This is a genomic window from Paraclostridium benzoelyticum, assembly GCF_001006285.1.
Taxonomy (GTDB): Bacteria; Bacillota; Clostridia; order Peptostreptococcales; family Peptostreptococcaceae; genus Paraclostridium; species Paraclostridium benzoelyticum.
On the sequence record NZ_LBBT01000252.1, the window covers coordinates 1 to 57,671 of the forward strand.

The 57,671-nt window shown below is 28.0% G+C and carries 58 protein-coding genes (1 of these 58 running past the window's edge); 50 read left to right on the top strand and 8 right to left on the bottom strand.

Annotation, left to right across the window (positions count from 1 at the left end; all coding sequences use genetic code 11):
- Nucleotides 1-107: 107 nt before the first annotated feature.
- The 10 genes from VN21_RS12770 (at nucleotide 108) to fliN (ending at nucleotide 9,272) form a co-directional block, all read left to right on the top strand.
- Nucleotides 108-1,847 carry a methyl-accepting chemotaxis protein gene (locus VN21_RS12770; protein ID WP_046823583.1) on the top strand — a complete coding sequence of 580 codons (1,740 nt, stop codon included), beginning with the start codon at nucleotides 108-110 and terminating at the stop codon, nucleotides 1,845-1,847.
- Between the two features lie 35 nt (nucleotides 1,848-1,882).
- Complete coding sequence (locus VN21_RS12775; RefSeq protein ID WP_046823584.1) at nucleotides 1,883-4,039, top strand: chemotaxis protein CheA; 2,157 nt, start codon at nucleotides 1,883-1,885, stop codon at nucleotides 4,037-4,039.
- Nucleotides 4,040-4,100: 61 nt separating this feature from the next.
- Nucleotides 4,101-5,180 carry a protein-glutamate methylesterase/protein-glutamine glutaminase gene (locus tag VN21_RS12780; RefSeq protein ID WP_046823585.1) on the top strand — a complete coding sequence of 360 codons (1,080 nt, stop codon included), beginning with the start codon at nucleotides 4,101-4,103 and terminating at the stop codon, nucleotides 5,178-5,180.
- Nucleotides 5,181-5,197: 17 nt separating this feature from the next.
- Nucleotides 5,198-5,812, top strand: a complete 615-nt coding sequence (locus tag VN21_RS12785) for a chemotaxis protein CheC (RefSeq protein WP_046823586.1) — start codon at nucleotides 5,198-5,200, stop codon at nucleotides 5,810-5,812.
- An 11-nt stretch (nucleotides 5,813-5,823) separates the two neighbouring features.
- Nucleotides 5,824-6,309, top strand: coding sequence for a chemotaxis protein CheD (locus VN21_RS12790; RefSeq protein WP_046823587.1), 486 nt, complete (start codon nucleotides 5,824-5,826; stop codon nucleotides 6,307-6,309).
- An 18-nt stretch (nucleotides 6,310-6,327) separates the two neighbouring features.
- Nucleotides 6,328-6,807 (top strand): chemotaxis protein CheW, encoded by a 480-nt coding sequence (locus VN21_RS12795; protein WP_052952063.1) that lies wholly within the window; start codon nucleotides 6,328-6,330, stop codon nucleotides 6,805-6,807.
- On the top strand, nucleotides 6,794-7,600 hold the full coding sequence (locus tag VN21_RS12800) for a CheR family methyltransferase (protein ID WP_052952064.1): 807 nt from the start codon (nucleotides 6,794-6,796) through the stop codon (nucleotides 7,598-7,600). Before VN21_RS12795 ends, VN21_RS12800 begins: the two co-directional genes overlap by 14 nt.
- A gap of 43 nt (nucleotides 7,601-7,643) precedes the next feature.
- A complete protein-coding gene (locus VN21_RS12805; protein ID WP_021429429.1) occupies nucleotides 7,644-7,997 on the top strand; it encodes a response regulator in 354 nt (117 codons plus the stop codon).
- 119 nt (nucleotides 7,998-8,116) lie between these two features.
- On the top strand, nucleotides 8,117-9,004 hold the full coding sequence (locus VN21_RS12810) for a flagellar motor switch protein FliM (RefSeq protein WP_046823589.1): 888 nt from the start codon (nucleotides 8,117-8,119) through the stop codon (nucleotides 9,002-9,004).
- Between the two features lie 4 nt (nucleotides 9,005-9,008).
- A complete protein-coding gene (gene fliN / locus VN21_RS12815) occupies nucleotides 9,009-9,272 on the top strand; it encodes a flagellar motor switch protein FliN (RefSeq protein WP_052952065.1) in 264 nt (87 codons plus the stop codon).
- 38 nt (nucleotides 9,273-9,310) lie between these two features.
- Here fliN and VN21_RS12820 read toward each other — a convergent pair whose 3' ends face one another.
- Entirely contained in the window at nucleotides 9,311-10,549 is a 1,239-nt protein-coding gene (locus VN21_RS12820) for a DUF1002 domain-containing protein (protein WP_046823590.1), read from the bottom strand.
- 383 nt (nucleotides 10,550-10,932) lie between these two features.
- Here VN21_RS12820 and VN21_RS12825 point away from each other — a divergent pair, with 383 nt between their 5' ends.
- The 8 genes from VN21_RS12825 to VN21_RS12860 all read left to right on the top strand — a co-directional run bounded on the left by VN21_RS12825 (nucleotide 10,933) and on the right by VN21_RS12860 (nucleotide 21,760).
- Nucleotides 10,933-11,634 carry a response regulator transcription factor gene (locus VN21_RS12825; RefSeq protein ID WP_046823591.1) on the top strand — a complete coding sequence of 234 codons (702 nt, stop codon included), beginning with the start codon at nucleotides 10,933-10,935 and terminating at the stop codon, nucleotides 11,632-11,634.
- Complete coding sequence (locus tag VN21_RS12830) at nucleotides 11,612-12,853, top strand: sensor histidine kinase (protein ID WP_046823592.1); 1,242 nt, start codon at nucleotides 11,612-11,614, stop codon at nucleotides 12,851-12,853. Before VN21_RS12825 ends, VN21_RS12830 begins: the two co-directional genes overlap by 23 nt.
- 132 nt (nucleotides 12,854-12,985) lie before the next feature.
- Nucleotides 12,986-13,663, top strand: coding sequence for an ABC transporter ATP-binding protein (locus tag VN21_RS12835; RefSeq protein WP_046823593.1), 678 nt, complete (start codon nucleotides 12,986-12,988; stop codon nucleotides 13,661-13,663).
- Nucleotides 13,664-16,270 (top strand): ABC transporter permease, encoded by a 2,607-nt coding sequence (locus VN21_RS12840; RefSeq protein WP_046823594.1) that lies wholly within the window; start codon nucleotides 13,664-13,666, stop codon nucleotides 16,268-16,270.
- Nucleotides 16,271-16,453: 183 nt separating this feature from the next.
- Nucleotides 16,454-17,119, top strand: a complete 666-nt coding sequence (locus tag VN21_RS12845) for a response regulator transcription factor (protein WP_046823595.1) — start codon at nucleotides 16,454-16,456, stop codon at nucleotides 17,117-17,119.
- A gap of 7 nt (nucleotides 17,120-17,126) precedes the next feature.
- On the top strand, nucleotides 17,127-18,329 hold the full coding sequence (locus VN21_RS12850) for a sensor histidine kinase (RefSeq protein WP_052952067.1): 1,203 nt from the start codon (nucleotides 17,127-17,129) through the stop codon (nucleotides 18,327-18,329).
- A gap of 117 nt (nucleotides 18,330-18,446) precedes the next feature.
- Nucleotides 18,447-19,127, top strand: coding sequence for an ABC transporter ATP-binding protein (locus tag VN21_RS12855; RefSeq protein ID WP_046823596.1), 681 nt, complete (start codon nucleotides 18,447-18,449; stop codon nucleotides 19,125-19,127).
- Nucleotides 19,127-21,760, top strand: coding sequence for an ABC transporter permease (locus VN21_RS12860; protein ID WP_046823597.1), 2,634 nt, complete (start codon nucleotides 19,127-19,129; stop codon nucleotides 21,758-21,760). The genes VN21_RS12855 and VN21_RS12860 overlap by 1 nt, the downstream gene beginning before the upstream one ends.
- 91 nt (nucleotides 21,761-21,851) lie before the next feature.
- Here VN21_RS12860 and VN21_RS12865 read toward each other — a convergent pair whose 3' ends face one another.
- On the bottom strand, nucleotides 21,852-22,700 hold the full coding sequence (locus tag VN21_RS12865) for a CAP domain-containing protein (RefSeq protein ID WP_046823598.1): 849 nt from the start codon (nucleotides 22,698-22,700) through the stop codon (nucleotides 21,852-21,854).
- A gap of 350 nt (nucleotides 22,701-23,050) precedes the next feature.
- Here VN21_RS12865 and VN21_RS12870 point away from each other — a divergent pair, with 350 nt between their 5' ends.
- From VN21_RS12870 to citG, 18 genes are all read left to right on the top strand, one after another.
- The gene (locus VN21_RS12870; RefSeq protein ID WP_046823599.1) at nucleotides 23,051-23,596 is read left to right on the top strand and encodes a type I restriction enzyme HsdR N-terminal domain-containing protein; all 546 of its coding nucleotides are present in this window, start codon (nucleotides 23,051-23,053) and stop codon (nucleotides 23,594-23,596) included.
- Nucleotides 23,597-24,008: 412 nt separating this feature from the next.
- Nucleotides 24,009-24,893 (top strand): sigma-70 family RNA polymerase sigma factor, encoded by an 885-nt coding sequence (locus tag VN21_RS12875; RefSeq protein WP_046823600.1) that lies wholly within the window; start codon nucleotides 24,009-24,011, stop codon nucleotides 24,891-24,893.
- Nucleotides 24,894-25,084: 191 nt separating this feature from the next.
- Nucleotides 25,085-26,728 carry a dynamin family protein gene (locus VN21_RS12880; protein WP_161794399.1) on the top strand — a complete coding sequence of 548 codons (1,644 nt, stop codon included), beginning with the start codon at nucleotides 25,085-25,087 and terminating at the stop codon, nucleotides 26,726-26,728.
- Complete coding sequence (locus VN21_RS12885; RefSeq protein ID WP_046823602.1) at nucleotides 26,721-28,391, top strand: dynamin family protein; 1,671 nt, start codon at nucleotides 26,721-26,723, stop codon at nucleotides 28,389-28,391. The genes VN21_RS12880 and VN21_RS12885 overlap by 8 nt, the downstream gene beginning before the upstream one ends.
- A 508-nt stretch (nucleotides 28,392-28,899) precedes the next feature.
- Nucleotides 28,900-29,538: a DedA family protein gene (locus VN21_RS12890; protein WP_084822144.1), complete on the top strand. Its 639-nt coding sequence runs from the start codon at nucleotides 28,900-28,902 to the stop codon at nucleotides 29,536-29,538.
- A 127-nt stretch (nucleotides 29,539-29,665) separates the two neighbouring features.
- Entirely contained in the window at nucleotides 29,666-30,010 is a 345-nt protein-coding gene (locus VN21_RS12895) for an AbgT family transporter (RefSeq protein WP_084822146.1), read from the top strand.
- A gap of 161 nt (nucleotides 30,011-30,171) precedes the next feature.
- Nucleotides 30,172-31,650 (top strand): YjjI family glycine radical enzyme, encoded by a 1,479-nt coding sequence (locus VN21_RS12900; protein WP_046823605.1) that lies wholly within the window; start codon nucleotides 30,172-30,174, stop codon nucleotides 31,648-31,650.
- Nucleotides 31,650-32,489: a YjjW family glycine radical enzyme activase gene (locus tag VN21_RS12905; RefSeq protein WP_046823606.1), complete on the top strand. Its 840-nt coding sequence runs from the start codon at nucleotides 31,650-31,652 to the stop codon at nucleotides 32,487-32,489. The genes VN21_RS12900 and VN21_RS12905 overlap by 1 nt, the downstream gene beginning before the upstream one ends.
- Before the next feature lie 152 nt (nucleotides 32,490-32,641).
- Nucleotides 32,642-33,175 carry a signal peptidase I gene (gene lepB / locus VN21_RS12910; RefSeq protein ID WP_046823607.1) on the top strand — a complete coding sequence of 178 codons (534 nt, stop codon included), beginning with the start codon at nucleotides 32,642-32,644 and terminating at the stop codon, nucleotides 33,173-33,175.
- An 87-nt stretch (nucleotides 33,176-33,262) separates the two neighbouring features.
- Nucleotides 33,263-33,940, top strand: coding sequence for a GntR family transcriptional regulator (locus tag VN21_RS12915; protein ID WP_046823608.1), 678 nt, complete (start codon nucleotides 33,263-33,265; stop codon nucleotides 33,938-33,940).
- Nucleotides 33,941-34,183: 243 nt separating this feature from the next.
- The gene (gene citD, locus VN21_RS12920) at nucleotides 34,184-34,468 is read left to right on the top strand and encodes a citrate lyase acyl carrier protein (protein WP_046823609.1); all 285 of its coding nucleotides are present in this window, start codon (nucleotides 34,184-34,186) and stop codon (nucleotides 34,466-34,468) included.
- 11 nt (nucleotides 34,469-34,479) lie between these two features.
- Complete coding sequence (locus tag VN21_RS12925) at nucleotides 34,480-35,379, top strand: aldolase/citrate lyase family protein (RefSeq protein WP_046823610.1); 900 nt, start codon at nucleotides 34,480-34,482, stop codon at nucleotides 35,377-35,379.
- Nucleotides 35,379-36,932, top strand: a complete 1,554-nt coding sequence (gene citF, locus VN21_RS12930) for a citrate lyase subunit alpha (protein ID WP_046823611.1) — start codon at nucleotides 35,379-35,381, stop codon at nucleotides 36,930-36,932. The genes VN21_RS12925 and citF overlap by 1 nt, the downstream gene beginning before the upstream one ends.
- 70 nt (nucleotides 36,933-37,002) lie before the next feature.
- Complete coding sequence (gene citS, locus VN21_RS12935; RefSeq protein ID WP_046823612.1) at nucleotides 37,003-38,364, top strand: citrate/sodium symporter CitS; 1,362 nt, start codon at nucleotides 37,003-37,005, stop codon at nucleotides 38,362-38,364.
- Nucleotides 38,365-38,443: 79 nt separating this feature from the next.
- On the top strand, nucleotides 38,444-38,869 hold the full coding sequence (locus VN21_RS12940; protein ID WP_046823613.1) for a phosphate-starvation-inducible PsiE family protein: 426 nt from the start codon (nucleotides 38,444-38,446) through the stop codon (nucleotides 38,867-38,869).
- Nucleotides 38,862-39,062: a hypothetical protein gene (locus tag VN21_RS12945; RefSeq protein WP_046823614.1), complete on the top strand. Its 201-nt coding sequence runs from the start codon at nucleotides 38,862-38,864 to the stop codon at nucleotides 39,060-39,062. The genes VN21_RS12940 and VN21_RS12945 overlap by 8 nt, the downstream gene beginning before the upstream one ends.
- A 15-nt stretch (nucleotides 39,063-39,077) precedes the next feature.
- Nucleotides 39,078-40,106: a [citrate (pro-3S)-lyase] ligase gene (gene citC / locus VN21_RS12950; RefSeq protein ID WP_046823615.1), complete on the top strand. Its 1,029-nt coding sequence runs from the start codon at nucleotides 39,078-39,080 to the stop codon at nucleotides 40,104-40,106.
- The gene (gene citG / locus VN21_RS18285; RefSeq protein ID WP_052952068.1) at nucleotides 40,084-41,457 is read left to right on the top strand and encodes a triphosphoribosyl-dephospho-CoA synthase CitG; all 1,374 of its coding nucleotides are present in this window, start codon (nucleotides 40,084-40,086) and stop codon (nucleotides 41,455-41,457) included. Before citC ends, citG begins: the two co-directional genes overlap by 23 nt.
- 16 nt (nucleotides 41,458-41,473) lie before the next feature.
- On the opposite strand, the gene VN21_RS12960 is transcribed toward citG, so the two are convergent.
- Nucleotides 41,474-42,151, bottom strand: a complete 678-nt coding sequence (locus VN21_RS12960; RefSeq protein WP_046823616.1) for a GntR family transcriptional regulator — start codon at nucleotides 42,149-42,151, stop codon at nucleotides 41,474-41,476.
- A gap of 305 nt (nucleotides 42,152-42,456) precedes the next feature.
- Between VN21_RS12960 and VN21_RS12965 the strand changes: the two genes are divergently transcribed.
- From VN21_RS12965 to VN21_RS13020, 12 genes are all read left to right on the top strand, one after another.
- Nucleotides 42,457-43,857: an oxaloacetate decarboxylase subunit alpha gene (locus tag VN21_RS12965; RefSeq protein WP_046823617.1), complete on the top strand. Its 1,401-nt coding sequence runs from the start codon at nucleotides 42,457-42,459 to the stop codon at nucleotides 43,855-43,857.
- Nucleotides 43,858-43,874: 17 nt separating this feature from the next.
- Nucleotides 43,875-44,171: an OadG family protein gene (locus VN21_RS12970; RefSeq protein ID WP_046823618.1), complete on the top strand. Its 297-nt coding sequence runs from the start codon at nucleotides 43,875-43,877 to the stop codon at nucleotides 44,169-44,171.
- Between the two features lie 37 nt (nucleotides 44,172-44,208).
- Complete coding sequence (locus VN21_RS12975; RefSeq protein ID WP_046823619.1) at nucleotides 44,209-44,565, top strand: DUF2118 domain-containing protein; 357 nt, start codon at nucleotides 44,209-44,211, stop codon at nucleotides 44,563-44,565.
- A 35-nt stretch (nucleotides 44,566-44,600) separates the two neighbouring features.
- Nucleotides 44,601-45,725, top strand: coding sequence for a sodium ion-translocating decarboxylase subunit beta (locus tag VN21_RS12980; protein WP_046823642.1), 1,125 nt, complete (start codon nucleotides 44,601-44,603; stop codon nucleotides 45,723-45,725).
- A 179-nt stretch (nucleotides 45,726-45,904) separates the two neighbouring features.
- Nucleotides 45,905-46,447: a biotin transporter BioY gene (locus tag VN21_RS12985; protein ID WP_046823620.1), complete on the top strand. Its 543-nt coding sequence runs from the start codon at nucleotides 45,905-45,907 to the stop codon at nucleotides 46,445-46,447.
- Nucleotides 46,441-46,860 (top strand): DUF1284 domain-containing protein, encoded by a 420-nt coding sequence (locus VN21_RS12990; RefSeq protein ID WP_046823621.1) that lies wholly within the window; start codon nucleotides 46,441-46,443, stop codon nucleotides 46,858-46,860. Before VN21_RS12985 ends, VN21_RS12990 begins: the two co-directional genes overlap by 7 nt.
- A complete protein-coding gene (locus VN21_RS12995; RefSeq protein WP_046823622.1) occupies nucleotides 46,850-47,146 on the top strand; it encodes a hypothetical protein in 297 nt (98 codons plus the stop codon). The genes VN21_RS12990 and VN21_RS12995 overlap by 11 nt, the downstream gene beginning before the upstream one ends.
- A gap of 113 nt (nucleotides 47,147-47,259) precedes the next feature.
- Nucleotides 47,260-47,931, top strand: coding sequence for a response regulator transcription factor (locus VN21_RS13000; RefSeq protein WP_046823623.1), 672 nt, complete (start codon nucleotides 47,260-47,262; stop codon nucleotides 47,929-47,931).
- On the top strand, nucleotides 47,921-49,153 hold the full coding sequence (locus VN21_RS13005; RefSeq protein ID WP_046823624.1) for a sensor histidine kinase: 1,233 nt from the start codon (nucleotides 47,921-47,923) through the stop codon (nucleotides 49,151-49,153). The genes VN21_RS13000 and VN21_RS13005 overlap by 11 nt, the downstream gene beginning before the upstream one ends.
- A gap of 167 nt (nucleotides 49,154-49,320) precedes the next feature.
- Nucleotides 49,321-49,635, top strand: coding sequence for a thioredoxin (gene trxA, locus VN21_RS13010; RefSeq protein WP_021433534.1), 315 nt, complete (start codon nucleotides 49,321-49,323; stop codon nucleotides 49,633-49,635).
- A 99-nt stretch (nucleotides 49,636-49,734) separates the two neighbouring features.
- Nucleotides 49,735-50,604, top strand: a complete 870-nt coding sequence (locus VN21_RS13015) for an NAD(P)/FAD-dependent oxidoreductase (RefSeq protein WP_046823625.1) — start codon at nucleotides 49,735-49,737, stop codon at nucleotides 50,602-50,604.
- A gap of 181 nt (nucleotides 50,605-50,785) precedes the next feature.
- Nucleotides 50,786-51,631: a DegV family protein gene (locus tag VN21_RS13020; protein ID WP_046823626.1), complete on the top strand. Its 846-nt coding sequence runs from the start codon at nucleotides 50,786-50,788 to the stop codon at nucleotides 51,629-51,631.
- 47 nt (nucleotides 51,632-51,678) lie between these two features.
- Here the strand turns inward: VN21_RS13020 and feoB are convergent, their stop codons facing one another.
- Both feoB and VN21_RS13030 read right to left on the bottom strand, forming a co-directional pair.
- Nucleotides 51,679-53,805 (bottom strand): ferrous iron transport protein B, encoded by a 2,127-nt coding sequence (feoB, locus tag VN21_RS13025; protein ID WP_046823627.1) that lies wholly within the window; start codon nucleotides 53,803-53,805, stop codon nucleotides 51,679-51,681.
- 28 nt (nucleotides 53,806-53,833) lie between these two features.
- Complete coding sequence (locus VN21_RS13030; RefSeq protein WP_046823628.1) at nucleotides 53,834-54,061, bottom strand: FeoA family protein; 228 nt, start codon at nucleotides 54,059-54,061, stop codon at nucleotides 53,834-53,836.
- 163 nt (nucleotides 54,062-54,224) lie between these two features.
- Here VN21_RS13030 and VN21_RS13035 point away from each other — a divergent pair, with 163 nt between their 5' ends.
- Nucleotides 54,225-54,683 carry a metal-dependent transcriptional regulator gene (locus tag VN21_RS13035; protein WP_226896706.1) on the top strand — a complete coding sequence of 153 codons (459 nt, stop codon included), beginning with the start codon at nucleotides 54,225-54,227 and terminating at the stop codon, nucleotides 54,681-54,683.
- A 392-nt stretch (nucleotides 54,684-55,075) separates the two neighbouring features.
- On the opposite strand, the gene VN21_RS13040 is transcribed toward VN21_RS13035, so the two are convergent.
- The 3 genes from VN21_RS13040 to VN21_RS13050 form a co-directional block, all read right to left on the bottom strand.
- Nucleotides 55,076-55,930 (bottom strand): DegV family protein, encoded by an 855-nt coding sequence (locus VN21_RS13040; RefSeq protein ID WP_046823630.1) that lies wholly within the window; start codon nucleotides 55,928-55,930, stop codon nucleotides 55,076-55,078.
- Between the two features lie 120 nt (nucleotides 55,931-56,050).
- The gene (locus VN21_RS13045; RefSeq protein WP_046823631.1) at nucleotides 56,051-56,422 is read right to left on the bottom strand and encodes a Fur family transcriptional regulator; all 372 of its coding nucleotides are present in this window, start codon (nucleotides 56,420-56,422) and stop codon (nucleotides 56,051-56,053) included.
- 159 nt (nucleotides 56,423-56,581) lie between these two features.
- Nucleotides 56,582-57,127: an NADH peroxidase gene (locus VN21_RS13050; protein WP_046823632.1), complete on the bottom strand. Its 546-nt coding sequence runs from the start codon at nucleotides 57,125-57,127 to the stop codon at nucleotides 56,582-56,584.
- Between the two features lie 209 nt (nucleotides 57,128-57,336).
- Here VN21_RS13050 and VN21_RS13055 point away from each other — a divergent pair, with 209 nt between their 5' ends.
- Nucleotides 57,337-57,671 carry the beginning of a ribonuclease J gene (locus VN21_RS13055; RefSeq protein ID WP_084822157.1) on the top strand. It continues 1,345 nt past the right edge of the window, so only the first 335 of its 1,680 coding nucleotides appear in the window; the start codon lies at nucleotides 57,337-57,339; the stop codon falls past the right edge of the window.

Sequence of the window (57,671 nt, forward strand, 5' to 3'; positions counted from 1 at the left end):
TCTAAAGTATACATGTATTTATCCGTATAAAAAATAAGATAAACTGTTTTATTAAATGAACTAATTTTATTTAACTTTATTCAAAATGAAGTAGGGGAGGCATATACATGAAGGATTTAAAAATAGGTAAAAAGCTAGGTATCTGTTTTGTAATTTTATTATTGCTTACAACAGTTTCAAATTTATATACATTGTATAATTTGAAAGAAGCAGGGAGAGTAAGCCATGAGTTATTTGAAGGACCATATGAATTAAATACTGATGCCATGGGAATACGTAGAGATTTAGTTGGAATTTCAAGAAGAATCAATGGTGGATTTGCAGATAATGAGCATGTAGAAACAAGAAAGTTAGTTTTAGCAGAGTTTGATAGCCTTGAAAAGAGAATTCAAGATATAAGAAGTGGGTCCGAAAAAGCTATAGAAAATAAAAAAATTAGCCAATATCTTGATAGCATCGAGGAATATGAAAAGCAATTAAAGCAAGAGTATGAAAAGATATATAATGCAACTCAACAACCAAATTTTAAAGGTCCTATGACTGAAATAGATCTTACTGGATACGCACAAGTGTTTACTGCATGTACAGAAACGGCAGAAAATCTTTATAAAGAGGCAGAAAAAATAGGAGCTGATTTTGATAAAGATGTATCTGCGTCAGTAAAAACTTCACAAATTATATCAACGACATTAAATGTGATTAGTATAGCATCAGGAGTTATTATATGTATTTACATTACAAGAAGTTTGAAAAAACCAATTGAGGAATTAGAAGTAGCTGCTAACAAAATGGCTGTTGGAGATTTTGATATTGATTTAAATTATGAGTCAAAAGATGAATTAGGAGTTTTATCAAATAGCATGACTCAAATGAGTAATAAAATAAAAGATATTATAGAAGATACTGTTAGAGTTTTAGGGGATGTTTCATCGGGAAATTTCAATACAGATACTAATGCTGAATATATAGGAGTTTTTAAATACATTGAAAAATCTATAAATAGAATAACAAATGATTTAAGCGAAACGATGGAACAAATAAACATAGCATCTGAGGAGGTAGGAGCTGCATCTGATCAAGTTGCTAGTGGATCTCAAATGTTATCACAAGGGGCAACAGAACAAGCAAGTGCAATTGAAGAATTATCTTCTACTATAAATGAAATTTCTGAAAAAATAAAAGGAACTGCAGAAAATGCAAAAAAAGCTAATTCATTAACTTTAAATGCAGCTAATCAAGTTAAAGATGGTAATGAGCAAATGAAAGAAATGGTTAAAGCAATGGAAGATATATCATTTACATCTAATGAAATTGGAAGAATTATAAAAACAATAGATGATATAGCATTCCAAACTAATATATTAGCATTAAATGCAGCAGTAGAAGCTGCAAGAGCAGGAGAAGCTGGCAAAGGATTTGCAGTAGTTGCAGATGAAGTAAGAAATCTTGCAGCAAAATCAGCAGAAGCAGCAAAGAATACATCTACATTAATTGAAAATTCAATAGAAGCAGTAGAAAATGGAACAAAAATTGTAGATAATACAGCTCAGTCGCTTCAAAAGATAATAAATACAACTAGCAAAACTACTGCACTAGTTAATGATATAGCAAAAGCATCTGAAGATGAGGCTAATTCAATTGCTCAGGTTACATTAGGAGTAGATCAAATTTCTGAAGTTGTACAGACAAATTCAGCAACATCAGAAGAAAGTGCAGCAGCAAGTGAAGAATTAAGTGGGCAAGCTCAAATGCTAAAATCACTTATAGACAAGTTTGTTTTAAAAGATTCAAATAAAAATATAGATTTTGATAAAAACGAAGTAAATTATTTTGCTACGAATGATTAAAAATTTAAAAGTTTAACTAATAAAGGAGACAGAGTATGAGCGGAATGGATTCTTTAAATGAATTTTATGTTCATGAGAATATGCAATTATTAGAACAATTAGAAGAAATTCTACTTGTTGGGCAATCTGATACAGGAAAATTAGGAAAAGAAGCAATTGAAGAAATTTTCCGTGCAATGCATACTATTAAAGGGTCTTCGGCTATGATGGGATATGACAGTTTAACTAAGCTTACACATAGCATAGAAGACGTTTTTGATGAAATAAGAAATGGAAGAGAACTTTCTAATAATAAGTGGGAAGAACTAGTTGATGTAGTTTTGGTAAGTATAGATTTTTTAAAGGAAGAAATATTAAATGTTCAGGATGGGTTACTTCCAGAAGCTAGTATAGATGAACTACTTGAGAGAGTAGCTGGTTTATTAAAAGAAGAATCTGAAAATGAAGAAAAAGACCTAGAACAAGGTAGCGAGTTAGAGGAACAAATTGAGATAAAAATGCCTAAGGATGGAGAAAAACAGTTTTATGCTAAAGTTTCATTTGAAGATGGATGCGGTATGGAGGGCATTAGAGCTTTAGGCGTACTTGCTATGATTGAAAGTAAGTGCTCATTTATAAAAACAATACCAGAAAATTTAGAAGTTGAATGTGATAATGAAATAATAAGTGATGGCTTTAGAATATATTTAAGTACACAAGAAGAAAAAGAGTCAATAGAGCAATGTATCCAAGAAACTATGTTTTTAGAGAGTTTAGAAATACAAGAGGTTACAGATACAGCTGAATTAGAAAGTATATTTAATATAAGTTCTTTAGTTGAAGAAAAACTTGAGGAAGAGATAGCTATAACAGTAGAAGAAGAAAAAAATGTTATTTCTGAAGTAAAAGCTGATGAAATAAAAGAAGAAGTAGTTATTGAAGAAAATATTAAACATATTGAAGAAGAGAAAAATGAAAAAGTAAGTGAAGAAAATAAAGCTACAAAAAAGGATTTAAAACAAGAAGAAAACCAACATCACACACATAGTAAGAATAACTACCTAAGTGTAAATATAAGTAAAATTGATATGCTAATGAACTTAGTAGGAGAGATTGTAACAACTGAATCTATGGTAGAAAAACAATCTCAATTAGAAGATTTCAATCGTGATAATTTTGAAAAGCAAGCTAGAAGATTACATCAATTAACAACTGAATTACAAGATGTAGTTATGTCTATGAGAATGGTTCCTATATCTTCAACTTTTACAAAAATGCAAAGAGTTGTAAGAGATATGAGTAGAAAGACTGGTAAATCAGTAGAATTAAAATTAGTGGGAGATCAAACAGAAGTTGATAAAAATATTCTTGAGAATATATCTGATCCATTAATGCACATGATTAGAAATAGTATGGACCATGGAATAGAAACTCCAGAAGAACGCCAACAAACTTCAAAGCCAGAAAAAGCAACTATATTATTAGAGGCTAAAAACACTGGTGGAGATGTAGTTATAATAATAAAAGATGACGGTAGAGGCTTAAATAAAGAAGCAATCGTTAAAAAAGCTATAGAAAAAGGAATTACAAGTAAAAGCATAGATGAAATTAGTGATAAAGAAGCTTATAATTTTATATTAGCACCTGGATTCTCTACAAAGGAAGCTGTAAGTGAGTACTCTGGTAGAGGGGTTGGAATGGATGTTGTATATACTAATATAAGACAGTTAAGAGGTTCAATAGCTATTGATAGTGAAAAAGGACAAGGTACAAATATAGTAATTAGAATTCCTTTAACTTTAGCAATTGTTGATGGAATGAAAGTTAGGGTAGGTGATGAAATATATATAATACCATCACTTAACATAAAAGAAGTATTTAGACAAGGTGCCTATGAGATAGTTAAAAATCCAAATGGAGAAGAACATAGCATAATAAGAGGAAATTGTTATGAAATTAGAAGACTATCAAATATATTAGGAATAGATACTCAAAAAAATGACAATGGAATTATGATTTTAGTTGAATCTGAGATAGGTAATGTTTGTATAATTGTCGATGGAATAATTGGACAACAACAAGTGGTAATAAAACCTATACCAGAACTATTAACACAATTTGAAAAAATTCAATCATATATGTCTGGATGTTCTATATTAGAGGATGGATCTATTAGCTTGATAATTGATGCAAATGCAATTATCAGTGAGTAATCAAAATGTATCAAACTAAAGTATAGAAGACATCTTAAATACTCAGAAGGAGAGACGTTATATGGAAGTAAACAAAAAAATAAAAGTTCTAATAATTGATGACTCTAGTATATTTCGTCGTGTTATAGCTAAGTATCTTCAAGAATTTTCAGAGTTAGAGATCGTAGGAACAGCTAAAGATCCTTATGAAGCTAGAGATAAAATAATTGAACTAAGACCAGATGTATTGACATTAGACATTGAGATGCCAGGTATGAGCGGTATTGAGTTTTTAAAGATTTTGATGGAACAATGCCCAATACCAACTATTGTTATAAGTGGTGCAGATGATAGATGCTTTGAGGCAATAAATGCAGGAGCTGTTGGGTTTGTAGAAAAACCAGACTCAAGAGGAATGAACAATTTTGCAAACGAGTTAGCGAGTAAAATAAAAGAGGCATCTGTAGCTAAACTAGTTAAAGATAATTATTCAAGGAATAATTTAAATAAACCTAATACTGTTGCAAATAAAAAAAGTGTAATAAAAAATATAAGAACTAAATCTAATACAGATATAATTGCTATTGGAGCCTCTATGGGAGGAGTAGAAGCTGTTGGAAAACTTTTAAAACAGTTACCAGTTGGCTTACCAGGAATAGTAATAACACAACATATGCCACCTGTATTTACTCAAAGATATGCAGAGAGGTTAAACAAAGAGTGTATTATAAATGTATGTGAAGGTAAAGATGGGCAAGAAATTTTAAGCGGACATGCATATATAGCTCCAGGAGCATTACAAATGGGAGTTGAAAAAAGAAACAATAAATATGTATTAGAAATTAAAGAGGGGGAAAAAGTCAGTGGACACTGCCCTTCAGTAGATTACTTGTTTCAATCAGTAGCAAAAGCTTCTAAGAAAAATACTATAGGTGTTATTTTAACCGGAATGGGATCTGATGGAGCTAAGGGACTACTTGATATAAAGAATGCAGGCGGATATACATTAGGACAAAATAGGCATTCATGTGTTGTTTATGGAATGCCTATGGCAGCAAAGAATATTGGAGCTGTCTTGAAAGAAACTTCTTTAGATATGATACCAAATGCAATATTAAATCAATTAAAAAGATCAGAATCTACGATAAGAGATAAAGAGTAGATGGAAAGTAGGTATATATGAACTTTGAATGTGATAAATTAAATGTATTTCGAGAAATTAGTAATATAGGATCAGGAAATGCATCTACTTCATTAGGTATGATGCTGAATGAGATTGTAGATATAGGAATTCCAAAGAGTGATTTAATCAGTTTTTCTGATATAACTAATAGTTATGATTCTCCAGAAGAGCTAGTTGTAGGAACTGTTTTACAATTATCAGGAGATATGGAAGGATTTATTCTAGTTATAATGAAACTTGATTCTGCAATTAATCTATTATCAAAAGTAACTGGAAACAACTTAGAGTTTGACAAAGAGGACTATGATTTAGTACGTAAGGAATTAAGTTCAATAGGAGAAATTTGCAACATATTATGTGGTACATATTTGACAGCAATTTCAGATATGACTAGCTTAAGCATTGATCCTTCTATTCCATATTTTAGTGTAGATATGGTAAGAGCAATTATGAATTTACCTATATCTCTATATGGGCCAGTTTCAGATTCGATACTATGTATAGAGACTGACTTCTTTACAACCGATAACAATATAGAAGGTAAATATTATTTTATTCCTAAAGTTGAGTCATGTGAAAAATTACTATCCTCACTAGGTTTTGCTTGTTAGGAGAACAGTTAATGAAAATTATAACAGTAGGAATAGCAGAATCTAACATTGTAAGAGCACCAGAAAAGATAATGACTGTTGGACTTGGGTCATGTTGTGGCGTAGTTTTGTATGATGAAATAAATAAGATTGCAGGATTAGTACATATTTTGCTTCCAGATTCAAAGGTTGACAAAAAGATGGATAATAAATCGAAGTATGCAGATAGTGGAATTTATTTATTATATGATCAAATGATAAAATCCGGGGCTAACAAAAGACTTATAAGAGCTAAGTTAGCTGGTGGAGCTCATATGTTTAATTTTAAAAACTCTGGTAGTAGTATTTTTACTATTGGAGAAAAAAATGTAAAATCATGCAAAGAGACATTAGCTAAGTTGAATATTTCTATTGTTTCTGAAGATGTATTAGGTTCTTGTGGAAGGACTATTGTCTTTGATACTCTTACAAATAAGCTAACTATTAAGAGTGTTGGAAAACGCGAAAAAGTTATTTAAAAGGAGGGTGTATTATTTGTGAATGCAAATGATGAAATAATAGAGGGTAAAATAGATGATTTATACATGGTGTTTATTATAAATGGTCAAAAATATGCATTATCATCAAATTACATTATAGAAATTATTGAGGTATTGCCAATAACAAAGGTTCCTTTTCTTCCTGAATATATGAAGGGTATTATAAATTTAAGAAGTAATATTATACCTGTTATGGATGCTAGAATGAGATTTGATATAGAACCTATAGACTATAATGAAAGAACGTGTATAATTATAATAGAGAATAATATGGAAAAGATTGGACTGATTGTTGATGCAGTAAATGAAGTTATTACTATTTTACCTAACCAAATTATGAAAATGAACTCAAGTAAAGAAGACTATAAACAAAACTTTATAAAAGGTGTCAGTGAAATTAATGGTGATGTTCAAATGATATTAGACTGCGATTCTTTAGTGAAAATTATAGAGGATGTTAACGATGGAACTAACTAATCAAGATTTTTTACGCCTAAAAAATTATATGTATAATAACTATGGAATAAACCTAGAAAACAAAAGAACATTAATAGAAACTAGATTATTATTAATGGTAAAAAAACTAGGATTTACGGATTTTAAAAGTTATATAGATAATCTAATGAAAGATAGCACAGGAGAACAAGCATCAACACTTGTAGAGAAACTTACTACCAATTTTACATATTTTATGAGAGAAGAGCAACATTATGATTTTTTAAAGAATGAAATAATAATGCCTAGCTTAAAAAAACCTCATTCTGGTGGAATTAAAATTTGGTCAGCAGCATCATCTACAGGAGAAGAACCTTATTGTATTGCTATGTTAGTATCATCTATACTTGGAAAAAGTTCAAAATTTAAAGTTAGTATAACTGCATCAGATATTTCTGATAATGTATTAAAACAAGCAAAGGCTGGAATTTATTCAGAAGATAAAATATCAAAATTGCCAGCTGCATGGAAAAAAAGCTTTTTTAAAAAAGTAAGTGAAAAAAACTATATGATTGATGATAATGTAAAACAGTTAATTGATTTTAAATATTTTAATTTAAATAATAGTTTAGGTTGGGAAAAATGTAAATACGATGTTATTTTTTGTAGAAATGTAATGATATATTTTGATACACCTACAAAACAAAGATTAATAAAAAGATTATATGATTCACTTAAACCTGGAGGGTATTTGATTATAGGTATGTCAGAAAATTTATCTAACCTGCAAACCGATTTTCAAAGAGTAAAACCGTCAGTATATAGAAAAATATAAAATAAAAAAAAGATAATAATTGACATAAATGGAGGAAGAAATTATGAAAAGAGTATTAATAGTTGATGATGCAGCATTTATGCGTATGTCTATACGTACTATGCTTCAAAATTATGATTTTGAAATAGTAGGAGAAGCGGAAAATGGAGTAATGGCTATTGAAAAATACCAAGAATTACAACCAGACATAGTAACATTAGATATAACTATGCCGGAAATGGATGGTTTACAAGCATTAAGAGAAATTAAAAAAATTGATCCAGCAGCTTCTGTAGTAATGGTTTCAGCATTAGGGCAAGAAGCTAGAATGAAAGAAGCTATAATATATGGAGCAAAAGGATTTATAGTAAAGCCATTTAAAGAGGAAATCATAGTATCAGCTTTATCTAAGTTATAAAATTAAAATATAAGAGGTTATTTTATATTATCCAAAGATTTATTTATAGTCTTAAAGTATGAAAAACTGTATATGACCTTTTAAAGCAATGAAATTTATAGAGGAGATAAAGATAGATTATGAGCCAAGGAATTGTTGTATATGACTTTAAAAAGCCGCAAAGATATTCTACAGGAAATATGAGATTCTTATCTATAATAGAAGAAGAATTTTGTAAGAATATAAATTTATTTGTAGCTTATGAATTAAAAAGACCTAATATAGTGTGTAAATTAGAAAAAATAGAACAAACAAACTACGAAGAGTTTATGAACATGATTTCTAATGACTCAGTAATTATTGAACATTCAATACAGCCACTAATTCAAGGTCTTATATATCAAATTGATAAGAGTGTTGCGCTTACATTTGTAGATTTAATACTTGGAGGAGATGGGGTCTTCAGTGATTACAATAGAGAGTTAACAGAAGTAGACAGAGAGTTAATATCTTATATAGGTAGTAAGTTTTTAACTAAAATGCATATATTTGAAGGTTGTGATCATAGGGATGTTTCTAATGTTTATACAAATGTAGGTTCTAGTAAAAAATATCCAGTTAGTGAGTCAGTATTGATATCTCACATGAGAATGATGGATGGAAATAAAGAAGTAGGTAGAATGTCTTTCTGCAACCCATACAGTTGTATGGAGCCTGTATTAGATCAATTAGAACCAAAAAGACTTTTCAAAAGTAAAAATATTGAATATGATTTTGAGTTCACAAATGCTATTTACAATAAAATTTGTGGAACAAGTGCAGAAATGGTTGCAGTATTAGGTAGAACTGAAATAAGTGTAGAAGAGTTATTAGATTTAAAGCTTGGAGATGTTATAACTCTAGATACTAAAATAGATGGAGATATAGACCTTAATGTAGGAGGAGCAAGATCTTTTAAATGTAAACCAGGTCTTATTAAAAATAAGCGTGGTGTTATTATAACAGATAGTGTAAAAAAGGAAGTGTAATCATATGAGTGAAAATTTTGAAAGAGTATTAGATATAGAGCTTAAAGTAAGTGCGGTGCTTGGAAGAACTAAAATAGCATTAAAAGATATATTTGAGTTATCAAAAGGATCTTTAATTGAGCTAGATACATTTGAAGGACAAGAAGTTGAAATCAATGTAAATGGTAGAAAAATTGGTTATGGGCAAGTTGTAATTGTAGATGAAAATTTCGGAGTTAGAATAACTCGCATATTAGGTGAAGAAGAATTGGTAAAGACTATAGGATAATATAAAAGGCAGATAATAATTTATCTGCCTTTTTTATTTTAGTTATTTTGTTGTGTATTATTGTCTACGTTGTTATTTTGGTTTTCAACTGGATTTTCACTTGAATTATTATTTAAATCTACGTTTTCATTGTTATTAACTTCATTAGAATTAGATTGTTCTGTATTTTCATTTGGAGAACTTGTTTCAGTTGTATTATTGTTATTACTATTTTCTGAGTTGTTAGAATCTCCATTGAATAATCCTGTAAACCAATGCCATACCTTACCAAAGAACCCTTCAACTTGTTCACTAGAAGGTAAATTTATAGCATCCTTGTTAGTAGCATCTATGTGTGCATTTTCACCAAGCAAACTATCATTTGTATTTTCTAGTATACCTAGATTTTCATCTTTAGAACCTGTTAACCCAGCAAACCAATCTCCGATTCCAGAAAACCATCCTTTAACGGTATCTAATATACCTGAATTGTTTACACTTTCACCTAAATCTTTTAAATTTTCATTTACAGTATCTGATACGCTATTTAAAGCATCTTTCATTTTACCGTAGTCATAATCTTGCTTAGAAATTTTAAGCATTAAATCTTCTAATTGTTTTTGTTGTTCAGGTGATAATGTTACATTATAGTTATTAGTAATATTATTTATTGTATCTGCGATTTGAACTGTATCGCTAGTATTATTCTTAATAACTTGTGTTTTTACATCATTAACTATTCCTGTAGCTTTATCTTGACCTATATCTTGACCTAAGTCCCCAGTTACAACTAGTTCTTCTGTAGCTATTTCCTTCTTATTTTCATCTAGAGGCTTACCAGTAGCATCCTCATAGGCCTTCATTACACCAGTAAGGGCTCCTGTTCCACTTACAGGGAAATTAGCAGCTATTACACAGTTGGCATCAGTTATACCTAAACTGGCAAGTGTACTAGCTATCATAGCTGAAGTAACCCACGTAATATTTGCTGTTTTTACGTTAATTCCACTTCCTGATTTAGTAGGTTCTACATAAGCACAAGAATAAGTTTTAGTTCCTATTTGAGCTTCAGGTGCTATCCCTTGTAAATACTTTCTTTCTTCTTGATTATTTACTTCAAGTACAACTGCATCATTTTGATTTACACCAAAGTATTTTAGCATAGTTTGCTTTTGCTCAGAGCTTAAGTTAGCTCCTAAAGTAACAACTCTTGAAGAATCTGCGAATACTAAACTAAAACTTCCTAATATAACAGTACAACATATAATAATTGACGTAACTCTCTTTTTTAAACTCATATTTAATCTCCTTTAAAATAATTTAAACAGATACTAATATAATAAAGCATTTTGTAAATTTTGACGATTACAAAATTATAACATTTTTAGAGTTCTTACTCAAATATTATATATGCATATAACGAATGATTAATTAACAAAATAAAAAACATATATATTTTAAAAGCAAAAAAAGAAGAAAAATATTCCTTACAAAGGGCTTATCTTAATTAATATAGAAAAATCGAATATAATGCAAATTTCGACATTGATTTTAAATAAAATAATATATGATAATAGTTATATGAAAATATTAGATTGGATTAAGTAACTTGAAGGAAAATAATATATAGTTCGAATTACTTTATAATTTGATTAAAATAAATATGAAATTGGGTGAGAAAATGATAAATGTACTTATGATAGAAGATGATAGTGCAATATCTTTTGCAGTAAAGTATGCACTAGAAAAAGAAGGATTTAATATTGATATATGCAATGATTTAGAGAAAAGTAGAAATAGTATTAAAGATAAAAAGTATAATATAGTTCTTTTAGATGTAATGTTACCAGATGGAAATGGTTACGATTTTTGCAAGGAAATTAGAGAAGCTCAAGACACTCCTATAATATTTTTAAGTGCTTGTGATGAAGAAGTGAATGTAGTTATGGGGCTAGATATTGGAGGAGATGATTACATAACCAAACCTTTTAGAGTTAGGGAGCTTATATCTAGGATGAATGCAGTACTTAGGAGAAAAGGCAGTAGCAATGAAAATAAAAAGGTAATTAAATTTAAAGACTTAACTATAAATACTTTAGAAGCTAGAGTTTACAAAGGTGAAGAGGAAATTTTGTTAACCTCTGTTGAGTACAAGCTATTATTAATATTAATTAAAAATAATAATGTTGTATTAAGTAGAACTAAAATACTAGAAAAATTATGGGATGTTGCTTGTGATTTTGTAAATGACAATACAATTACTGTTTATATAAAAAGACTTAGAGAAAAAATAGAAGATGATTCAAGTCATCCCAAATACATACTTACAGTAAGGGGATTAGGATATAAATGGAACGGAAGTGAAAATAGTGTTTCTATCTAATGCTGAAATAAAAAGTTTTATAAAAAATTACACTATATTATTTGTGATTACTGTAATGCTTTGCGTAGGAATTAGCTTTATAAGTGTAAATATAATAAAAGATAAGGTAGTAGAAAATAATCAAGCTATAATAGGATCTATATTATCTCAGCATCCTAATTTAGAAAATAATATTGTAGGAATAGTAACTCAAGGAAAATCAAAAGATGATATAAGTTTAGGTAAAGAAATACTAAAAAAATATAGCTATGATAAAAATATAAGATTAAATAATGAGCCAATTGTAAGAGGTAGTATAAAGGATATATTTAGTATAAATTTGTTATCTATATTTGTGCTATTTATTTCTATTTTAATCTTAGTTATGCATTATTTTAAGACTATATACAGTGATATAAAAGATATGACTGATTATGTATACCATAGTTCAGAAGGTAAAAAATTTGAGATGAAAAATAAAAATCAAGAAGGTCAAATAGGACTTCTTAAAACAGAGCTTATAAAAATGACTAATATACTTAAAGAAAAAGTAGAGCTTTTAAGTAAAGAAAAGATATTTTTAAATGATACTATTTCTGATATTTCACATCAGTTAAAAACACCTATGACATCACTTATAATACTTAACGATTTAATGTATGATGATATAGCAAAAGAAACTAAAATAGAGTTTTTAGAAAAGATAAAATCTCAATTAAATAGAATGGAATGGCTGATAAAAAGCATGCTAAAGCTTTCAAAAGTAGAAGCTAAAGTAATAAATTTTAAAAGTGAAAAAGTAAATGTTAAAAAATTAATAAAAATGTCTATTCAGCCAAGTTTAATTCCAATAGAACTTAAAAATATAGATGTGAGTATAAATGGTGATAGTGAAGCTATGTTTTTAGGAGATATGAATTGGTCTATAGAAGCTTTAGTTAATATCATTAAAAATTGTGTAGAACATACTTTTTCTAGTGGAAGCTTAGATATTAGTTATGAAGAAAATTCTTTATACACAGAAATTGTAATAAAAGATAGTGGAGAAGGTATAGATAAAAAAGACTTACCTCATATATTTAAAAGATTTTATAAAGGAAAAAGTAGTTCAAAAGAAGATAGCGTAGGTATTGGACTAGCTATGGCAAAGTCTATAATTGAAGGACAAAATGGTGATATTTATGTCAAAAGTGAAAAAAACAAAGGAACTCAGTTTAATATAATGTTCTATAAAATCTAAGTGACTAATTTGTAATATTTAATTCACTTTAAAGTAATTTTATATCTTTAAAATTAAGTTAAGAAATTAAAAGTAACATAAATATTATGAACTAAATAAGGTGAAATTTACAAAATGAGGAGTAAAGGTTATATGGAAATTTTAAAAGTTGAAAATTTAACAAAGAGTTATGGCACGGGAGAAGCAAAAGTAGATGCCTTAAAAAATATTAATTTATCAATAAATAAAGGGGAATTTGTTGCAATAGTAGGACCTAGTGGAAGTGGTAAAAGTACGCTACTTCATTTATTAGGTGGAGTTGATAAGCCAACTAGTGGAAATGTATTTATAAATGATGTAGATATATATAATTTAAAAGAAAAAGACTTATCTATATTTAGAAGAAGAAATATAGGAATTATATATCAATTTTATAATTTGATACCAGTACTTAGCGTAAAGGAGAATATATTATTACCAGCAGAACTTGATAATAGAAAAATAGAAAAAGCATACTTAAATGATTTATTAAAAACTTTAGGATTAAAAGAAAGAGAAAATCACCTTCCAAATGAATTAAGTGGAGGACAACAGCAAAGAACTTCTATAGGTAGATCACTTATTAATAGACCAGCAATAGTTCTAGCAGATGAACCAACAGGAAATTTAGATAGCAAAAACTCTAAGGAAGTGATTGAATTTTTAAAGTTATCAGTAAAAAAATACAATCAAACTTTAATAATGATAACTCATGACAATAACATTGCCTTACAAGCAGATAGAGTGATATCCATAGAAGATGGAATGATTACAGCTAATGAGGTGATGTAAATGAATTTATATTACAGCTTAACTTTAAGATATTTAAAACAAAATAAGAAAAGAACAATAGTTACAATAATAGGAATAATATTATCTACATCTTTGATTTGTGGAATAGGTAATATGGTTGAAAGTGTTATAGATTATCAGGTTAGAGAAGCAATAGCTTATAAGGGAGATTATCATGCTATGTTTCATAATGTGAAAAAAGATAATGTAGATATTATAACAAATAGTTCAGGTTTATCTAAAAGCTTTGTATATGATAGCTTAGGATTTTCAAAATTAAATAATAAAAAGAAAAACTTAGTTCAAGTAAAAGAGTATGACAAGATTGCTTTTGAAAGCTATCAAGTAAAGTTAAAGGAGGGGAAACTTCCTACAAATAATAACGAAATAGTATTAAGTGAAAGTGCTATACCTTTAATTAATAAAAAAGTAGGAGACAATATAACACTAGAAATTGGAAAAAGGCTATCTGAAGGTGGAAAGAATCTAGAAAGTCCAGCAGTATGGGATCATGAAACTATAATAAACAAAAAAAGCAAAGATTTTAAAATAGTTGGTATTATGAACAAACCTAAAAATGATATAGGAAATGATGTTGTAAGTTCAATAACATACTTAGATGTAAATAGTAAATCCAAAAACGATATATTAAAAGTAGGTGTATTAGCCAATAACCCAAAAGAAATTTATGAAATATCAGAATCTATAGCAAAAAACTTAGGATTAAAAGAAGAAGTTGAAAGTAATAGTTTAGATGAGAAGAATAATGATAACAGTGTACATTATAAAAACCTATCATTTAATGAAGATTTACTAAGATTAAAAGGTGCAAGTGCTTATGCAAATATTGATAAAACAATAAGCATAGCAATAGTTACTGTAATAGCATTAGTTGTTATATGTACAATAGCTACAGTATATAATTCATTTAGTATATCAACAAGTGAAAGAAGGAAACAATTTGGAGTATTAAATTGTATAGGTGCTACTAAAAATCAAGTCATGAAATTAGTATTTATAGAAGCTATTATAGTGAGCTTAATAGGAATACCAGTGGGGTTAATTATAGGTACTTTTGCTATTGATTTAGTATTAAAATTAATACAAGTATCATTTAATAATTCTCAAATTGGAAACATGAATTTAAGATTAGTATATAATCCATATGTAATAGTTTTAAGTACAATAATTGTGCTATTTACAATATTTGTATCAGCAATATTTCCAGCTATTAAATCAGCTAAAACATCACCACTTGAATGTATAAGAAATAGTAGTAATCTAAAATTAGGAAAAGTAAAAAACTCTAAATTAATTAAATTATTATTTAAAACAGAAGGTGTTCTTGCATATAAAAATTTAAGAAGAAACAAAAAGAAATTTAGAATAACGTTATTTTCTTTAATAATTAGTGTAGTTATATTTATATCATTTAGTGGATTTTTAGCGTTGTTTGAAAAAGCAAGTGAAGTAAATACAGGTAGGATGACTTATGATATAAGAGTTTGGAAAAGTGGCATACAAGAAAATAATAATATAATAGAAGATTTAAATAAAATAAATGGAATAAAAAAAACTATTGTTACTAATGACTATGGAGTAGGTATGAGTGTTAATGAAAATGATATAAATAAAAAATATAAAAAGGTTATAGATGACTTTTTTTCTAAAAAAAGTAAAAATAATAAAGTTGTATATGACTTTGATATGGGACAGAATCATTTTCAATTTATACCAGATAAAGATATAAAATCAATAAAATTAAAAGATGGGAACTTTGATAAAAAAACAGCGATAAAAGAAAATGGGATAATACTTAGAAATAAAAGTTATTATAGAGAGCGTAGTAAAGTTTATGATATTTCATTAACTAATTATAAAGTTGGAGATACAATAGATGCATATAAGAGATATTTTGATAAAAATGATAAAGAAATAACAGAGCCTATAAAATTAAAAGTTTTAGCTACTACTGACGATTTACCTATAGGAAGTAAACAGTCTAATTATATGGGAATAGATTTTATAACTTATAATGAGGTAGGTAAAAAATTAGGCTATGAAATAAGTGATTCAAATATATATATATACTCTGATAAAAAAGAAGATACAAGAAAAGCAGTAAATGATATAGGTAAAAAATACGCATATGATGTACGTGATGAAGTAGAAGAATCATTAAAAATTGAAAAATCTATTAGTGTAGTGAAAATATTTGTATATGGATTTATATTTATTATATCTTTAGTAAGTATAATAAATATAGTAAATACAATAAGCACAAATATAAATCTAAGAAAAAGAGAATTTGCAGTAATTAAATCTATAGGTACAACGCCTAATGGATTTAATAGGATAATATATTTTGAAAGTCTGTTATATGGAGTTTTAGCATTAATGTATGGAATTCCTATAGCAATTGCAATAGATATAATTATGAATAAAACTATTGGAGATGTTGTAGAATTTGGTATGATACTTCCATGGAAGGCAGTTTTAGTATGTGTTTTAGGAACATTTGCTGTTACATTTATTGCATCGTATATACCTATGAAAAAGTTAAACAAAGAAAGTATAATAGAAAATATTAGACAAGAAAGTATATAGGAATAAACATAAAAAGAAAATGGGTAAGGTGTGTAGTTATTTAAATTACAACCTATACCCATTTTTACGTATAAATAAAATACTAAAAATAAATACAATACAAACTTCGACATTAATTTTAAATAAAATAATATATTATAATAATTGCCAGTTGAACTTGATAACAAAAAAGGAGACAAATAGATGTTTAATATTTTGATAATTGAAGATGACGATACAATTGCTTTTGGAGTTAAATCATTTTTATCGAAAAGCAACTATAACGTTATTCATGGTGAAAATTTAAAAAGAGGAAGAGAACTTTTTAAACCAGATATAGATTTAATATTATTAGACTTAAATCTACCTGATGGATCAGGATTTGAGTTTTGTCGTTATGTAAAAGAAATTAAAGATATCCCTATTATTTTTCTTACCATCAATGATGAAGACAGCAATATGATAAAAGGGCTAGATATGGGGGGAGACGATTACATTACAAAACCTTTTAAATTGAGTGTTTTACAATCTCGTATTAGTGCTGTGTTGCGTAGATCAGTAAAACAGCAAATCCAAGAAGATATTTTATGTTGTAAAAATATTAAAGTAATAAAATCTCAATCAAGAGTGTATAAAAACAACCAAGAAGTAGAATTAACAGTAGGTGAGTATAACTTATTATTACAATTATTAGAAAATAAAAATCGAACTTTAACAAGATCTACACTTTTGGAAAATTTATGGGATGTTAATGGAGAATTTGTAAATAACAACACATTATCAGTAGCAATAAAGCGTCTTAGAGAGAAGTTAGAAGATACATCTTTTATTAAAACTGTAAGAGGTATAGGTTATAGGTTGGAGGATTAAATTTTATATGAATAAAAAAGGTATGAGGATATGGTTAGCTACAAGCTTTATATATATAACAATTTTTTGTGTTATATGTGGCTCTTTTATTTACAAGCAATCAGAGAACATGTTCTATGAAAAAGCGGCACAACTTATAGCAGTTGGCGTGAATGCTAATGAGGATATTGAACAAGATTTAGTATCAGCACTAAAAAATAAAAATGAAACAGATATAAATAGTGGGAAGAAAATATTAAATCAATATGGTTACATAGAAAGTTGCAACTTTATTTTCAACACTAATCAAGGATTTAGCAATGTACTAAATGTGATTTTAATACTAATTGTAGCAATATTTTCTTATTTTGTAGTATCTCTAATAGCCTCAAATATCATAAAGAAAAAACGTATAGATAGTTTAGCAAAATATCTCTATGATATAAATGAAGGCGATTATACAATGCAAATTAAAAGCAAAGAAGATGAATTTTCAATTTTAGAAGATGAATTATATAAAACTGTTATGATGCTTAGAGAAAGTAGAGAAAAAGAAAGAGTAGAAAAAGAAAATCTATGCAATAACCTTGTAGATATCTCCCACCAACTTAAAACTCCAATTACTTCTATGTCATTGATGATTGAATTATTAGAATCTAGTAATATTGAAGGTGATGAAGCTTTGTATATTGGAAGTATTTCAGCACAGATAGAGCGTCTAAATTATTTAGTATCATCATTGTTGATACTTTCAAAAATAGATGCAGATTCAATTCAATTAGAATATAAGCCTATTAATGTCTATGAATTGATATGTGTAGCTGTTGAACCTTTACGTTTAATGATAGAAAAAAAGAAGCAACAACTTTTTATTAAAGACAATAGTGAGATATTTTTTTATGGTGATTTTCATTGGACAAGTGAAGCAATTCTTAATATAGTAAAAAATTGCTACGAACATACACCAGATTGTGGAGTAATCTCTATAGATTATAAACAAGATCCTTTATGCACACAAATAATAATTGAAGATAATGGTAAAGGATTTGATAAAAAGGATATTCCCCATTTATTTACTAGGTTTTATAAGGGTGCTAACTCATCTAAAAATAGTGTAGGAATTGGACTTGCTCTTTCAATGTCCATAATTAAGAAACAAAATGGTGAAATTACTGCTTTAAATAAGGAAACAGGAGGAGCAAAATTTATAATAAAGTTTTATAGAAATTAATTAACTCTGTCACTAAGATGTAAGATAGAAAAAGTAAAATAAAGTTAATCAAAGAAATACATAGTAAAATCATAAACTCTTTGAAAATATGAACTAATAAATAAAGGGGAGAATATTTTGGAAATACTAAGAACTGAAAACCTTACAAAATCCTATGGAATGGGAGATACGAAGGTCACTGCACTTAATAATTTGAATTTGATCATAAACAAAGGACAATTTGTTTCAATAATTGGAGCAAGTGGTTCAGGTAAATCTACACTACTACATATGCTAGGGGGCGTGGATAAACCTACAAGTGGAAAAATATATATTGAGGACACTGATATTTCATTAATGAATGAAACTGAACTAGCTTTATTTCGTAGAAGAAAAGTAGGTCTAATATATCAGTTTTTCAATCTTATACCTACATTAAATGTTAAGAAAAATATATTATTACCAATGCTTTTAGATGGCAGAAAGCCAAAAAAAGAAGAGTTTGATAAGATTGTAAAAATGCTTGGTTTAAGCGAAAGGCTTAATCATTTACCAAACCAGCTTTCAGGAGGTCAGCAGCAAAGAGTTGCTATAGCTCGTTCATTAATTTATAGACCATCTATTATCTTAGCAGATGAACCTACTGGAAACCTTGATAGAAAAAACTCTGAAAGTATTCTTGAGATGTTGAAAGTTTCAAATAAAGAGTACAATCAAACTATTTTAATAATTACTCATGACGAAAAAATTGCATTATCAGCAGATAGGATGATTAGAATCGATGATGGTGAAATTGTGTCAGATGAGGTGATTAAGTAATGAACATAATGAATGAATATACATATAATCATTTGAAAAAAAATAAGCGACATACAATTTCCATAATCGTTGCTATTACAATTGCTTCAGCACTTTTATGTTCACTATGTATATTTTTACATACCTTACGGGAGTCAAAAGTAAGTGAGGCAATTGAAAATGGAGGATACTGGCATGGCGAATTATTTGAATCTATATCAGGTGATAAATTAAAGTATGTAACAGAAAATCCAGAAGTTGAAACTACTATGATTAAAGGACAGTGGATTACTGCTAAGCTTTCTGATACTAAACGTCCGTATTTATTAATGAGAGATGCAGATGAAAAATTTTGGTCAGACATGAGCTTAAAAAACACACTTACAAAAGGTACACTTCCTCAAAAATCTGGAGAAATTGTTGTATCTAAATTATTTTTCTTGGATAATCCTTCGTACAAAATTGGTGATAAATTGACTATTCCAACAGGTAATCGTATGTTAGGTAATAAAAAAATTAAAACCCAAGGAAATAAACGATCAGGCGAGACTTTCAAGGAAATAGAAACTAAGGATTATACCATAGTTGGAGAACTAGATGTTTCTGGGAGTTCTGCATATCCTGGATATATTGCTATGGGATATTTGAATCATTCACAGATAAAACCTAAAGATGAACTTACGGTTTATATGAGGTTTGATAAACCACGTAAAATTTATGATACATTACCTAAAATAGCTAAATCTACGGGATTAAAACAAGATGAATATGGAAAATATAATGTTCGCTACAATGCATCTTTGTTAAGCTTATATGGAATTAACGATAAAACTAATACAAATCCTCAACTTGTAGTAATTGTAGCAACAGTAATAATAATGATGTTGTTAGTTATGGGAGCATTTATTCTTATTATATACAATGCGTTTTCTTTATCTGCAAGCAGTCGGATTAAGCAATTAGGAATACTAAAAAGCTTAGGAGCAACTCCAAAACAAATTAAGCACTCTGTAATCTATGAAGGGTTTGTACTATGGCTTATTCAATTACCAATAGGGATTATGATAGGATATTTATTTAGTCATACAGTTGTTTTTAAAGTCAATGAAATTCTTAGTGCTACAGAGAATTTTAGTAAGATAGATATTACATTCTCATGGGTAGTAGTTGCTTTTGCCATTATTATATCGTTGATTACTGTTTTAATATCGGCGTATATTCCAGCAAGAAAAGTAGCGAAAGTATCAGCCATTGTTGGAATACGTCAAAACAATAATAATATAAAACTTAAAAAACAAAAATCTTACCCAATAATAAATAAAATATTTGGAATAGAAGGAGAGCTAGCAAAAGTACAATTTGCAGCTAATAAAAGAAGCTTACGTACTGCTGTGTTGTCTATTTCAATGTGTTTCACATTAACAGTGGGATATATTAGCATTATATCTATATTAAATTTAGCTGAGTCTAAGAATGATCAAATGACTAAATATGATATGACGGTTAATCTAAATATTCTTGATGAACCAAGTGATGATATGATAAATAAAATTATTTCACTACCTAAAGTTAAGGATAGTGTAGTTAGAAGACAAGTACGTACTTCAACCTATGTAACAAAACAACAGGAATCAGATGTTTTTTCTAAGTTTGGTGGATTTGATGAAGTAAGTTTTAAATATAATGTATTGAAGGAAAATGGAAAGTATAAAATTATATCAAATTTAGTTGGATTAAGTGATAAATCATTTAAAAAATACTGTAAAGAAATTGGTATAGATCCTAATAAATTTTATCAAGAGGGTGCAGTTACAGGTATATTATTAGATAGCACATACCATACACCAAATGGTTCAAAAGCTGTACAAAAAATACCACTATTAAATATAAAAGAGGGCGATGAGTTAGCATTACATGAAAAAGTAGAAAGTGATATGAATACAAATTATAAATTTAATACTAAAGTAGGCGTTGTTACCGAAGTTTCTCCAAGTGATTTAAAAATGGGAGGATATAGCGTAGCATTTATAGTTCCTATGAAAACTTATCAGCAAACAGTTAGTAAATTTATGCCAGAACGTATGCTTGAATACAGCGTTATGGGAATTGATTTGTTGGTGGGGGATAAGGCTAGTCCAAATGTAAAAAAGGAATTAAGTAAGATTTGCAGCTCTTATCTTGGATCTGATGATTTTAGTATATGGAGTCTGTTGGAAGAAATGAATCATGATGCATTATTTCAAAAATCTACAGCTATTAGTGTTTTTGCTATAGCTTTAATGATTGGTTTGATTGGTATATTTAATGCCTTTTCTACCATTTCAAATAATCTTAGACTACGAAAAAGAGAATTTGCTGTGCTTAGATCAGTAGGATTAACGCCAAATGGATTAAATAAAATATTGATTCTAGAAGGATTATTTTTTGCTGCAACACCAATTATTGTTAGTATACCAATAGTATTATTTATTTGCTGGTTTATGCTAAGATTAACACTAATCACATGGACTGAGTTTATATCTGTTTTCCCATCAGGAGTGATACTAATGTATACTGTGATTATAATTGCATCTATTTTCTTATCGTATTATTTTTCCTCAGCATGCGTTAAAAAAAGTAATGTAGTAGAAGCAATTAAAAATGAAATAGTATAACATTATACGTAATTTATAAAACTAACACAACTAAAGCCTATATCTTAAATTATTTAATAATTTAAGATATAGGCTTTATATTTATTTTATATTATTTACCTATAAACATTTGTGTCCAGTATAAAGAAGAACCATTTGAAGCTATACCAACACCTAGTTCAGTGAAACTTGGGTTAAGTATATTCTTTCTATGACCGTCAGAATTCATCCAAGCATTCATAACCTCTTGTGGAGTTTCTTGTCCCATAGCTATATTTTCTCCAGCTGAAGTATAGCTTATACCGAATTTCTTCATCATGTCAAATGGAGACCCATAAGTTGGTGATGTATGGTCAAAGTAGTTTTTATCAATCATATCTTGTGATTTTAAAGTAGCTACATTTGATAATTCTGAGTTAAACTTAAGAGCTTGAAGCCCTCTGCTTGTTCTTTCTTTATTAACTAAATCTAATACTTCTTTTTGGAAACTTGCAAAGTTACCAGATGGATTAGAAGGTTGATCAGGTTTTACTTCAGGTTTAGATTCTTGATTAGAATCTGTATTGCCTTCTGGTTTAGAATCAGGCTTAGATTCAGTATTATTATCTACATTAGGAGTAGATGGTTTATTTGAATTAGAATCTGTATTACCTTCTGGTTTAGAATCAGGCTTAGATTCAGTATTGTTATCTACATTAGGAGTAGATGGTTTAGCTTGTGAAGTAGGACACTTCCCTTTATTATTTAAAATATCTTGTATTAAATAGTGTAAAGGCTTTATAGGTGTTGAACAGTCTTTACCATTTACATTAACAGATAAGTATTCCTCATAGCCTTTATTGTCGCAATAAACTTTTTTGCATATAGTTTCATTTGATGCAGCATTAATAGGTAGTGTAGAACAAACTCCTATTATAGATACTACACCTAATGATAATAATGTTTTAACTTTGATATTCATAATTAAGTCACCTCTTTAATGTTATAGTTTTATAAATGAATTGTTTGAAAATGTTACTGTTTTGTAACCTGCAAGACGCGCTACCCCCTAGCGCCTATATCTTGGATGTAACTATAGTATCATAAAGCCCAGCATTTATGCATTGTTAAGTTATGTAAATATTATATATAAATTACAATAATGTAAAAATTAGAGTATATATGCAAAAATAGTGTAAAAACTATATTGATGGGTATAAAAGCATTAAACCTTTAAATTTAAATATAAATAGCAAAAAATTTAGTTAAATTATAAAAAAAATGGTATACTATTAAAAGGTAAAATTACCAAAAGATGAAAGGAGAATTACTATGTCAAAAGAATTAGTAAAAGATAGAGTTATAAAATACTTAATGGAAGATTTATTTGTTCCACAAGAGATGATAGATACAGATGTAGCGTTATCAGAATTTGAAGAAGGTGCAGAAGGTGTAATAGATATAATGGTAAATGTAAAAGACAATGAAGATTTTTACGCTCCTGTTATGATAATAAAATGCCTAGATGAGGAAACACCTTTACAAGGAGAAGTAGCTCAAGAAGCAGTTAACTTCTTAGAAGATGTAGATAATATAACTTTAGCAGGAAGAGCTGTTTTAACTAATGGAAATGAAATGATGTATGCAAACTGGACTGGTGAAGAATATGATACAGAAGAATCACTTCCAGAGTATGATGTTATGGTAAAAGAATTTTTCGAAATGGAAGAATTAGTAAAAGAGCATGAAGCATCTCATGACTGTGGATGTGGAGAAGATCATGACCATGAAGATCATGAATGTTGTGGTGGACATAGCCATGGTGAAGACCATGAATGCTGTGGCGGAAGTTGTGGATGCAACCACGACAATAAATAATAAAATATGCTTAAATTTGCGATGAAATGAGGGTTTAGCTTGACTAAACCCTTTTATTAATGGTATTATAAATCTGTTATAATCTCATTAATATTTTACCGTAATATAGGGGCAAGGATTATTATTGGATTTATTAATAGGGATTTGACTTTGTCGTTCGAGGGTAAAAGACTGCACATTGTGCAGTCTTTTGTTCTTTATAGTAATATTGTAGTTAATAAAATATTATTTTAAAAAAATATAAAAAAAATCAAGGAATTTGATATGTAAGTGTAGAATAATAGATATAGGAATTTGTTGACAACTAAAAAGTATTTTTTTAGAAAAGTTTACATACTATTAACATGAGGATGAAACTACAGACACTTTTTAAATTTGATTAACAAATTATTAGAGATAGAAGGGGTAGATTATGGGGGCTAAAAGAGAACATACTTACGAAAATTACATTTACAGTGATTCATCAAATTCATCAAATGCTATGAAAATGTACTTAAAAGAAATTGAAGAGTACAAAATGTTGTCTGCGGTAGAGGAAATTGAATTAGCTAAAAAGATAGATGAATCATTTATAGGAGCTAAGGAAGAATTTATCAATGCAAATTACAGATTAGTTGTTAGTATTGCTAAAAAATATAGAAAAGAAAATATCGATATGCTTGATTTAATTCAAGCAGGAAATATAGGACTTATAAAAGCTGTAGAAAAGTATGATTATAAAAAAGGATATAAATTTAGTACTTATGCTACATGGTGGATAAAACAAAGTATAACTAGATACATAGATGATTGTGAGAATACTATTAGAATACCTGTTCATCTACATCAAAGAATTAACTTTGTGAAAAGAAAAAAACAGGAATTATCACTAGAGCTACAAAGAGAACCTAAAATAGAAGAGTTAGCTGTAGCATGTGAGATAGAAGTAGAAAAAATAATAGATCTACTTAAACGAGATAAAAACATAGTTTCATTGGATACACCTATAAAAGAGGATGAAGATAGTAGCTTAGTTGAGTTTATACCTTCAGATGCATACTTTGGGGATGTAGTTATGCATGAAGTAGAACAACATAACTTAAGAGAGAAAATTGAAGAGTTATTAACTGGATTAAGCGAACAAGAACAAAGAGTTCTTAGAATGAGATTTGGATTAGATGATGATATACCTAAGACATTAGAGGAAATAGGAAAGGTGTTTGGTGTTACAAGAGAGAGGATAAGACAGATAGAAGCTAAGGCTATAAGAAAGCTAAGACATCCAAGTAGATTAAAACAATTAAAGCATTTTTATTAAAATATATCTATTTATGTAAAAAGCTATGCAAACGTTATTCGAAATGTTTGCATAGCTTTTTTATGCTTAAGGAAATTAGTTTTATAAAGTAAGTCATATTAAGAGTATGTATATTAATATAATTTAAAGTATATGAAAAACTTATTTCAAGGATTGATGCTATGTATTATTCAAATCGAGAAAAAGTTTATATGGAAATCTATTCAGATATTGAAACTATTAAAGAGACTCTAAAAAATATGAAGATGCAATCTTTTTTAGAGTCAAGTAAAACGTATAAGCTTATAGTTGAAATTGAAAAAGAAATAAACATAATTTCTAAAAGTATAAATGAACTTAAAGACCCATTTTTATTATTTGTTATGGGTCCTGGAAAATATGGAAAATCAACTCTAATAAACTCACTGATAAAAGATAATAAATTAAAAACAAAAGACACTCCAAATACATGGAGGTTAGATATATTAACAGCATCTGATTCTAAAAAAATGGATATTGTACGTGGATATGAAACTAAATCTTATGAGTATGATGAAGGGTTATCAATTTTAGAAGAAGAAGAAGAAAAAGTTAAGAACTCAAAAAAATTTATAAAATACAAATTTGAGAGAATAAAGAAGAATAATGATTTAAGTGTTTATGATTTAAAGGATTACAAAAAGTCTTTAGAAGAACAGTATTTATATAAATACGATATTGTGGAGGTAAAGCATTATATAAACAAAAGTGGAATTTTAAATGATTTTATTATAGTTGATACCCCTGGTTTAAATCAAAATTTACTTAAAAATACTAAAGAACGAATGGCTAATTATTATAAAAGAGCAGATGGGGTAATATGGATTTTAGATGCAAAGAACATAGTTTCAAAATCAAGTAACGATATGATAGTTGAATTGAATGAAAATTATGTATTAAGCGATGATTATAATAATATAATTTGTGTAGTAAATAAAGTCGATGAGATAAGAAATAAATGCAATGACTTATCAAAAGTTAGAGAAAAAGTTGTAAATTTATATAAAGACTATTTTGCAGATATAGTTTTTATATCTTCCAAAGAAGCAGTTGATGGATATATAAGTAATGATAAGAAACTTACTAATTTAAGCAATATAGACGAATTAATAAAAAGTATAAATAGCAATTTTAAAATAAATTCAGAAAAAATGCAAATTAAGTCAAAATATATGCATTTAAAAATTAGTAGTGAACATTTAGGAAAAGTGATTAATATTTACAAAAGAGATTTATATGAATACTTATATAAATTTGACCAAATAAAAAGAGATATAAATTATGAAATTGAGAAGTTAAAATCATATTTTGAAAATAAAATAAATACATGTACAAATATTGAAAACTTAAAAGCTAATGGTGTTTATACTCAATTAAAAAAATTAGAAAACTTACTAGAAATAGAACTTAATAATATGTATTTAAGTTTAAATAAGAAAATTTTATGTTGTGATGAAACAGATGACTTAAACCATATTGATGTAAATATAAGCAAGTCAAAAGAAATATTAAATATTGAATATTTAATAAAAGAAGAAAAAAATCAATATAAAGAAATCGCTCTTTTAAGTAAATTAAAAAAAGTAAAAAATTACGAAACAAATATGTATTTAATTATAGATGAAAGGAATAAATTAAGGTCAAATTTATTAAATTATCTAGATAGTCAATTAAACAGTATAGAAAAAGATATAATTAATAAATCCACCAAAGCATTTAGAAGAAAATACACAGATTATATGATAATAAAAGAACATTTAAGGAAAGTTAATGATATTGATAATATTTTAAAAAAATGGGGGGATTATGTTGGGTAACTTAAATAATTATATTGAAGAAGCTAGATGTACTTTTATAGAATCTCCAGTTAGAAATTATTTAATGAAAGAAAAAAATGTACCTTTTAAAAAGATTATTAAACATAACCTAGAAGAAGTTATGAATAATTTTGATATTTTGTTAGAGAAACCATATAGCCAATTAAAATTAGCGATTATGGGAGAAGTTAAGTCAGGAAAATCTACATTAGTTAACGCTATTGTAGGAAGCGAGGTATCAGAGGTAGATGTATTAGAAGCTACATCATCGATTATAAATATTTTTTATAATGAAGAAGAAACTTATGAAATAGACCAAAACTGCATAAATATAGGTATAAATTCGGATGTATTAAAGGATATTAGCATAGTGGATACGCCTGGATTAAAAAGTATTACATCAGAAAATGAAAATAAATCTATACAATATATACAAAATGCCGATATAATATTATATGTTTTTGATTCAACCCATATAGGGCAAGAAGATATAAAAGATGCTGTAGAATTAATTGCATCTTATGGTAAACCTATAGTTGGGGTGTTAAACAAAGGAGATTTGCTACATGACAATCATCAAGAAGTTTTAGAGTATATAGAAGATGAATATGACCTATATATAGATAAATTTTTTATAATATCATCTCATTTAGAGTATCAAAATAATATAATAAAAAATGCTGTAGCAAAAGAACATGATTTGGTATCAGAATACTCAGATGAATTAAAAAGAAACTTTGTATCATTAATAGAATTTTTAAAAAGTATTAGAACTAGTAATGATGAAATAAAACTTCAAAGTGTAAACTCATCTATAGAAGCCTTAAAACACAAAGAAAAGGTATATCATTATGAATACTTAAAGTCATTAGAAATGCTATCACAAGAATTATCAAATCATAAAAATTTATTAAATGGAAAGTTTGATTATATACAAGCTAAAATGGAGTTTGAGATAAATGAGTGGTTGGATAAAAGCTTTTTAGAAGATGAAATACATCGAATAAATAAAAATATGGATATAGCTAGAGAATATATAAATGATAGCTATATAAATAATGTCATAAATAATGAAAAGGTAAAATTGGATGAATTATTTTTTAAAGAGTGGAATGAATGTATAAAAGAAGTTAATAGCATTACTAATAATAAAATAAAAGAGTTTATAAAAGACATAAACTATAGAGATTACAATATCGATTTACCTAAGGTTAAATTAAATGAAGAAGAAATAGATATGAACGAAATGCTAGCAACTATTGGAACAGGGGCTTTACTTGGAGCTACATCTGGTAGTGCACTAGCTGTATATGCAGCTGCTTTATCTGCATCTGCTCCAAGCGTAACAATAGGGGCAGCAATGCTTACTTACTGTCCACCACTCCTTTTAGCAGGTACGGTAACTGGAGGAATTGGAAAAGTATTATATGATAAGTTAAAACAAGATCAGATGAATAAGGATATAATAGAAGATATAGAAAGCTTCAAAGATAATATGAAATTTGAGATAAAAAATATATTGATAGATATATACGAAAAAGCGAGCAAAGAAATTATAAGAATAGATCAAGGAATATTTGAAAATTCAAAAGATGTATGTATGAATGAATACGAAATAGAAGAACTTCAAGCTGATTTGAAGGAATATATAGATAAACTTTAACAAAAAAAGCGTTAATTAAACTTAATTAACGCTTTTTTCAGGCTAACGTCTATTATATATTTTATATAATGAAAATGCTATATTATCTGTAATTTTATTAAACCCTGTATCATATGCTAAAATATTGTTTCTTATGTAAAATGAATTAAAATCAAGTTTGTTTTTTATAGCTAAATTAGATATATAACTATACCTTATACAAACCATAGATAAAAAATATATTCAAAAAATCATAAAAGAAATTAAAAAAAATATAGACATATAGAAACCCCCCCACAAAGTTTATAAATATATGTTCCTATAATTAAATTGTACAACCTATAGTCTGAAATTTCAAAGAATTAATAAATACAATATGCGAGAAAAAATTATATAAATCCCTAAAGTTCAAAACTATAATAACTAAATTATAATTATGATTATAAAATAGGGGATAAAAATATAATATTGATATATTTAGGCTAGCTATGATATTATAGTAAATACAGTACTGTTTAAAACACAGTAGTTGAAAAGTTTAGTAAAAGAGGTGGAGAGGTTGGAGTTTAGGTCATTAGTTGAAGAGTTTATAATAAACTATGGATTAATTAGTGTTTTTATTGTAGTAGCATTAGAATATGCAAACCTTCCTCTACCAAGTGAATTAGTTTTACCATTAGTAGGGATATTTGCATTTAAATATAATATGAATTTTGCACAAGTAGTAACTATATCCATATTAGGAGGAATAACTGGATGTATAGTCAATTATTATTTAGGATATAAATTTGGGAAGCCTTTAATTGAAATTATAATAGGAAAGTTTCCTAAGACTGAAAAATCTGTAATGTCATCATATTCATGGATAAAAAAATACGATAAAATGTCTGTAATGATCTCAAGAGTAGTTCCAGTAGCTAGAACATTTATTTCTATAGTAGCTGGGGTTATAAAAATGAATATAATAACTTTTATAATTTACTCAACTATAGGTATTGGAATATGGAACTTGGCTTTAATTTCAGCAGGATACTTGCTAGGACATGAAATACATATTATAACAACTATATTGAAACAGTACTCTTTATTAGTATGCATAATAGCTGTTATATTTACGATAGTTTATATAATAAAAAGTAGAATAAAAAAAACTCATAAAGACACGTAGTGTCTTTTTGATTAAAACTAAAGTAATTATGATTATAAAATACATACATGTGATATTTAGTTGAGTATTAATTTTTATTAGTGAAAATTTATAATGAATGTGAAATTGGTGAAAGTTTAGACTATTTATAAATTTATCTTTTGTGTTAGAATCTGTACTGGCATTTTTAATACCTTCATCATCAGGACTTGCATCACTTACAATACCTGTATTATATCCACTTTCAGATTTAGTTGGAGTATCTAGTCAGTTAATAATAACTGCGTATCAATTTGGAACTGGTATTATTAATTTAATTACACCTACGTCAGGAGTTTTAATGGGCGCACTAGCATTTGCTAAAATACCATGGTCTAAATGGTTAAGATATATAGCTCCATTAATAGGAGCAATAATTGTAGTGTGTATAGCATTTTTAACAATTGGATTATACATAGCATTTTTAACAATTGGATTATACATAGGATTTTAATAAAAGTAGCAGCTTATCGATATGATTAAGCTGCTATTTTATTTAAGTGCATAATAAAATTAAATTATAAAAAATATAAATAAATGTTTATTCCTATTAACAAATGTTTATTAGTGTGATAGAATTGATGTAATAAATATAAAATAATGGGGGACTAAATAATGAACAGTATAGAACAAATATTACACTCTATGGATATGCAATATCATGAAAAAAGAGCTAATATGGCAAGATTAGCAGAAGATTCTTTAGCGCCTTTAAAAATAAGCGAAGAAACAAAGTCTTATTTAGATAAAAAAATATTATGTGATATGAATGAAGGCGCTAGACCATATAGACCTAGATACGTACTACCTGACTATGTAAAGTTTATAAAACAAGGTAGTGAGTACTTAGATATACAGCCACCAAAAGATTTATATGAGGCTGTTAATGCAATGTTAATACTTTATAAATATGTACCATCTATAACTGGGTATCCTGTTTATGTAGGTCAAATAGACGATGTATTAGAGCCATTTATGGATACTGTAAGTGAAAAAGAAGCTTACAATTTAATAAAAATGCTACTTATAAACATAGATAGAACCTTACCGGATGCATTTGTTCATATGAATATAGGACCAAAAGATAGCAAAGTTGGAAGACTAGTCATACAAATAGAAAGAGAACTTAGAAAAGCTATACCTAATGTTACTTTAAAGTGTAGTGAAGAAACTCCAGATGACCTTATAAAGTATGGTATAGAATCAGCTCTTGAAAATATAAAGCCATACTTTGTAAACCATAAATTAATGACTAATGATTTAGGAGAAGATTATGGTGTAGTTAGTTGTTATAACTCACTTAGAATAGGTGGTGGAGCACATACACTAACTAGATTAAATTTAAAAGCATTAGCAGAAGAAAGTAAAGATTATGAAGATTTTATGAATGTACAACTTCCAAAAGCAGTAAAATCACTATCAGAACTTACAAATGCTAGAATTAAATATTTAGTTGAAGACGTTAAGTTCTTTGAAAGTTCATTCTTAGCAAAAGAGGAGTTAATAGATTTAAATAAATTTAAATCTATGCTATCTATATATGGAACTTTTGAATGTGTTGAAATATTTACAGGAAAACAAATGGGTCATGATGAGAGAGCGAATGAGGTAGCAGAAGAAATATGCAAACGATTTGCTGAATTAGTTAGAAATGAAGATGCTCTGTATTGTGGAGGAACAAAAGGTAAGCATGGAGTCCATGCACAAGGGGGATTAGAATCGGACACAGATACAACTCCTGCGATTAGAATCAAGTATGGATGTGAACCTGATATATTTGATCATATTAATTTATCAGGAAAACTTCATAAGTATTTTGATACGGGATGTAGTGATATATATTTATTTGATGAAACTGCAAAAAATAATATAGATGGAATGCTTAGAGTTGTAAAAGGAGCTCTTGAAAATGGAATAAGAGTATTATCTATAAACAGCGATTCTTCGGAATTTATAAGAATAACTGGATACCTAGTTAAAAAGACGGATATAAATAAATTTAATGAAGGCAAAAACTTAAGAGAAGACTCAGTTGTTTTAGGTGCATTAAGTATGAAAAATGGAATCGAAGAAAGAAAGGTAAGAACTGTTTAATGAAAGCTCCTGTTAATAAAATTATAAATATGAGTTTTATAGATGGGCCTGGATGTAGGATAAGTATATTTTTGCAAGGTTGTAATATGGAGTGTATATATTGTCATAATCCAGAAACCCAAAATATTTGCTTTTCATGCAAAGAGTGTATAGATGTATGCAAGGCAGGAGCACTTACATTTGAAGGTAAAATAAAATATGATAAAAACAAATGCATAAATTGTGATGAATGTATAGGTGTGTGTAAGAAATTTGCTTCACCTAAAATTACTTATTACGATACAACTGAACTATTTAACTATATCAATAAATATAAAAACCTTATAGATGGTATTACGTTTTCTGGAGGAGAGTGTACTATTTATAGTGATTTTATAGTAGAATTTGCTGATATTATTCATGAAAAAACAAATCTAAATGTTTTTGTTGATACAAATGGAAATGTAAAAGAAAAAGATATTGATAAGCTTATAGAACATGTAGATGGATTTATGTTTGACTTAAAGGCGTTTAAAGGGGATACTCATATAAATGTTACAGGAATAGAAAATAATATAGTTTTTAATAATATAAATAAATGTGCTAAAACTGAAAAACTATATGAAATAAGAACTGTATTAATCGAAAACATAAATGATGATTGGGATACATTTATAGATGAGGTTAAATATATAAAAAATTTAAATGAATATACTAAATTTAAATTAATACCATTTAGGCAATATGGAGTAAAAGGAGAACTTTCTAATTTTAGAGATTATCCGAAAGAAAAATACATGAAATACCATGAAAAAGCGAAAGAAGTATTAAAAGAGAGAATGATAAACCCTATTATTTAATATAATGAATATATATGTAAACCTAGGTAACAAATTGTTATCTAGGTTTTTTTTATGCAATAAAATAGAGTACGAAAGCCTAGAATTAGCAAAGGACATACATTTATAAAAATAGAAAACTAATTACATGAATAAATGTATGGGGGGATAACATGAAAGAAAAAGTTATAGAAAAAACTATCGAATGGGTAAAGGTTATAACGTTAGCTATATGTATGGGGCTTATAGTTACATATTTTATTGTACCTACAGTTGTGAGTGGAGAATCAATGTATCCAACTTTGAATACTAAAGATTACTTGATAATAAACAAGTTAGCATATAAAACTGGGAATCCGAATAGAGGAGACATAGTAGTATTTAAAACTGACTTGAAAAATAATGATGGAGAGAAAAAGAGTTTAGTAAAAAGAATTATAGGACTCCCAAATGATCATTTAGTAATAGAAAGTGGGCAAGTATATATAAATGATAAGCTAGTAGACGAGCCGTATTTAGAAGATACTTACACAGCGGGAGATATAGATATAAAAATACCAAGTGATAGTTATTTTGCTATGGGTGATAATAGATTAGTAAGTAAAGATAGTAGAGATTCTGATGTTGGAGTTGTGAATAAAAATGAAATAGTTGGCGAAGTAAGTATGAGATTGTTTCCATTTCAAAATTTAGGACAGATAAAGTAAAAGCTATAAAATATTTGTATATTATTGTATTAGCAACTATAATACTATTAGGGGAAAAAATAGCTGAATTTAAGGATGTAGATATATATGAATATAATATTTGATAAAGTTGAGAATGATGATATAAGGCCAATTAGAGAGATTGTTTTACATGAAATTAGAAATGCAATATTTGAAGGTAAACTAAATCAAGGAGATAGACTGATTGAAAATCATATTGCTGAAAGAATGGGGGTCAGTAGAACTCCTGTAAGAGAGGCTTTAAGACAATTAGAAATAGAAGGGTTAGCAGTTAATGTACCTAGAAAGGGAACTTTAGTAAAAGGGATATCTAAAGAAGATGCAATTGAAATATATGATATAAGGGAAGTTTTAGAGGGATTAGTTTCAAGGTTGGCCTGTTTACATATAACAAGACTAGAAATTAGAAGGTTAAATGAAATAATAAGCATAATGGAAGAATCTATAAAAAATAGTAACAATAGTGAGTATATAAAGGCTCATAACGAGTATAATCAAATACTGTTAAATGCAAGCAAAAACAAAAGGTTAATAGAAAGATTAGAAACTATATACGATTATTTGAAAAGTTTGAGAAGAATAAGTTTAATGACAAATGAAAGAAGAGAAGAAGCTATAAAAGAGCATAAAGATATAGTAAAAGCTATTGAAATTGGAGATGAGGAATTGGCAGAAAAAGTTGCTAGGATTCATGTATATAATGCAAAAAAAGCATTTATAAAAGCATGTGAAATAAAAAAATAAGCATTGGATAATATTATCCAATGCTTATTTTTTTACGTTAAATGAAATTACCCTTAATAAAAATTTTGGATATCCTATTAAGTTATATAAATACACTAAAAAAACACAGTTGATGAAAACGATTTATTGAATGAGTGAGATTTGTATGCTACACTGAAATAAAGTATACTAAATCAGTAAATTGTATACAATTTACTGATTTAGTATAAGAACAAATAATTAAAGAGAAAGGGAGTAAAACATATGGAATTAAAGGTAACTGCTAGTGCTGGGACATTAGAGTCGAGTGATATTCAAATAATCATAGAGCCAAGCTGCAATGGGATAGAATTGAATCTTAAAAGTACAGTAATGGCACAATTTGGGGAACAAATAGAAAGTGTTATAAAAGAAACCTTAGAAAGCTTAAATATAGAAAATGCTAAAATATTTGCAAATGACAAAGGAGCAATAGATCCAGTTATAAAAAGTAGGGTACAAACAGCTGTATATAGATCAGCCAAAAATAAAGATTATAAGTACATATAAGGAGGTATTTTATGAAATTAAGACGTTCGATGTTATTTGTTCCTGGAAATAATCCTGGATTAATAAGAGATGTTCATATATATAAACCAGATTCGATTATGCTAGATTTAGAAGATGCAATAGCAATAACAGAAAAAGATTCAGCTAGGTTACTAGTATATAATATGTTAAAAGAATTAGGTGATTACTATGAAGAATTAGATATAGAAACAGTAGTAAGGATAAATGCATTAGATACAGAATTTTGGAGAGAAGACTTGGAGGCTGTTGTAAGAGCTGGAGTTGATGTGATAAGAATTCCAAAGGCAGATAAAGCTGAAGATGTTTCAACTGTAGAAAATGAAGTTGAAAGAATTGAAAAGGAAATAGGAAAAGAAATAGGAAGTACTAAACTTATGGCTGCTTTAGAATCTCCTATGGCAGTATTAAATGCATATAGTATAGCGACATCATCTAAAAGGCTTATAGGAATAGCTTTAAGTGGAGAGGACTTTGTTACATGTATGAAAACTAATAGATCTATAGAAGGACATGAGCTACACGCAGCACGAGGAATGGTAGTATTAGCGGCAAGAGCGGCTGGGGTAAGTGTACATGATACGGTTTATTCAGATGTGAATAATGACGAAGGATTTATAAATGAAGCTAAATTTATTAAACAATTAGGATTTGACGGCAAGTCTTTAATTCACCCAAGACAAGTAGAATTAGTACATAAGGTATATACTCCAAATAAAAAAGTTATAGATAAGTCATATAAAATTATAAAAGCTACAGAACAAGCTGTAGCTGAAGGTAAAGGAGTTTTTACTGTAGATGGTAAGATGGTTGATAAGCCAATAATAGAAAGAGCTCAACATGTTTTAACATTAGCTAAGGCATCTGGAATAAACATAGGAGGTGAAAAATAATGAATAATAAAAGAATAGAAGAAAGCTTATTAAAAAGTATAAAAGGGTATGAGCACAGAAAATCATATGATTCTGCATTTAAAAACCAACCGAAAGGGACAATTTTAGATTCTAGCAGTAAAAATATAAAAGACAAGGTTAAAAGAACTAAAGTTATAGATTCGTTAAAGGATGCAATAATAAAAGCTGGAGTAAAAAATGGAATGACAATATCTTTTCATCATCATTTTAGAGCGGGTGATAAGTTAGTTATGATGGTAACAGATTTATTATCTGAAATGGGGATAAAAGATATTAGGATAGCATCTAGCTCGCTTGCAAATTGCCATGGAGGTTTAGTTGAACATATAAAAAGTGGAGTTGTTAATAGAATTGAAAGTAGTGGCCTTAGAGGAAGGTTAGCAAATGAAATATCAGAAGGAATACTAGGTGAAAACCCAGCAGTCATAAGATCACATGGAGGAAGGGCTAGAGCTATAGTTGAAGGTGATTTAAAAATAGATGTTGCATTTTTAGCAGCTTCATCATCTGATTGTATGGGAAATGCAAATGGAGTTAAGGGAAAATCAATTTGTGGATCTTTAGGGTATGCTATGGTAGATGCACAGTATGCAGATAAAGTAATAGTAGTTACGGACACACTAGTTGACTACCCTAACTTTCCTCAAAGTATACCACAAACAGTAGTTGATTATGTTGTAGTGGTAGATGAAATAGGAGATTCAAAAGGGATAATGTCTGGAGCAACTAGATTTACATCTAATCCTAAAGAATTATTAATGGCAAAACGAGTATTAGATGTAATGTTGGCATCAGGATTATTTAAAGATGGCTTTTCTATGCAGACAGGGTCAGGAGGAGCTTCACTTGCTGTTACTAGATTTGTAAAAGAGGAACTAATCAAACAAGGAATTAAATGTAGTTATGCCTTAGGAGGGATAACTAAACCAATGGTAGAGTTACTTGAGGAAGGATTAGTAAAACAATTATACGATGTTCAAAGTTTTGATTTGTTTGCAGCTGAATCTGTAGGAAAAAATAAGAGACATGTAGAAGTTAGTGCTGATTTTTATGCAAATCCATTTAATAAATCAGCAGGTGTAAACAACTTAGACTTTGTTATATTAAGTGCATTAGAAATTGATACGGATTTTAATGTAAACGTTATTTCGGGATCTGATGGAGTTATAAGAGCTGCATCAGGAGGGCACAGTGATACGGCTGCAGCTGCTAAAATATCAATATTAGTAGCTCCGTTAACAAGAGGCAGAATATCAACAGTAATAGACCAAGTTACTACTGTAGTTACACCAGGATCAACTGTAGATGTTGTTGTTACAGACTATGGAGTAGCCGTTAATCCTAATCGTGATGATTTAAAAGAGAAATTTATAGAAGCTGGTATAAATGTAGTAACATTAAATGAGTTGAGAAATATAGCGATTAGATTATTAGGTACACCTAAGGAAATAGAGTTTACAGATGAAGTAATTGCAGTAATTGAATATAGAGATGGAAGCATAATTGATGTTGTTAAGAAGATAAAAAAATAAACTAATAATACTTATGGATATAAATAGCCTTAGAATATATTAATATATAAAATTTGGAGGGGTTTAACTAATGACAACAGTAGATGTAAAAAATAAAAAAGAATTATCTGGAAAATCGTCATTTAAAATGTTTGGGATACCATGGCAGATGTTTGCTGTTATTACAGGAATAGTAATATTTGCAATGTTAAAAGGGAAGTTACCTGATAATTCTTTAGGAGCATTTGCATTACTTTACACTATAGGAATATTATTTGGAACTATAGGAGATAGAATCCCTATATGGAAAGAATATGTTGGAGGAGGGTCTATACTAGCTTTTCTAGGATCAGCATGGTTAGTTTATATAGGGTTTATACCAAAGAGCACTGTTGAAACTGTAAAAATGTTTATGGATACAGCAGATTTTCTAGATTTGTTTATAGCTGTATTAATAACAGGGTCTATATTAGCTGTTAATAGAAAACTTTTATTAAAGGCTTTTGCAGGTTATATACCTGCAATATTAGGTGGAGTTTTTTGTGCATTTGTATTTGGAGTATTTGGGGGAATGATATTTGGTATACCGGCTAGTAAAATAGCAACTTCTTATGTTCTTCCTATAATGGGAGGAGGAACAGGAGCTGGTGCAATTCCAATGAGCGAAATATATTCAAGTGTAACAGGAGGAGATCCAGGAAAGTTTTTATCATTTGCATTATCAATACTAACTATAGCTAATATAGTAGCCATAATAACTGCCGCAATGCTAAATAAATTTGGACAAACAAAGTTTGGAAGTAAGTTTAATGGGAAAGGTGAACTTATAAGAAATGCAGAAGACTTATCAAAACTAGATGAAAAAGTAGAAGTAAAAGTAACAGCAAGAGAGGTTGCAGCAGGACTAGTATTATCGGCTACATTTTATGTTGCGGGAAATATACTAGGAGAACTGGTTAAAATACCACAATTTACTCTATTTGGAATAGATGTTAAGATAGAAATTCATAGATTTGCATGGATGGTTCTTTTAGTTGCGGGATGCAATGTATTAAACTTTATACCTTTAGAATTAAAAGAAGGAGCAAAAAAATTACAAGGATTTTTCTCAAAACAATTTTTATTGGTAATAATGGTTGGAGTTGGGATAGCTTTAACAGATTTAGGTGAAATAATAGCTGCATTTACAATATCTAATCTTGTAATAGCAACTTTTATAGTGATAGGAGCTATAATAGGATCTGGAGTTATTGGATGGATAGTTGGATTTTATCCAATAGAGACAGCTATAACAGCAGGACTGTGTATGGCAAACAGAGGAGGTTCAGGAGATTTAGCAGTATTAGGGGCAGCAAAGCGTATGGATTTAATTTCATTTGCACAAATTTCATCTAGATTAGGTGGAGGAATGATGCTTATAATAGCTAGTATAATGTTTGGAATATTTTTCTAAATCTCAATAATAAAAGAGTGTTGTTTTAAACAATGCTCTTTTTCCACATATAAAAATATATAATTTTAGAGGATATAGAATGAAAAAATTTTATAACAAGAGTACTGTGTTGAAAATATCTCATATATTTGAATTTGTACTAGCTTTAGTTGTAATTGGAGTTGTAATATTAGGAACAATAGATAGTTTGAGAATTATATGGGGATATTATATTGTTGATTTTAAGAATCCTGTACAATATGATCAATTAAATAATATTTTAGCTCATATATTACTTTTAGTCATAGCTATAGAATTAGTTATAATGCTTACTTTACATAAAGCAGAAGCTATATTAGAAGTTCTATTATACGCCATAGCTAGAAAAATGATACTTCTTCCTAAAAAAAATTCTATTGATGATTTATTTATAGGAGTTATATCTATTTCCATATTATTTGCTATAAAAAAGTTTTTAATTAACAAAGAAAACAAATTAGAAAATAAGGAGGATGAACATGGCTAAGAAAAAAAGAAAAAACAACAAAGAACTTTTAAAAGAGATTAGAAGCGAAGGGATGTTTAAAGAGGCTGAAGATATAGCTAATAAAAAAGTAAAATATACTATAGCTAGTGGGAAAGACGGGGCTATAATAGCTATTACATTATTTTTATTTATGATAGGTTTCACTCTAATAAATAAAGTTTTTACTAAATAGGTTGAGAGGTGTTAAATGTATTACGATATAGAGGTTATAGATTTAAATTCTAATGCTGAATTTAAAATTGTTGAAAATTTCTTAAGTAAATTCAATTTAAAATATGAAAATGCTGATTATACAATAGTATTAAAAGATAGAAAAAATGTAATTGCAACATGTTCTAAGTTGGGGAAAATTTTAAAATGTTTTGCAATAGATCAGGATTACCAAGGAGAGGGTATTTCAAATATTTTGGTATCAAAAATAACAGAAAAGCTATTTGAAGAGGGTGTATATCATAACTTTGTATTTACAAAGCCAGAAAATACGTATTTATTTAAAAGGCTAGGTTACAGTTTGATAATAGAGACAGATAAAGTAAGTTTGCTAGAGATTGGAAATAGGAAAATAGAAGATGTTTTATCCGAGTTAATAAAAAAGTATGATATAGATACAACTAAAGAATATGCTACTTTGGTAATGAATTGCAATCCATTTACACTAGGTCATAGGTACTTAATAGAAAAAGCATCTAATGAAAATGAAAATGTTATAGTTTTTTTAGTAGAGGAAGACAAATCTCTATTTCCCTTTAACTTAAGGTTTGAATTAGTCAAAAATGGAGTTAAAGATTTAAGGAATGTATTAGTTGTAGAAAGTACTGAGTATATAATTTCAAGTACAACTTTTCCAACATATTTTTTAAAAGAAAACGATGATAGTTTAAAAGAGTACACTAAAATTGATTGCAATATATTTGGAAAATATTTTGCTACTAAACTGAATATTAAATCTAGATATGTAGGTAGTGAAAATTCATGTATAGTAACGAAAGAATATAATTCAAGCTTAAATGAAATTTTACCCAAATATGACATTGATATTAAAATCGTAGATAGGAAACAACATGCTGGACAAGATATAAGTGCATCAAATGTAAGGAAATTATTATCACAAGATAAAATAGAATCAATTAAAGAGATTGTACCTAGTGTTACATATGATCTTTTACTTAGTAGAGAAGGGGAAAAAATAAGAAATGAAATTAAACGAAATAGATAGATTTTTGCTAGATAGAGAAGGGAGAGTGCAACTTCAAGAGCAATTACTTCAAGAATATAATAAATGTACATTAGTAACTGTTAGGGTTAATTATCCTGGATTAGCAAAATCAAATTTTATAACAGATAAAATACAAACTGTAATAAGCGATGAAATAAATGAAATATGTAATGAAGTTATAGTTTCAAAGGAAAAATATAAAAGTTTAGAGGGATATATAACTCATTTTTTAATTGATTTAGATTGTTTAAGTACTAAAAAATTAATGATTAACATTGAAGAAAATCATATTTTAGGTAGATGTGTTGATATAGATGTTTATAAGTTAAATGAAGATAAAATATTTACTATCTCCCGCAGGGATTTAGGAAAAGGAAATAGGTCCTGTTTTTTATGTAAATTAGATGCGAATATTTGCGCTAGAAAACAAAGTCATAGTATAAATGAAATAAAATTATATTTTGAAAATAAATACAATGAGTACATAAATTATTTAAAGAAAAGAGAGATTATTTCATCGAAGTTATCTAATCTAGCTTTAAAGTCTATAATTTCAGAGGTATCAACATATCCATCGTTTGGATTAGTATCTCCTATAAGTAGTGGTGCACATAATGATATGGATTATTATACTTTTTTAGATAGTGCATTCGCAATTGTACCATATTTGAAAAAAATGGCTGAGAAGGGATATTCCTATGACAGTGAAGAAAATATATTCAGAAAAATAAGAGAAGTAGGGCAAAAATCAGAAGAAGAGATGTTTAAGGCCACAAAAGGAATAAATACTCATAAGGGTATGATATTTCTAATGGGAATAGTAATAGCTGGGGTATCAAAAAATATATATGATAAAAAGTCTTTTGGAAATATACAAAAAATTATAAAAAGCATGGTTAAAGATATATTAGATGACTTTAAAAAATTGGATAAAAAAGAAACATTAAGTCATGGAGAAAAGTTATACAAAAAATATAAATTTACAGGGATAAGGGGTCAAGTCAGTGATGGATTGGATTTTATATTTAATAAAATATTAACTGAATATAAAGAGTTAAAATTAGAATTAAAAGGAAATGATCTTTACTCACATACATTATTAATATTAATGAGTGAAGTTGAAGATAGCACTATTGTATATAGGCACGATATAGAAACATTGAAAAAAGTACACAAAGATTGTAAAAATTTATTGAACTTAGGAGGAATGATTACTGACGAGGGAAAAAAATTAGCACTTGAATTGGAACTAGAATACATAGATAGGCATATAAGTCCTGGAGGTAGTGCAGATTTGTTATCAATAGTAATTTTTTTAGATGAGGTTTACGATACATTCTATAAAATATAGGGGCTTATATAAGCCCCTATATTTCTTTTAAAACTATAGATAATGAATCTTTCAAGTGTTTTTTTATGAATTTTTCAGCTAAATCTCTATCTTTATTTACAATAGCTTCTAAAATTTTTCTGTGTTCAAAAATTGCATTTTTTCTTCTATTTTCATCGAGTATTGAAATATTTCTAAAATGATGTAAGTAATCATTTAGCTGAGATATCATTAAAGGTAGTCTATTCATTTTACTAGATTTATATATGGAATCATTAAACTCTTTAAATAAATTTTGAACTTCATCTAATTTTCCTTCAGAATTTTTTAATTCTGTTAAATCTAGTAAATTTTTTATTTGACATATTTCATTTTCAGTAATATTATCTATAGTGTTATCAATAATTAAAATTTCTAATGCCTCTCTTATTTTATAGACCTCTAAAGCATCATCTTTAGTAACGGTTTTTACAACTACTCCATACTTTGGAATATATTCAACAAGTTCTTCTGACTGTAGTTTCTTTAAAGCTTCACGTATTGGAGTTCTACTAATTTTTAGTTTATCAGCATATTCTTTTTCAATTATACGTTCACCAACTGGTATTTTACCAGTTATTATTGTTGTCCTTAAACTTTCGTAGACAACGTCTCGTAAAGGTTTATTCTGAGAAAAATTTGTATTTTTTACGATTTCATCAATCCAATTATTCATGATTTCTACCTTTCAAATTAAAATGTGAAAATGTTTTTTATATTTTAAATTTTAACTTAAAAAAACAAAAATACCAATACTTAAAAAATAAAAAAAGACAAAAAACTAAAAAAAATCTTACTATATAAAAATAATTCAAATAAGAAAAAAGCTTAATAAAACGATTAATTATTGAAAAAGCACACTAAAAAAACAATGAAAAATATTAAAAAGGCTTTAGAAATTAAACGAAACAATATATAATGTAATTGAGGTAAAATTTTAAATTGGGTATATATTTATAAAATTAGGAGTGTGAGGATATAGTGAATCAGTTAAAAATAACTGAAACAGCATTAAGGGATGGCCATCAGTCTTTAATTGCTACAAGGTTAACCACAGAAGAAATACTACCTATATTAGAAACTATGGACAAGGTAGGATATCACTCTATGGAAGTTTGGGGTGGAGCGACGTTTGATGCATGCATACGTTTTCTAAACGAAGACCCATGGGAAAGATTAAGGAAAATAAGAAAAAAAGTAAAAAACACTAAACTACAAATGCTTTTAAGAGGACAAAATCTTCTTGGATATAGAAACTATGCAGATGACCTAGTTGATAAATTTATTAAACTTTCACTGGAAAACGGTATTGATATAATAAGAGTATTTGATGCGTTAAATGATGTTAGAAATATCGAAGCATCTGTGAAAGCTATCAAAAAATATGGAGGGCATTGTCAGTGTGCAATTTCCTACACTACAAGTGATGTTCATACAACAGAGTATTACTTAGGTGTTTTAAAGGACATGGAATCTATGGGGGCAGATTCTATATGTATAAAAGATATGGCTGGAGTTTTAACTCCTTATAACGCTTATGAGCTAGTTAAAAAGATGAAATCCATAAGTAACCTGCCAATAGAATTACATACGCATTGTACTAGTGGGATAGCGGATATGATATATATGAAAGCTGTTGAGGCTGGAGTAGATATAATAGATACCGCAATATCTCCATTTTCTGGAGGAACATCTCAACCTCCAACAGAATCCTTAGCTGTAACATTTAGTGAAATGGAAAGAAACCCAGGGTTAAATATGGAAGCACTACTAGAAGTTGCAGAATACTTTAAACCTATAAGAGATAAATATATGGAACAAGGTACTTTAAATCCAAAAGTGTTATTAACAGAGCCTCAAACTTTAAATTATAAGGTTCCAGGCGGAATGCTTTCTAATTTACTTTCTCAGTTAAAGCAACAAAATGCAACTGAAAAATACGAAGATGTATTAAAAGAAGTTCCAAGAGTTAGAGCAGACCTTGGATACCCTCCATTAGTTACACCTATGAGTCAAATGGTAGGAACTCAAGCTTTATTCAATGTATTAACTGGAGAGAGATATAAACTAGTTCCAAAAGAAATAAAAGATTATATAAAAGGACAATATGGAAAAGCTCCAGCACCTATAGATAAAGATATTAAGAAAAAAATAATAGGTGAAGAAGAAGTTATAACTATAAGACCGGCAGATCTTTTAGAACCAGAATTTGAAAAGATAAAGTCTGAAGCTGGAAAATTAGCTAAGTGTGATGAAGATGTATTAACATATGCACTATTCCCACAAGTAGCACCGAACTTCTTAGAAAATAAATACAATCCAAAAAAAGAAGAAGAGTTAAGTGAAGAAAATAAAATTCACTATATAACAGTAACTATGTAGAAAATGGGTGATAATTAATGTTTGGTAATGAAATAAGTATAATGGAAGCTATCAATATAACTATATCTAGTATGACTATAGTATTTTTAACTTTAATATTGATATCTCTTGTATTGTCTTCGTTTAAATATATATTTAAAGCAAAACCACAAGTAAAAACAGTTATAAAAAAAGAAGTAGAAACAGAGCAAATAGCTTTTGACGAAGATGATGAAGAAGATAGAGTAGTAGTTGCACTTGCAGCATCTATAATGGCAGGTGAAGGAAAAATAAATCCTAATCTTCATGTAAAGAGAATAACAAGAATAAAATAATCGCTATAATAATGAAATTTTTAAGGGAGAGATAAAAATGAGCGCTAAAACATATCACATAACATTAAATGGAAAAGTTTACGAAGTTGAAATTGAAGAAGTGAAAAAAGGAGAAAAACCACAGCCTATAATTCAAGAGAAGGCACCAAAACCTCAGAAGGAAGTTCAAGTTGCAGGTTCAGGAGAAGCTATAGATGCTCCAATGCCAGGGACTATAGTAAATATAATGGTTAGTAATGGAGACAAAGTAAAGAAAGGCCAAGTTATAGCTATACTTGAAGCTATGAAAATGGAAAATGAAATAGTAGCTCCAATAGATGGAACAGTTGTTTCTATTGATGTTGAAAAAGGCCAAAATGTAAATCTTGGGGATAGCTTAGTACAAATAGGATAATCGTATAGAAAATAGGGGGCGTTACTGTGTTAGAAATGTTACAGACTTTCTTTGCAAACACTGGATTTGCAATAGTAGATTATAGACAAATAATAATGATTTTAATAGCATGTGTATTTTTATACTTAGCTATAGCAAAGGGGTATGAACCATATCTTTTAATACCTATATCGATAGGTATGCTTCTTGCTAATATGCCAGGAGTTGACTTAATGAAAGCAGCTACCGATTCGGAAAATGGAGGACTTTTATATTACTTATATCAAGGAACAAAATTAGGAATTTATCCACCTCTAATATTTTTATGCATAGGTGCAAGTACAGATTTTGGTCCAATAATTGCAAACCCTAAAACACTTTTACTAGGAGCAGCAGCTCAATTTGGTGTATTCTTTGCATTTATGGGAGCTATATTATTAGGATTTACAGGTCCTGAATCGGCATCTATAGGTATAATTGGTGGAGCGGATGGGCCAACAGCGATATATTTAACAGGAAAATTAGCACCACATCTATTAGGAACTATAGCTCTTGCAGCATATTCTTATATGGCACTAGTTCCAGTTATACAACCTCCAATAATAAAAGCTCTGACTACTAAAGAAGAACGTATGGTAAAAATGGAACAATTAAGAGCTGTTTCAAAAACAGAGAAAATAGTATTTCCAATAGTTATAATGATATTAGTTATAGGGTTATTGCCAACAGCGGCACCTCTTATAGGTATGCTAATGTTTGGAAACTTAATAAAGGAAAGTGGAGTAGTTCCAAAGTTAGTTGAAACTGCAACAGGACCTATGTTATACATAATAACTATAATTCTAGGATTAACTGTTGGAGCTACAGCAAATGCAGAGACATTTTTAACTTCACAAACGTTAGGAATAACAGCTATGGGACTTGTAGCATTTTCAGTAGGAACAGCAGCAGGAGTTTTATTCGGTAAAATAATGCACAAATTAAGTGGTGGTAAGGTTAATCCAATGATAGGAGCAGCAGGAGTTTCAGCAGTTCCTATGGCAGCAAGAGTTGTTCAAAAGGTTGGACAAAAAGAAAACCCTTCAAACTTCTTACTTATGCATGCAATGGGACCTAATGTTGCAGGTGTTATAGGATCAGCTGTAGCAGCAGGAGTTTTATTACAACTATTTGTTAAATAATAAAAATAAAAGCTATTTTGATATAAGGTATGAGTTCGAGACTTAGAGTTCCTTATATTGAAATAGCTTTTTGTTTTTAGTTAACTTCTAAAAAGAAATAGTTGACAAAAACCTTTTAAGCTATGTACAATAAAAATGTAAACTATTTATTTTATATGGTTAACTAATAAGGAGGATATATGAAACTAAACACTAAAGAATTAATAATTTGTGCCATGTTTGCAAGTATAACAGCTATTTTAGCCCAAATTGCAATACCACTTCCATTTTCAACAGTTCCACTTACTATGCAAGTATTTGCAGTAACAATAAGTGGGGTAATACTTGGTTCTAAAAAAGGGTTTGTGACTCAGGTCATATATATATTATTGGGAGCTATAGGAGTGCCTGTGTTTGCGCAAATGAGTGGAGGCGCTGGTATATTATTTGGATATACAGGTGGATTTATAATGGCTTTTCCATTAATGGCATTATTAATAGGATATATAAGTGATAAATATGATGCTATATTACCTATAATGATAGCTATGATTATAGCTCTTGCGATAAATTACACTATAGGAACATTATGGTATTCATTTATAGCTGGAGTTGGATTTATGGAAGGATTTATGGTGTGTGTAGTACCGTTCATATTAGTAGATTTAATTAAAGTAGCACTAGCTACTACTATTGGAATAAACGTAAAAAAAAGAATTAAAAGAGAGGTATTTTCATGTTAGAAATTAGACCTCACCATCTGCTTTGTATGAGAGCTTTTATAGGAAGAGGTTATAGTAAAGACTTCACTGATAATATGACTGATATTATTTTAAGTTTAAATAAATCTAAAAATCAAGATATAAAAATTACAGCTAACTTGGATAGTGTCTGTTATAAATGTCCTAATAATATAGATTATAAATTTTGTACTACAGATAAAGAAGTAATTGAAATGGATAAAAAAATAATGGATTATTTCAATATAAAAGAAGGTATATATATATATGAAAAAATTGAAAATTTGATATATAATAATATAAGTGAAGAGATAATCGAAGAAGTTTGTAAAAACTGTAGTTGGTATAAAAAGACAAACTGCAAAGAACTTATACTATTAAAATCAAAAGGAGAACTTTTAGTAAATGGCAAGTAGTGTATTTAATACAAATGAAATAATAACTATTGTTATGGCGATGATTGAAGATATAAAAAATGAATCAATTTATGGTGTAGAAAGTGATGAATTAAATATACCTAGTGATATAAGTGAAAAAATAGATAATCTAGATGATATAGAATGTGAAAATTTTTTTTGCTTACTATATGAAATATCCAATAAAGTATATAATTTAAAAAATGGAGAGCTTCATGAATTAAATATTATTCATAAGGAAATTATTGAATTCTCAAGTGTTTATCTTAAAGAATATATGATTTAAGTTAAAGGTGTTATCTAAAGTATTTTAGATAACACTTTTTCTATATTTAAACATATAGAAAAAATTTACTCTTTATAATAAAATATACATATAAATATTATGGAGGAAAAATTATGAAAATCCTTGTGGTAGAAGATAATTTAAGTTTATTAAAAAGTATTAAAAAGGAATTAGAAAATCATTTTCAAGTTGAGTGTACAGGTAATGGTGAAGATGCATATTTTCTTATAAAGCAAAATATTTATGATCTTGTAGTATTAGATTTGATGCTTCCCGGCATGGATGGAATTCAAATATTAGATAAAATACGAAAAGAAAATGAAGACGTATTAGTGTTAATTTTAACGGCAAAAGAAAGCTTAGATGATAAAGTTAAAGCATTTATGTTGGGAGCTAATGATTATTTGACTAAACCATTTTACATGGAAGAATTAGTAGCTAGAATATATGCAATGTTAAGGACTAAAGGCAAAATTGACAATAAAAACACTTTAGAGTTTAAAGGATTGAAGCTTGATTTAAATAAAAAAATATTAACTATAGATGATAATGAGATAGATATTCCAAATAAGCAATTCAACTTATTAGAATATTTACTTTTGAATAAAGGGACTATATTATTAAAAGAGCAAATTTTTGATAGAATTTGGGGTATGGAAAGTGACTCAACTATAGATATAGTTGAAGTATATATAAGCAATCTTAGAAAAAAGCTAAGTAAATATGGATATCACAAATACATAATCACAAAACGAAGAGTGGGGTATATGTTTGATGATAAATAATGATATTTTATATAGCACTAGAAAGAATCTTATAAAAATAAATATAGCTGTTGTTGGTAGCTTTTTAATAATATTTTCACTTTGTATATATAGTTATTTTAAGGTTCAAACATATAATAATGTAGATACACACTTAAAAGAAGAATTGGAATATATAGCAATGCAACTAGATGTAAACAATTTATATTATACTCCAAAACTGTTAGATCCTAAAAATATGGTATATATATACAAAGATAGCAAGGTGAAATTCTTTACTCCGAATGGTTATTTTAAAGATTCTACACCATATAATAATAGTAATGGCTTAGGGTTTAACACTTATAAGTACAACTCATATACATTTAGAGAACTTAAATTCAATGTAAATGGATATACAATTCAAATTATAAGAAATATAGATTCTGAAATGGGACTTTTAAATAAATTATTAGTTGTATTTTTTATAGGAACAGTTTTAGCTATAGTAACAACTTATTTTATAGCTTTATACTTAACTAAAAAAGCACTTATTCCAATTGAAAAAACATGGAGTAATCAAGTGAAATTCATACAAGATGCATCTCATGAACTGAGAACTCCTATAACTATAATTTCATCCAAACTAGAAAGTTTATTAAAAAATCCTGGAAATTCTATAAGTAATGAAATTGAAACTATCGCAGATGCTATGAAAGAAAATAGAAGGTTGAAAAAAATGGTAAATGATTTATTAGATTTAACAAAAGAAGAAAGTATAACAAAGTTAAATATAGAAAAATTTGATGTATATGAACTAATAAAAAATATTAGTAATGATTATATGGAAATTTCAGATATACATGGAAAGAAATTTAGTTATAGCTTTAATGGGAATAACCCTTTTGTAGTAAGTGATAAATGCAAGTTAAGACAGTTGTTAATAATTTTTATAGATAATGCATTTAAATATACAAATGAAGGTGATAATATAGATATAAGTGTAAATAATAAAGAAAGTAACTGTACTATATCTATAAAAGATAGTGGAATAGGAATTGATGAAAAAGACATAAGTTTAGTTTTTGATAGATTTTTTAGAAGTAATGCTGTGAGAGAAAGTGGAATTGATGGATCGGGAATAGGTCTTAGTATTGCAAGTATGATTGTAAAGAGTTTAAAAGGAAATATTAAAGTCTATTCTAAATTAAATGAGGGGACAGAATTTAATATAACTATACCTAAAAAGCTAAAAAATAATTGATTTAGAAAACATTGTATGGGTATAATTAGAATATCTTAATAAGAGTAATTAATTTACAGAAATGTGATAAAGTTACAGAATAAAAGTTCTTTATAAAATATAATATAATAAAGAATAAAACAGTAGAAATTAAAATAAATATATAAATATATTAGGAGGAAAATATTATGGCTAAAATAATAAATACAGGGAATTTTAGAGGAGCAGTAGAAGATAATCAAGGTGTTGTAGTTGTAGACTTTTTTGCAACATGGTGTGGACCTTGTAAAATGTTAGCTCCAGTATTTGAAAGTGTTTCAGAAGAATTAAATAATGCTAAGTTTGTAAAGGTTGATATAGATGAAAGCTTAGAGTTAGCTCAAAAATTTGGAATATCAACAGTTCCAACTATGATGATATTTAAAGATGGTAAAGTAGTTGATAAACTAGTTGGGTTTATGCCAAAAGAAAGTTTAAAAGCTAAAGTAGAAGCTCATTTATAAAATTTATTGAATGATTAGACTTATTAGGGTGCTAAGTTATATTAGCACCCTAAATTACATATATTTAATGGGTAAACAATTTGAAAGAAGGTGGATTTCATGAGATATGATATAGCTATAATAGGAAGTGGTCCAGCAGGAATATCTGCAGCGATAAATGGAACGATAAGAAATAAAAAAGTAATTTTATTTGGAAATGATGATTTAAGTGCTAAATTAGTTAAAGCTCCATCAATAGATAATTACTTAGGATTTTATGATATAAGTGGAAATGATTTAAAGGATAAATTTAAACAACACTTAGAAGATATGAATATTGAAATTACTAAGTTAAAAATAAATAATGTATATGCTATGGGAGAGTACTTTACATTAATGGCTGGAGATGAAATGGTTGAAGCTAGTACTGTTATAATAGCTACAGGTGTTGAGTATGGAAAGCCTATAAAAGGTGAAGAAGAATTTTTAGGAAAAGGTGTAGGATATTGCGCAACTTGTGATGCACCATTATATAGAGATAAAAATGTTGCAGTAATAGGTTATAATCATGAGGCTGAAGAAGATGCAAACTTCTTGAGTGAAATTGCGGCTAAAACATATTTTATACCTATGCATAAAAATGAACTTAATTTAAATGAAGATATAGATGTTATAAAAGATTTTCCGCTTGAGATACAAGGTGATAATTTAGTTAATAAATTGAAGCTTAGAAATCAAGAATTAGATGTTGATGGTGTATTTGTTATGAAAGATAGTGCTTCTCCAAAGGCTTTAGTACCAGGAATAGAAACTGAAGGAGTACATATAAAAGTTAATATAAATATGGAAACTAATATACCAGGATGCTATGCTTGTGGGGATTGTGCAGGTAAGCCATATCAATATTTAAAATCAGCAGGGCAAGGGCAAATAGCTGCACTTAACGCAGTTAGCTATTTAGATAAAAAGAAGAGAGAAAGCCTAAAATAAAAATATAAAAAACCTCCTTTTGGTTAAAAGGAGGTTTTTTATTTAGAAAAATATTATAGTAGAAATAAAAAAATATATATGCTATTATAATTAATACCAGGTGATAATACTTTATAATTATATTAAAGCATAATATAAGAAAGTATTATATTTGTAAAGTTATAGTTTTGGAGGAATTTAAATGAGTAATATAAAATTGGTATGTGACAGTTTGTCGGATATACCTAAAGAATTGATAAATAAATATGATATACATGTAGTTCCATTAACTATTATATTTGATAATAAAGAGTATATTGATGGAGTTGATTTAAGCAAAGAAGAGTTTTATAAGATGTTAAGAAATAGTGAAAATATGCCTAAAACATCTCAATGTACATATATACAATTTTTAGATACTTTTAAAAAATACATAAGTGAAGGTAAAGATATACTTTATATAGGCGGTTCATCAGCTGCATCAGGAACATTACAAAGCGCAACTATGGCAAAAAACGACTTAGATGGAAAGGTATATATATTTGATACAAAAAATTTATCTATAGGTAGTTCTTGCTTTGTTTTATCAGCAGCAGAAATGATTGAAAATGGAGAACCTGTATTTAATATAATCAATCATCTAGAAGAAGTTAAGAAAAGTATAAAAATATTTTTTACTGTAGATACATTAGATTATTTACAAAAGGGTGGAAGGCTGTCTTTAGCAAAGGCAACTATAGGAAATATGTTAAATATAAAGCCGATCCTTTCTGTAGAAGAAGGTATTGTAAAGCCTGTAGGGCAAGTAAGAGGAAAAAAGCAAGTTTTAAATAAAATAATAAATACAATAAAAGAAAATATAGGAAATGATTTAAGCAAAAAAAGAGTAATGCTTACTTATGGAGATAATGAACTTGAGATTATTTCATTTAAAGAAAAAATAGAAGAAGAATTCGATGTAAGTAATATAATAGTTGAAAATGTTAGTTCAAGTATATGCTCACATACAGGACCTGGCATAATAGGTATAGTTTGTGCTGATATATAAAAAGGCTGTTTCAAATTAATTTGAAACAGTCTTTTTAATAAATTAAATTAAGCTAAGCCAAATAAATTAAATATACAAGTTGTTGAAAAACATACTATAAACGCAACTAGAGTAGGCATTAAAAATCCAACTGCAGTCCATTTAAGACTTTGTGTTTCCTTTTTTATTGTCCATAGTGTTGTTGCACAAGGCCAATGTAAAAGGCTAAATAACATTGTATTTATGGCAGTTAAATAAGTCCAGCCATTATCTTTCAAAACCTCTCCAAGTGCATTTAAACTATCAAATTCAATCATGGAACCTGTTGCTAAATAAGACATTAATAGTATTGGTATTACAATCTCGTTTGCTGGAAATCCTAAAATGAATGCAAGTAATATAAACCCATCAAGTCCAATGAAGCTTGCGATTGGATCTAAAAAGCTTGCTACGTGTGATAATACACTCATATCACCTATATAAATATTTGCAAATACCCATGTAATAAGACCTGCAGGTATTGCAACTACTACCGCTCTACCTAATACGAAAATAGTTCTATCTATTATAGATGTATATATAACTCTACCTATTTTAGGTGTTCTGTAAGGTGGAAGTTCTAATGTAAAAGTTGAAGGAACCCCTTTTAATAGTGTTTTAGATAAAATATAAGAAACTAATAAAGTAATTACAATTCCAAATATTATACAAAGTGCTATACAAAGAGCAACAATAGTGCTACTTACAAAAGAGTTTTTGATAAAATATGTGAAAAAAATTGTAGCTATAGCTATTAATGTAGGGAAACGTCCATTACAAGGGACAAAATTATTTGTAAGTATAGCAATTAATCTTTCTCTAGGAGAATCTATAATTCTACATCCTATAACACCAGCTGCATTACATCCAAAGCCCATACACATAGTTAAACATTGTTTACCATGGCAGCAAGCTTTTTTAAACATATGATCTAGATTGAAGGCCACTCTAGGCAAATAACCAAAATCTTCAAGTAGAGTGAATAGTGGAAAAAATATTGCCATAGGAGGAAGCATAACGGAAATAACCCATGCAAGAGTTCTGTACATTCCAAAACTAATCATTTCATTTAACCACAAAGGACACTGAATAGATGATAAAATACTATACAAAATAGGTTCAAGTTTGAATAATAAATTAGATAGAAGATTTGATGGAACATTGGCACCTTCAATAGTAATCCAAAGAATTACACAAAGCATTAAAAGCATTAGAGGTAATCCAAATATTTTAGAGGTAATTATTTTATCAATTTTTTCATCTCTATGGAATTTACTTTTATTTTTTATGATAACACTTTTATCATAAAGATTTTTTGCATATCCATACATAGTCATACTCATAGAGTCTCTAATTGAAGTTTTATTAATATCATCTGGTAATTTTGATTTAATTTTATCGATCTCAGTTTTATAGTCTCCACTTATATAATTATTCATAGAGTCATATATACTGATATCTCCATCAATTAATCTAAGCCCTAGCCACCTAGATTTTATATAAGGTATACTTGAGGATAAATCACTTTCTATAATTTTCAATAGATTTTCTATATTTTCATCATATTTTATTATTTTATTATTATAGTGATAAGAGTTGGTTACGACAGAGTCTAAAGTTTTGAGTAAATTATCCATACCTTCGCCGCTTCTAGCTGATGTTAAAACAACAGGAATTCCAAGTTGACTTTCTATAATTTCTTTATTTATAAAAATACCTTTTTTTCTTGCTTCGTCAACTAGGTTTATACAAAGTATAACATTATCGGTAAGTTCCATTATTTGAAAGGCTAAATTTAAATTACGTTCTAATGAAGTGGCATCAGCCACAACTATAACTGCATCTGGATTTCCAAAGCAAGCGAAATCACGGGCTACTATTTCTTCTTGGGATGCTGCAAATAATGAATAAGTACCTGGTAAATCAATCAAAGCAAAATCTTTTGAATTATACTTAAAATCACCTCTAGCTGTACATACTGTTTTTCCCGGCCAATTTCCAGTATGTTGCTTAAGTCCAGTTAAATAATTAAAAACAGTGCTTTTTCCGGTATTAGGATTTCCAGCAAGAGCTATTATATATTGATTATCTTTTTTGTCTATGTTAAACATATCTTTTAATGATTTTATCTTAGTTGAATTATAAGTTAACCCCATAATTTTCTCCCCCCTTTAAATTTAAGGTTTATATATATGAAACTAAAATTTTTTGACCTTCTTCTTTTCTAAGTGCAATCATAGCACCTCGTATATTATATACAGTTAAATTATCTTTAGGACCACGTCTAACGACATCTATTAAAGCACCATTAGTTAAACCAAGCGCTAACATTCGCTCTCTTAGGTAACCTTCTGATAAAAGTCCTTCTACCTTAACGGTGCTATAAATATCTACATCAGTAAGCTTTACCATAAAAATACCTCCATTTTAATAAAGTAAGAAAAGATTTTAGCTTAAGCTAAATTTCTTACAATAAATATTATGAAAAATTTTATGATGATGTTACATTAATTTAGAATATATTACATGAAAATCTAATATAGTAGATATGAGATTGGATTTAGGAGGAGAAAGTTTGAGGGATCTTAATCAGTTTTATACATTTAAAGAATATATGAAAGATAATAGTCTAAGTCCTAATGAAGAAGACTATATTGAAATGATTTATAGATTACAAAGTGAAAATGAAAGTGTAAAAATAAAAGACTTATCAAAAGCTTTAAATATAAAACCATCATCTGTAAGTAATATGGTAAGAAAATTACAGCAAAAAAAATTATTAACACATGAACTTTATGGATCAATAAATTTAAGCGATTTAGGTGCAGATATGGGAAAAAAATTTTTAGAAAGACATAATACTATATACGAATTTTTAAAATTAATCGGATTAGATGAATACTTGCATGAAGAAACGGAAAAAATAGAACATACGATAAGTCTAGAAACTTTAGTAAGAATAAACAATTTGATTAATTTTTTTGAAGAAAATGAAGGAATATTGGAAAGATTAAAAATATATCAAAATTTGTAAGACATATTACATATATGATTTTTAAATTATTAAATAGAAAAACATTACAATAATGTAACTGTGAAAATCTTAGTTAATGATATAACATATATAAGGTAAATAATAATTATATGTATAAAAATTCAAATGAATAATATGTAGTTTTAATTTAGCAAAAATAATTAATTCAAAAAACATATCAAAATCATATAGATTTCACATTGAAAAACTACAATTAGAGTTAAGAAGGAAGTGATAGGATATGACTATAGTTTTAATAACTTCAGTTTTATTAGTATTAATGTACGGATTATATGTTGCTGCATATATATCTGAAAACTTAGTTGATGACAGTATATAAATAAAGATAATATATAAAAAAGCCTTAGAAATTTTCCTAAGGCTTTTATTTTTTAGTCTATGTTTGTGTAAAAAGCTATACCAATACTTCCAGGGCCAACATGAAGACCGATCACAGGTCCGATAGACTGGATTTTGACAGTAGTATTTAATTTTTTTTCTAAATAACTAGCAAGTTGAATACCTTCATCTTCGCAATTTATATGATGTACAATTACATCTCCAAGACCTTTTTTATCAATTTCTTCAAAAAATGTAGAGACTAGTTTATCTATAGCTTTTTTTCTAGTCCTTACTTTTGTAAAAACAGAAGTTGTACCATCTGTAACTGTTAAAATAGGTTTTATTTGCAATATAGATCCTAAAAGCGCTGAGGCACTTCCTATTCTGCCTCCTTTTTTCAAATAATCTAGAGTATCAGGGGAGAATAAAAATTTACTATTAGATAAAACTTTATTTGTTCGATCTATAACTTCATCCATAGATTTACCATCAATGGCCAAACGTGCAGCTTCAATAACTGCAAATCCCATTTGCATACAGTTTGTTTTTGAATCTATTATATTAATATCTGCATTAGGATAATCTTCTAAAATCATATTTTTTATTAAGTTAGCGCTAGAATAGGTCCCACTCATATTAGAAGATAGAAAAATTCCTAAAATAGAGTCACCATTTTCTACTATATTTTTAAAGCTATTTAGCATTTCATCTGGAACTGGTTGAGATGATTTAGGTATCTCAGATAAAGCATCCATTTTAGTATAGAAAGTTTTATTATCTAAGTCCAATTCACGGAAACTTTCATTATCCATAAAAACATTAAGAGAGACTACTTGTATATCAAATTTTTCTATGTATTCGGCAGGTATGTAAGATGTACTATCTGTAATTATTTTAATACCCATAAAAACCTCCTTCTATATATGTGAATATATTTATAAAAACTACGACAATTCATTATATAATAAAATGATTGGATTGTAAAATATAATAAGGCACTATACAGTGCCTCTTATTATATGACCTTATTTACAATTTTTACAAATCCCATGAAGTATAACAGTACAAGATGTAATTTCTATATTGAGTTCGTTAGAAATAGCTGAAGGAATATTCTTTAATATATCTGAATGAATGTCTTGTATGTTTCCACAAACGTCGCAAATCATATGGTTATGCTCTATTACATTAGCATCAAATCTATCAGGAAGACCAGGCATACTAACTTTTTGAATATAGCCGTGACTTACAAGTTGAGATAAGTTTCTATAAACAGTACCTAAACTTAAGTTTGGATTATCCTTCTTTAGATAATCATATATAAAATCTGCAGTAGGATGAACAGTGTTGTCCTTAACGGCGTTTAGTATAAGTTCTCTTTGTTTTGAAAATTTCAAAATACCACCTGCTTATCATTGTTTTTATCATAAATATACCCTAAAAAGTTAATTTATAATCAAATTATATTATAAACTAAAATTAAAAATAATAAAATAGAGTAGCCTAATAATTAAGCTACTCTAGGATTATGTGAATTGAGAAATGGCAATAAAATATTATTTAGTAAAATGTCTTTCTAGTAGGCCTAAGAATGCTTTACCATGTCTAGCTTCATCTTTACACATTTCATGAACTGTATCATGTATAGCATCAAGTCCTAATTCTTTAGCTCTTTTAGCTATTTTTAATTTTCCTTCAGTTGCACCGTATTCAGCTTCCACTCTAGCTTTTAAGTTAGCTTGAGTATCAGCAACAACAACTTCTCCTAATAATTCAGCAAATTTAGCTGCATGCTCAGCTTCTTCAAATGCTATTCTTTTATAAGCTTCAGCTACCTCTGGGAAACCTTCTCTATCAGCTTGACGGCTCATAGCTAAATACATACCAACTTCTGTACATTCTCCAACGAAGTTAGCTCTTAAACCTTCAACTATTTCAGCATCTATACCTTTAGCAACACCTATTCTATGCTCGTCAGCCCAAACCATTTCTCCTGACATTTCATTAAATTTATCAGCTCCAACTTTACAAACTGGACAGATTTCTGGAGCAGTTTCTCCCTCATGTATATATCCACACACTGTACAAACAAATTTTTTCATTATATATTCCTCCTTAAAATTAAAAGTAGTAATCATTACTATTATTAACTACAAATTAATAATACAATAAAGTTATAACTCTGTCAACAGTTTTAAATTAAATAAATTATAAATACTATCACAATATTTATAAAAGAAGAGACTAATAGATGTGAAAAATATACATAATAAGTAGAAAGGGAATAAAAAAATTAGAGAGGTGTTATTAAATGGAGAGTTCAATAAAATCAAATATAGATAAATTAAAAGTTATTCCATTAGGTGGGCTTGGAGAAATAGGAAAAAATATAACGGTGATAGAGTATAAAGATGAAATAATTATTATAGATGGAGGATTATCATTTCCAGATGAAGATATGTATGGTGTAGATCTATTAATTCCAGATATATCTTATTTAATAGAAAATAAAGATAAGGTTAAAGGAATGTTTGTTACCCATGGGCATGAAGATCATATTGGGGCTATTCCATACATATTAAAGCAAATAAATATGCCTGTATACGGAACTAAGTTAACTATAGGTCTAATTGAAAATAAGTTAAG

What these genes read in the sequence shown, in the direction of transcription:
- VN21_RS12770 (WP_046823583.1), top strand. Translation starts at nt 108, where the DNA reads ATGAAGGATTTAAAAATAGGTAAAAAGCTAGGTATCTGTTTTGTAATT.
- VN21_RS12970 (WP_046823618.1), top strand. Translation starts at nt 43,875, where the DNA reads ATGTTTGGTAATGAAATAAGTATAATGGAAGCTATCAATATAACTATA.
- VN21_RS13020 (WP_046823626.1), top strand. Translation starts at nt 50,786, where the DNA reads ATGAGTAATATAAAATTGGTATGTGACAGTTTGTCGGATATACCTAAA.
- VN21_RS12790 (WP_046823587.1), top strand. Translation starts at nt 5,824, where the DNA reads ATGAAAATTATAACAGTAGGAATAGCAGAATCTAACATTGTAAGAGCA.
- VN21_RS12845 (WP_046823595.1), top strand. Translation starts at nt 16,454, where the DNA reads ATGTTTAATATTTTGATAATTGAAGATGACGATACAATTGCTTTTGGA.
- VN21_RS12825 (WP_046823591.1), top strand. Translation starts at nt 10,933, where the DNA reads ATGATAAATGTACTTATGATAGAAGATGATAGTGCAATATCTTTTGCA.
- citD (WP_046823609.1), top strand. Translation starts at nt 34,184, where the DNA reads ATGGAATTAAAGGTAACTGCTAGTGCTGGGACATTAGAGTCGAGTGAT.
- VN21_RS13040 (WP_046823630.1), bottom strand. Translation starts at nt 55,930, where the DNA reads ATGGGTATTAAAATAATTACAGATAGTACATCTTACATACCTGCCGAA.
- VN21_RS12850 (WP_052952067.1), top strand. Translation starts at nt 17,127, where the DNA reads ATGAATAAAAAAGGTATGAGGATATGGTTAGCTACAAGCTTTATATAT.
- VN21_RS12860 (WP_046823597.1), top strand. Translation starts at nt 19,127, where the DNA reads ATGAACATAATGAATGAATATACATATAATCATTTGAAAAAAAATAAG.
- VN21_RS12985 (WP_046823620.1), top strand. Translation starts at nt 45,905, where the DNA reads ATGAAACTAAACACTAAAGAATTAATAATTTGTGCCATGTTTGCAAGT.
- VN21_RS12880 (WP_161794399.1), top strand. Translation starts at nt 25,085, where the DNA reads ATGGAAATCTATTCAGATATTGAAACTATTAAAGAGACTCTAAAAAAT.
- VN21_RS12775 (WP_046823584.1), top strand. Translation starts at nt 1,883, where the DNA reads ATGAGCGGAATGGATTCTTTAAATGAATTTTATGTTCATGAGAATATG.
- VN21_RS12780 (WP_046823585.1), top strand. Translation starts at nt 4,101, where the DNA reads ATGGAAGTAAACAAAAAAATAAAAGTTCTAATAATTGATGACTCTAGT.
- VN21_RS13030 (WP_046823628.1), bottom strand. Translation starts at nt 54,061, where the DNA reads ATGGTAAAGCTTACTGATGTAGATATTTATAGCACCGTTAAGGTAGAA.
- VN21_RS12945 (WP_046823614.1), top strand. Translation starts at nt 38,862, where the DNA reads ATGGCTAAGAAAAAAAGAAAAAACAACAAAGAACTTTTAAAAGAGATT.
- VN21_RS12875 (WP_046823600.1), top strand. Translation starts at nt 24,009, where the DNA reads ATGGGGGCTAAAAGAGAACATACTTACGAAAATTACATTTACAGTGAT.
- VN21_RS12975 (WP_046823619.1), top strand. Translation starts at nt 44,209, where the DNA reads ATGAGCGCTAAAACATATCACATAACATTAAATGGAAAAGTTTACGAA.
- VN21_RS12990 (WP_046823621.1), top strand. Translation starts at nt 46,441, where the DNA reads ATGTTAGAAATTAGACCTCACCATCTGCTTTGTATGAGAGCTTTTATA.
- VN21_RS12905 (WP_046823606.1), top strand. Translation starts at nt 31,650, where the DNA reads ATGAAAGCTCCTGTTAATAAAATTATAAATATGAGTTTTATAGATGGG.
- VN21_RS13050 (WP_046823632.1), bottom strand. Translation starts at nt 57,127, where the DNA reads ATGAAAAAATTTGTTTGTACAGTGTGTGGATATATACATGAGGGAGAA.
- fliN (WP_052952065.1), top strand. Translation starts at nt 9,009, where the DNA reads ATGAGTGAAAATTTTGAAAGAGTATTAGATATAGAGCTTAAAGTAAGT.
- VN21_RS12980 (WP_046823642.1), top strand. Translation starts at nt 44,601, where the DNA reads ATGTTACAGACTTTCTTTGCAAACACTGGATTTGCAATAGTAGATTAT.
- citC (WP_046823615.1), top strand. Translation starts at nt 39,078, where the DNA reads ATGTATTACGATATAGAGGTTATAGATTTAAATTCTAATGCTGAATTT.
- VN21_RS12865 (WP_046823598.1), bottom strand. Translation starts at nt 22,700, where the DNA reads ATGAATATCAAAGTTAAAACATTATTATCATTAGGTGTAGTATCTATA.
- VN21_RS12785 (WP_046823586.1), top strand. Translation starts at nt 5,198, where the DNA reads ATGAACTTTGAATGTGATAAATTAAATGTATTTCGAGAAATTAGTAAT.
- VN21_RS12915 (WP_046823608.1), top strand. Translation starts at nt 33,263, where the DNA reads ATGAATATAATATTTGATAAAGTTGAGAATGATGATATAAGGCCAATT.
- VN21_RS12820 (WP_046823590.1), bottom strand. Translation starts at nt 10,549, where the DNA reads ATGAGTTTAAAAAAGAGAGTTACGTCAATTATTATATGTTGTACTGTT.
- VN21_RS12800 (WP_052952064.1), top strand. Translation starts at nt 6,794, where the DNA reads ATGGAACTAACTAATCAAGATTTTTTACGCCTAAAAAATTATATGTAT.
- VN21_RS12840 (WP_046823594.1), top strand. Translation starts at nt 13,664, where the DNA reads ATGAATTTATATTACAGCTTAACTTTAAGATATTTAAAACAAAATAAG.
- VN21_RS12810 (WP_046823589.1), top strand. Translation starts at nt 8,117, where the DNA reads ATGAGCCAAGGAATTGTTGTATATGACTTTAAAAAGCCGCAAAGATAT.
- VN21_RS13000 (WP_046823623.1), top strand. Translation starts at nt 47,260, where the DNA reads ATGAAAATCCTTGTGGTAGAAGATAATTTAAGTTTATTAAAAAGTATT.
- feoB (WP_046823627.1), bottom strand. Translation starts at nt 53,805, where the DNA reads ATGGGGTTAACTTATAATTCAACTAAGATAAAATCATTAAAAGATATG.
- VN21_RS13005 (WP_046823624.1), top strand. Translation starts at nt 47,921, where the DNA reads ATGATAAATAATGATATTTTATATAGCACTAGAAAGAATCTTATAAAA.
- VN21_RS12900 (WP_046823605.1), top strand. Translation starts at nt 30,172, where the DNA reads ATGAACAGTATAGAACAAATATTACACTCTATGGATATGCAATATCAT.
- citG (WP_052952068.1), top strand. Translation starts at nt 40,084, where the DNA reads ATGAAATTAAACGAAATAGATAGATTTTTGCTAGATAGAGAAGGGAGA.
- citS (WP_046823612.1), top strand. Translation starts at nt 37,003, where the DNA reads ATGACAACAGTAGATGTAAAAAATAAAAAAGAATTATCTGGAAAATCG.
- VN21_RS12960 (WP_046823616.1), bottom strand. Translation starts at nt 42,151, where the DNA reads ATGAATAATTGGATTGATGAAATCGTAAAAAATACAAATTTTTCTCAG.
- lepB (WP_046823607.1), top strand. Translation starts at nt 32,642, where the DNA reads ATGAAAGAAAAAGTTATAGAAAAAACTATCGAATGGGTAAAGGTTATA.
- VN21_RS12925 (WP_046823610.1), top strand. Translation starts at nt 34,480, where the DNA reads ATGAAATTAAGACGTTCGATGTTATTTGTTCCTGGAAATAATCCTGGA.
- citF (WP_046823611.1), top strand. Translation starts at nt 35,379, where the DNA reads ATGAATAATAAAAGAATAGAAGAAAGCTTATTAAAAAGTATAAAAGGG.
- VN21_RS12835 (WP_046823593.1), top strand. Translation starts at nt 12,986, where the DNA reads ATGGAAATTTTAAAAGTTGAAAATTTAACAAAGAGTTATGGCACGGGA.
- VN21_RS12940 (WP_046823613.1), top strand. Translation starts at nt 38,444, where the DNA reads ATGAAAAAATTTTATAACAAGAGTACTGTGTTGAAAATATCTCATATA.
- trxA (WP_021433534.1), top strand. Translation starts at nt 49,321, where the DNA reads ATGGCTAAAATAATAAATACAGGGAATTTTAGAGGAGCAGTAGAAGAT.
- VN21_RS12870 (WP_046823599.1), top strand. Translation starts at nt 23,051, where the DNA reads ATGTCAAAAGAATTAGTAAAAGATAGAGTTATAAAATACTTAATGGAA.
- VN21_RS12995 (WP_046823622.1), top strand. Translation starts at nt 46,850, where the DNA reads ATGGCAAGTAGTGTATTTAATACAAATGAAATAATAACTATTGTTATG.
- VN21_RS13015 (WP_046823625.1), top strand. Translation starts at nt 49,735, where the DNA reads ATGAGATATGATATAGCTATAATAGGAAGTGGTCCAGCAGGAATATCT.
- VN21_RS12805 (WP_021429429.1), top strand. Translation starts at nt 7,644, where the DNA reads ATGAAAAGAGTATTAATAGTTGATGATGCAGCATTTATGCGTATGTCT.